This is a genomic window from Marisediminitalea lipolytica (genome assembly GCF_001758465.1).
GTDB lineage: Bacteria > Pseudomonadota > Gammaproteobacteria > Enterobacterales > Alteromonadaceae > Alteromonas > Alteromonas lipolytica.
Genome location: NZ_MJIC01000010.1, coordinates 865,072 through 922,742 on the forward strand (window position 1 = coordinate 865,072; position 57,671 = coordinate 922,742).

The following is a 57,671-nucleotide window of genomic DNA, read 5'->3' on the forward strand; positions in this document are numbered from 1 at the left end:
GAGGATAATAGTTTTGAGGTTGGCGGTCTCGATTGCCTGTCGCTGGGTAATGTTTTGAGCCTTCATCTTCTCTACATTTACCAACTCAATATCAGCCTGCATTTCGCGGCCTAAAGAATCCAGCCGGTTATTCAGCGCGTTTAATAATTTACCGTGTTCGTGCTGCACGAGCTTTAAACTGGTTATAGCTGCCAGTTCAGAGTCAAGGTTATATTCAGCTATGAATCGCTCTAATTCAGTGAGGTTCTTGGTATCGACTGAGTGAAATGGCTCCGCCGGGTCATTGGCGAGTAATTTAAGATCTGAGATTAACTGATAAGCTTTCGATACATTTCTTTGTAAACCGGCTTCCATTGCGTTAACAGCAAGTGCCCTTGCTTCGTCGATGGCATTCCAATCTTCTCGCTGAATATCAGGTTTACTCAGTGACAGCAATTTAAGCGCTTGTTCAATATCACCAGGGGCATTACGACGTGCCAGAACAACAACTTTAGCGAGTATGGCATAAAGCTGATCAGAGGGTTGTCCCTGCTCAGCTTTTGTCAGGAACTCATCAGAATAGGCAAAAGCCTCCTCAAACAGCCCCAACTGACTGGCTAGCATCACCATCAGGAAGTAGTCCGCAGACGATATCAGCTCAGGTGACGTCTCCTTCGATAACGCAAAATAAGCTTTACCATACTGATAAGATGACTCGTATGCCCCCAAATCATAAAGGATCCAGTAGATATGAAATAGCACTAATTCTTTATCATAAAAAAAGCCATAGACAGCTTTGTTCATGTTGGGTTGTATCTCAGGTAGTGCATATAGCAATTCAGCAAGCGCGTTTAACGAATCCTGCTCATAATCAAGATAAACAATAGATAAAACGCTCGATACCTGAGCGATGGCAGCTTTATTACCCGCCACAATCATCTCTTTTTTAAGCCGGATTAGTTTGTCTAAATCCCTTTTGATGAAACCCAGAATAAGTGCTTTGGCATTGGCATAATACAACTCGTCCAATTCTTTGAATGTATTCCAGTCAGCATCCGTCGGTTCAGAAATATGCGGGAATAATGAATATTCAGCTAAGTCAGATTGAGCGTGGGAGTAAATGAAGCGGAAAACTCTCGCCACTGCAGTGTTTGCAGTTAATAAATCCGTTTGTTTCGTTTTTTCAATGAATCTCGTCGATGCATCGTTGCGATATTTAAAAAGATTAGCATATTGATAAAGCGCTGATTCATCTTCAGCGGCATAAACGTTGGAAATTGGGTTTACCGAAAAAAACAAAAAGATAAGAAAAAACGTAGTTCTAAACACAAAATTCCCTTTAGTGCGTTAACTGCAAACTAGTAGGAATACTGTACCTAGCACTCAGCTATTATGCAACACATTGAATACAGGGAATTTAATGGAATAAGAAATGGTGCGCCGAATGGGACTATCATGGGCTTACCAGCTTGGTTTTTGTGCGAAAAAATCAACTCAATAGGCGATTCAGTCGTTACTCGTTTATTTGGATTGGTAGACAGCAGTAGTCATGAACAACTTGAGTTAGCTAAGTTTGGCTGTACAATTTTAACGGCAACAATTCTCAGAACCGAATTAATGTCGTAAAAGTAAGTAACCAGTTTCAGTTAAAAGAATGCAGGAAAACAGTGTAAAACCAAATCCAGACTGGTATGTGCAACCACCGCAAAAATAAGCCCAAAGCGCCAATAACACCATCCATATAAGGTTGATACGCACATATTACCAAGCATAGTGGCCCAGATTGCAAACTGACTCCCTGCCCCGTACGACGTTAATTGCGGAAGGTGAGCCAGACCAAAACCAATTCCGACAAGCAGGATAACCATAAAAGCTATCCGATCGTTTAACTCATTAGATCCAATCAGTTTTTGGACGAGGAAGAGTATTAACGTCATCAAACCAAATCGAAACCAAACTTCTTCGCCAATACCGGCACCAATCGAAACCAACAATCCACCCACTGGCCCCCTAAATCCATATTCCGGCAGGTCAGCGGGAAGTTGAGATGATAATACGCCTCGCAGGATCAGCAGTGCGGTACCTAATATCACTCCGGTTGCTACTGCGAATCTTAGTCCGCGATAAATTCGCTGTTTGTTTTCCAGCGTTTGATTAACAAGCCCGAGGCCAAAAGCATGGCCAAAATGCACTCCTACGAGAATAGCGGGAATAGTCAGGAGCGATAAAAACATAAAACTTGGAAACAGGACCGGCAGAAGTTCACCACCTCCTGTTGACAGTTGATAAGCAATATTACTGAATTGCGCCGCCAGAGTAATAACATAAAGCCATAAGGCCTGAAGCCAAATTGTGCGGCTATTTGATTGCATGGAATTTATGACTCTTCTAATCGTAACCATTTCGAAAATCAAAGCCTAAATATCTTTGCTGCAAGCAACAACTGATAAACTGTAAGTGAATATTTTTCTGTGGGTGAGTGCGAGAAATGAAATGGTGCCCGGGGCCGGACTTGAACCGGCACGCTGTTACCAGCGAGGGATTTTAAATCCCTTGTGTCTACCAATTTCACCACCCGGGCATGGGTTGCACTGATGTGCTGGTCAGGGCTGGTTGCCCTTTTAAAAATGGAGGCGGAACCCGGAGTCGAACCGAGATCCACGGATTTGCAATCCGCTGCATAGCCATTCTGCCATTCCGCCTTTGATTGCGTTGTGACGAGAGGCCGTCTACTGCAAACGCAACATTCGAGAAATTGGAGCGGGAAACGAGACTCGAACTCGCGACCCCAACCTTGGCAAGGTTGTGCTCTACCAACTGAGCTATTCCCGCTTTGTTTTCTTGCTGGTTAACTTTCCTGAAAGGCTCACTTATCGTGTGGTGCAAACTCTGGCGAGTTGCTGTGTTCCGTTCTAGTCAGTATGTCCTGCTTCGAATGTGGGAGGCATTTTACTTACCCCAACGAATGTGTCAACAACTAAAAAACGCATTCGCCGGTATTTTCACCAAATTTGAATCGTTTGGTCACAAATCCGTCATTTAGCTCAAAAAAGCGCTATTCTTGAATGCCTGACAGGTAAGGCCAGGCAGCTTTTGTGTAGCTAATCATTGACCAAACCGACAACCATGTGGCGATATAAAGCAAAATATATCCCAGGCTCACCCAATAAATCGGGAATCCCATAAATTCTTCCAGGCCTGACAACAGCCCAATTAAGGCTAACATTTGCGCAGTTGTTTTGGCTTTGCCGATAAAAGACACTTTTACCGTGTCTCTCAACCCTTGCGAACCCATCCATTCGCGCAGTGCCGATACATAAATTTCGCGAATCAATAATAAAATGGCCGGCGCGGTAATCCACACCGAATCATAAGAATGGGTGATCATTAACAGTGCAGCGGCAACAATGAGTTTATCGGCAACCGGATCGAGAAAAGCACCAAATGGTGTGGATTGCTGCAGTTTTCTAGCCAGATAACCATCAAACCAATCGGTAATGGCAGCAAACCAAAAAATAAAGGCAGCACATTCCTTGGCCCAGCGCCAATCTAAAAAATACACACAAACAAATATTGGAATAAGAACTACCCGGATTAAGGTAATTACGTTTGGGATCGTCCACATAAAACTACTCGGAGGGGTTTCCTTATTATTGGCTTTATTGTCACACGATATACCATTTTAAGAAACTGCCAATTCAATTTAATCTAAGCCGGTGCCAGCTAGGCATGTAAGTGATCGTAAATTGTATCGGCCAGTTCCTCGCTGATACCCGGCACACTGGCAATTTCAGACTTACTGGCCTTTTTAAGCCCTTGCAAGCCGCCCATGTATTTGAGTAATGCCTGACGACGCTTTGCTCCAACCCCAGGAATCGATTCCAAAGAGCTGGTGGTTTTTACCTTTTGTCGGCGATTACGGTGGCCACTAATTGCAAACCTGTGTGATTCATCCCGAATATGTTGAATAAGGTGTAACGCCGGGCGGTCAGCATTGAGCGGAATGGTTTCGTGACTGTCGGCCAGAATGAGGGTTTCAAGCCCCGGTTTTCGGGTGGTACCTTTAGCGACACCAATAAGTAATGGTTTTTTATCATGCGGCCAGTCAGCAAAAAAATCTTCGGCCTGCCCTAGCTGCCCTTTGCCCCCATCGATAAACAGAATGTCAGGGATCTTCTGGGCATCCTGCACGTTTTTATAGCGGCGTTTAAGCGCCTGGGCCATGGCAGCGTAATCGTCGCCTGGCGTAATGCCTTCAATATTGTAACGCCGGTAATCACTCTTAAGTGGCCCTTCCCGGTTAAATACAACACAGGATGCCACCGTTTGTTGTCCTGAAGTGTGGCTGATATCAAAACATTCCATACGCTGGATGGGATCATCCCATTCAAGCGCTGATTCTAGGTCGATATAGCGGGCAAACACGGATTTTTGCTGGCCGTACTGAGCGTCCAGCGCATTTTTAGCGTTGGCTTGCGCTAATTGTAAATACTGGCGTTTTTCTTCTCTGGCCCCACGATAAAAGCGAACTTTGTGCTTAGCTTCCTGGCTCAGCAATTCGGCTATCGCTGTTTCATCGAACAAGCTTTGCGGTATCACTATCTGCTTAGGGATCACCTTGTTGCCAGCAAGATAGAACTGCAGCAGAAAGGCTTCGAATATTTCACTTTCGGTTGTGGTAGAAGGGATTTTAGGGAAAAACGCCTTACTGCCCAGTAGCTGGCTATCGCGAATAAACATCACCTGAATACACGCCATGCCCGCCCGATAAGCAAAACCAAAGATGTCCATTTCATCCTGGGTGCCTGCCACCCACTGACGCTCCTGCACTTTGCGCAGCGCGCTGATTTGATCGCGATACCGTGCCGCCGCTTCAAAATTAAGCTGTTCACTGGCCGCCTCCATTTTATCAGCCAGTGAATTAATAACCTGTTGGTTTTTGCCTTTCAGAAATAAGCGGACCAGTTGTACCTGCTCGGCATATTCTTCGTCACTGATGTAGCCTTCTACACAAGGAGCTGAACAACGTTGCATCTGATACTGCAAACAAGGCCGGCTGCGGGCGCGATAATAACTGTCTTCACACTGACGAACGGGAAACAGCTTTTGCATGGTGCGCAGACTTTCCCTGACCGCCCAGGCACTGGGATAAGGCCCGAAGTATTCGCCTTTGCGCTTTTGCGGGCCACGATGAAAATCGAGCCGCGGATGCTCGTGAGCAGATAAGAAGATAAAAGGATATGATTTATCGTCGCGCAACAATACGTTATAACGCGGGCGATATTTTTTAATGAAGTTATTTTCCAGCAGAAAAGCTTCGGTTTCGCTGTTTACAACCGTCACATCCATGCGGGCAATCTGACTTACCAGCGCAATGGTCTTGGGATTATCCAGATGTTGTTTAAAGTAGCTGGACACCCTGTTTTTGAGGTTTTTGGCTTTGCCGACGTAAATTACCTCATCAGCGGCGTTATACATGCGGTATACGCCAGGCTGATGAGTTAGCGTTTTCAAAAACGCATTAGAATCAAATTCTGTCATTGAGTCCTGTCAGTAACTACGACAGTTCAATAAGCTTATGGCGCAAGGCCAGGTGGGTTAGCTCAACGTCGGTACTGATTTCGAGTTTATCAAACAAGCGATAACGATACGTGTTTACGGTCTTGGCGGCAATATGCAATTGCTCGGCAATGTCCGGGACTTTCTGACCACGGGTAATGCGAATAGCAATATCCAGCTCACGACCAGATAAATCTGAAAACGGGTTAACGTTATCCGGTGATAATTTACTCATGGCAATACGCTGAGCAATTTCCGGGCTCAGGTATTTCTGACCAGAAGCCACTTTGTAAATGGCGTTGATCATTTCTTCCGGCTCTGCATCTTTGGTTAAAAAACCAAAGGCACCAGCCTGAATGACTTGTGATGGAATCGGATCTTCTTTTTGCATCGACAGTCCGATGACTTTGATGCTTTCACCCATTCTTAAAATTTGACGCGTGGCTTCAAGACCACCAATGCCTGGCATATTTAAATCCATTAATACAACGTCAGGCGCAAGCTTCCTGCAATTCTTGACTGCGGATTCCCCATCTTTTGCTTCGCAAACAACAGAAAAATCGGCGACATCTTCAAGAATACGTCTGATACCCGTTCTTACCAGGTCATGATCATCTACTAACGCTATTTTGATCATGTAATACTCACTTCGGTTATTTTAATCGTTATATAGGGAAGGTGTCCTAAACCCCTCTCGTCTCTCACTTCTTTGACGAGCAATTTGCACCTGTTCCTGTGCGAGTGTCTGCATTTTAACAAAAAAGGCGATAAAGGTAAGTGTTAAAAAAACGCTATTTTGCCCAATACGTATAATTTAAACACGATAGGATGGCTCTTAATTGCAAATAGGCGATGTAACCTTTGCTTTTTACAAGATAAAACTATGTTTAAATTGAGCTTTTTATAATGTTGTAGAAGGGGTACCAGTTGCGCCCCCCCTGAGTCAATTAAGGGCATCCTGAGGGCGTTGTAAACAGGCTTTACTGCCGATTTGTCTCCCCTCTATATCAGCTAACAAAGGGGGTTCTCACCCTCACGGTTAGCTGTGGTACTTTCCTTCAGGCAATAAAAAACCCGCAACATGTGCGGGCTTCTTAAATATGGCGGAGAGTGAGGGATTCATTCGCGCCGTCCTTGGCGCTCACCCTTAATAAATTAAGGGCAGCCTGAGGGCTGTGCAAATCGGCTATCCTGCCGATTAGTCGGAACCCCAACGGGGGTTCTCACCCTCACGGTTAGCTGTGGTACTTTCCCTCAGGCAATAAAAAACCCGCAACATGTGCGGGCTTCTTAAATATGGCGGAGAGTGAGGGATTCACTCGTGCCGTCCATGGCACTCGCCCTTAATAAATTAAGGGCAGCCTGAGGGCTGTGCAAATCGGCTATCCTGCCGATTAGTCGGAACCCCAACGGGGGTTCTCACCCTCACGGTTAGCTGTGGTACTTTTCTTCAGTTAATAAAAAACCCGCAACATGTGCGGGCTTCTTAAATATGGCGGAGAGTGAGGGATTCGAACCCCCGGAAGGTTTGACCCTTCGCCTGATTTCAAGTCAGGTGCATTCAACCGGACTCTGCCAACTCTCCTGAAGTGATGCGTATCATAATGATATTTTTGTGTCTGTAAAGGGAAACTTTTGCCAACTAAACTGTTTGCCTATAAATCCGGCACTATTTACCTTTTAAGACCTGTAGCAGGTACCTGAAAATCGCCTTTGAGCCAAATAGCCCGGCAGATACTTGAAGCAAAATATTCAAACGCGTATAACAGATAAATCATCTACTAAAGTTTAATTACGCACTTGATAAGGACATCATTATTTTTAAAGCAGAACGCTCCCCCTTACTCATCGCCGTTATCATTTTTTGCTTGTACCTTCCCTTTTTTGAAAGTTTTTCTTTGGGCACGTTATGGAGTCTAAACTGGCATTCTCCTGCAGTAATGGATTCTTTGGGGGATCTGCTTCGAGTAGTTAAACTAATTTTGGTATTAACCGGCACTCTGCTTCTTGCTGTGTATAACCAAACGATTCAAAACACTATCAGGCATCGCGTGGCTTTTGGTACTTTTGTCATTTGTAGCTGGATACTCGTTCCCGTTCAAATTCCGATGTTGTTACTGGGAATAATGTTTTCCGGCGTATCAATGAGTCCGGCTGACTATGTGCATAAAGAAAAAATCTTCGATAACACAACCATATATGCTTACACAGCCGATCCCGGAGCAATGGGCAGAGCCTACCACCACTTTTACTTAAAATGCCCCCGTGCGTTAGGCCGCTATGAATTAATCAAGATTGCTAAATTAAACTGGATGGGCTCTTTTGAATTTGCCGTAGTAAACGATGAGCTAATAGTAGACGAAGAAAACGGCACGTCTCACCAATACACTCTTAGTGATTTTAGCTGTGACTAATCTGGCACATCCGCAATCATTCGCCATTCTATTTTTCTAAGCTATAAAAAGCGGGGTTCTCACCCTCACGGTTAGCTGTAGTACTTTTCTTCAGGCAATAAAAAACCCGCAACATGTGCGGGCTTCTTAAATATGGCGGAGAGTGAGGGATTCACTCGTGCCGTCCATGGTACTCGCCCTTAATAAATTAAGGGCAGCCTGAAGGCTGTGCAAATCGGCTATCCTGCCGATTTGTCAAACCCCTGCCGGGGGTTCTCACCCTCACGGTTGAGTTCTTCGGTTTTATTAAGGCAATAAAAAACCCGCAACATGTGCGGGCTTCTTAAATATGGCGGAGAGTGAGGGATTCGAACCCCCGGAAGGTTTGACCCTTCGCCTGATTTCAAGTCAGGTGCATTCAACCGGACTCTGCCAACTCTCCTTGAGTGATGCGAATCTTAATGAATTTTTTATGACTGTAAAGTGTTAATTTAGAAAAATGAACTGTTTGCCTGAGAATTAAGCGAAATGAATCATTTTTAAAGGTGCCAACAAAAAATTACACGATTTATTTACAGTGATAGCTTTTAACTATTGAAAAACGGAACTAAAACCCATACAAAAGCACTAAACTATAACGTAATATAGTTTTGTTTAATTTTGTCTGTCCTGTTGGAGGAAACAATGGATAATCGTACGGTGTATACTAGTGCATCAAGACCTTCGGTTTTAGAAACCAATAAAGTCTTGCGCAATACTTACATGTTGTTGGCCATGACGCTGTTATTCAGTGCTGTGTGTGCTGGTATCACAATGGCTGTTGGCATTTCACCTATGGCCTCGTTAGTGATGACAATAGGTGCATTCATTACGCTATTTATAGTTAACAAGAAAGCCGATTCATCATCTGGTATTTTCTGGATTTTTGCTTTTACCGGCCTGCTTGGTGGCTCTTTAGGGTATATGCTGAGCTTCTACGCGGCTATTCCTGGCGGCCCTGCCCTGATTGCTCAGGCGCTTGGTGGTACCGCATTAATTTTCTTTGCCCTGTCAGCTTACGTACTTACTACTAAGAAAGACTTCTCCTTTATGGGTGGTTTCCTGTTTGTGGGTATGATGGTTGTTCTGGTTGCTGCCATTGCGAACATTTTCTTCTCAGTACCTGCAGTACACCTGGCAATCAATGCTGCTATCGTGTTCCTGATGTCTGGTTTTATCCTGTTTGATACCAGCCGTATCATCCACGGTGGCGAAACCAACTACATCCGCGCAACCGTTGGCCTGTACCTGAACATCTACAACCTGTTTGTATCTTTACTTCAGTTACTCGGTGCCTTTGGTAGCGACGATTAATCGAATTTATCGGTTTTGAGAAAACACCCCGTTAAGGGGTGTTTTTGTTTTATGCAGCGAATTTCCATTTTAATTACCAGTTCCCCGGAGTCCCCCTCAGCCAGTCTGGAAGCACAGGCTTTTTGTCGTTCGACTCTGGCAAGCGGTAACGCCATAGACCAAATATTTTTCTACCAGGCGGGGGTTTATCACGCAAACGGCTTAATCGACCACGCCGACAGCGTTGTTGCCAGGGGCTGGCAAACCCTTAATACCGAATTTAACGTGCCATTGTTAGTTTGTGTCGGCGCTGCCAGTAGCCGCGGAATAATTGACGAAGAACAGGCTAAACAGCTGGGGCAAACACAACACAGTCTTTTTGCGCCGTTTAAACAAGTCGGCCTGGGCGAGTTTTTTACCCTGTTACATGATTCAGATAAATTGGTGCAGTTTTAATGGCTACTATCACAGTAATTCTCACTCAGCCCCCCTATTCCACCAAGGCAGCCGCAGAAGGCCTTGAGTTTGCGCTGGCTTCCACTAACTACGGTCTCGAATGTCAGGTTGTGTTCAGCGGTGCCGGGGTGTTTCAGTTGCTGGCTAATCAACAGCCTGAAGGGTTAAAAAATCAGCTTAAACAGGCAAAAGTGTTACCGTTTTACGATATAGAACCCGTGTATGTCTGTCAGGCATCGTTAACCGCGCATGCGCTGACTATTGATGATTTAGGCATAGAAAGTGAAGATATCCAATTGCTATCACCGATCGAACTTCATGAACTGCTGTCTCAGGCCGACCATACGGTGACTTTCTGATGTTATTGCGCATTACAACCAGTATTCCAAACACGTCATCTCACAGCCTGCTAAGCGCGCTTAATCAGCAAGATGTTGTACTTTGCAGCGGTGACGGTGTGTATGCAATGGAGGCGATTCAGGCTGCCCATCCGGAATTAACCGTTTATGCCTTTATGCCTGACTGCGCGGCCCGAGGGCTTAATGTTACTCCAACAATAACTTCTGATACACTCAGCCAATTACAGCAACAACATCAGCAGTGGATCACAATTTAACTATGAGTGAAGCAGACTCAAGCGGCTCAGCCACAGGCACTCAATATTCTTTTGAGTGGAATAACCAGCAATTCGACACAGATAAACTGGGCTACCTGCTCGACTACCAGCAATGGCAGCAGGACATGGTGCCGTTTCTGGCTGCACAGGAAGGAATTGAACTCACCGAAGCGCATTGGGAAGTCGTGTTATTTGTGCGGGAGTTTTATCTTGAATATGAAACCAGTCCCGCAATACGTGCGCTGGTAAAGGCCATGGCTGCCAAGTATGGGCCAGAAAAAGGCAACAGTCGCTACTTACAGCGTTTATTTCCAAAAGGTCCGGCCAAACAGGCCACTAAACTTGCTGGCCTGCCAAAACCCAAAAAATGCCTGTAAAAAAGGCCGCTGAAAAAGCGGCCTTCTTGCAATTTTGCGGACGAATCGCGATTACTTAATTTCGGTAACGCCGCCCATGTAGCTCACCAGCGCTTCCGGGATCTTCACCGAACCGTCTGCTTGCTGATAGTTTTCCAGAATAGCAACCAGGGTGCGTCCTACCGCCAGACCAGAACCGTTTAGCGTGTGTACCAGTTCAGGCTTGTTGGTTTCCGGGTTGCGGTAACGAGCCTGCATACGGCGCGCCTGGAAATCCAGCATGTTAGAGCAAGATGAGATCTCACGATAGGTGTTTTGCGCCGGCAACCACACTTCCAAATCGTAAGTCTTACAGGAGCCAAAGCCCATATCACCGGTACACAGCAAGACTTTACGGTATGGCAATCCCAGCTTCTGCAGGATCACTTCAGCATGACCTGTCAGCTCTTCCAGGGCATCAAAGCTGTCTTCTGGCTTAACTAACTGCACCATTTCTACTTTGTCGAACTGGTGCTGACGAATCAAACCACGGGTATCACGGCCATAGCTGCCCGCTTCACTGCGGAAACACGGTGTGTGGGCTGTCATTTTAATCGGCAGTTCTTTAGCCGCGAAAATTTCGTCGCGGGCCAGGTTAGTCAGTGGCACTTCAGCCGTTGGAATTAACGATAAGCCCTGACCTTCTTCGGTAGCCGGTTTAGTGTGGAACAAATCTTCACCAAACTTAGGCAGCTGGCCAGTGCCATACAGGCTGTCGGCATTTACCAGGTAAGGCACATACATTTCTGTGTAACCGTGTTCTGCGGTGTGTGTATCAAGCATGAATTGTGCAAGGGCACGATGCAGACGAGCAAACTTATCACGCATAACCACAAAGCGGCTGCCGGTTAATTTAACCGACGCTTCAAAATCGAGCCCCTTGTTCAGACCTTCGGCAATATCCACATGGTCTTTTACGGCAAAATCAAAAGAAGGAATGTCACCCCACTTGCTGATCTCAACGTTTTCTGCTTCGTCTTTACCTACTGGCACACTTTCGTGAGGCAGGTTAGGAATACCTTGCATTAAGGCGGTTACTTCTTCCAGCACTTCATCCAGCTCGGCCTTGGCCGCGTCCAGCTTTTCGCCCAGATCAGAAACTTCTGCCAGTAATGGTGCGATATCCTCGCCTTGTGCTTTAGCTTTACCAATGGATTTACTTCGCGTGTTGCGTTCATTTTGCAAATCTTGGGTTTTGATTTGTAATGCCTTACGTTTTTCCTCTAAGGCATTAAAAGCGTCAACATCCAGGGTAAATCCCCGGCTGGCCAGACGTTCGGCCGTTGCTTCGATGTCGCTGCGCAAACACTTTGCATCTAACATGTTATTTTCTTTATCCTTTGGTTAGTTCTACTGCCAGCCATGCTGCAAGCAGGCAGGCACACACATTTAATAAAATATTGGCCAGCGCCTTAATCCATAACCCGTTTTCAAGCAGTGTCAGGGTTTCAATGGTAAAGGTTGAAAAGGTGGTTAATGCACCCAGCATTCCCACGCCAATCAACGCCCGGTAGGGTTGCTCAGCCAGTTCGCCGCGTTCAATAAAGCCGTACAAAACAGCCAGTAAAAACGAGCCGATAATATTGACGGCAAGTGTACCAAAGGGCAGCGCTTTTCCAAACCAGGAATCGACTAAACTGGTACAGAAAAAGCGTAAGCACGCCCCTACAGCGCCACCGCTGGCGATAAAAAGGTAAATCGAAAGAGTATGTGACATTAGCCATTCCGTTTTTGTTGGCTGTTATTATTCAACTGATCCAGATATTCCCGCTTCGCTTTTAACTGCTTTTCCAGCCCGCGCTCGGTAGGTTGATAATATCTTGCATCGGCCAGTTCCGGAGGCAAATAACATTCGCCGGCGGCAAATGCATTAGGCTCATTGTGTGCGTAGCGATACTCCGCACCATGGCCCATTTCTTTTAATAATTTGGTTGGCGCGTTGCGCAAATGCACCGGCACCGGATAATCAGGTTTTTCTCTGGCGTCTTGTTTAGCCTGACTAAACGCCATATACACGGCATTACTTTTGGCCGCCAACGCACAATAAACTGCGGCCTGAGCGATAGCACGCTCCCCTTCAGCCGGGCCAACGCGATGATAAACATCCCAGGCGTTAATACACAGCTGCATGGCCCGGGGATCGGCATTGCCAATATCTTCCGATGATATTGCCAGAAGACGCCGGGCTACGTAAAGCGCATCACCGCCGCCGTTTAATATTCGGGCGTACCAGTATAACGCCGCGTCGGGATCAGACCCCCGCACAGATTTATGAAACGCCGAAATCAGGTCGTAAAAGGTATCGCCCTGTTTATCGTAACTGGCTACCTTTTCTCCCACGGCCTGTTCGATATCGTTCAGACTGATTTGATTGTTGCTGGTAAAATCACTGGCCAGTTCCAGATAGGTAAGCAAGCGGCGACCATCGCCACCAGAGAGGCCGATCAGTGCGCTTCTGGCGTCATCTGCCAGCGTCAGGTTCTGTGTGCCTAAGCCGCGTTCATTGTCTATTAATGCCCTGTCTAACAGGTGATTAAGCGCATCGTCGTCGATAGGTTTGAGCACATATACCCTAACCCGGGAAAGTAATGCGTTATTCAGTTCAAATGACGGGTTCTCGGTAGTGGCGCCCACAAAAGTCACCACGCCCGATTCAACAAAGGGTAAAAAGGCATCCTGCTGGGATTTGTTAAAGCGATGCACTTCGTCTACAAACAACAGGGTTCGTTCGCCCATGGATTTATTTTGCTTGGCTTCGTCCATGGCGGCGCGAATATCCTTTACACCGGAGGTCACCGCCGACAGTTTTATAACCTGAGCGTTGGTGTAAACCGCAATGAGTTCGGCCATGGTAGTCTTACCGGTACCCGGCGGCCCCCACAATACCATAGAATGGCAGTGGCCTGATTCGAGCATTTTGCGCAGGGGCTTACCCGGGCCAACCAAATGGCTCTGGCCCACATATTCATCCAGGTTTACCGGCCGCATACGCGCGGCCAGAGGCGCATAGGTTTGCTGACTGAACAAACTCATGGGCGTTGATCATCAACCATAAAGGATTCAGGGATCTCGGCAATAAAGGCCGATGAGGCAACCGGTTGGTTAAACTCACGCTGGCTAAAGGTGATAGTACTTTGCTGTCCCTGACTATCAACCATAATTAACTTTGCCAGGCCCTGCTCATCAAAGCTCAGGGTAAGGGTACGGATCTGTCCGCCTTCGTTTTTCGCTGACACGGTAAAGTTATCTGTCTGCGCAGAATTCACCGCATATTGTTGCCATACCGACTCGTCATTACTGGTTAACAGCACCATGGGATTGTTATCCACCGCCTGTTGTTGCGACATCACTGTTACCTGTTCAACCCACTCATCAATATGCCATACCGAGGTGCCATCGGCTATTAACACGGTTTCATCGGGTAGCAGCGTTTCCCAGCGCAGTTTATCGGGGCGTGTCATGGTTAAATTGCCACTGGCTTCGTGCACAATCTCACCCTGTTCGTCGGTAACAGCCTGAGAAAAGGCGGCCTGGAATGATTGCAGATCTGTCAGGCGTTGTTTTAGTTCACCTGCGTCATCAGCAAATACTGGCGCAGCAAAAAAACTCACAGCCAACACGGCCCGGCTTAAAAATAATTTCATAGTCATCTCTTGGTTAATCTCTTGGCGGCGGGGGCGCTAAGACTTCACGATTACCGTTGTGCCCCGCAGGAGTAACGACACCACTTTGTTCCATTTGTTCCACCAAACGCGCCGCACGGTTATATCCTATGCGGAATTTACGTTGTACGCTGGAAACCGATGCGCGACGGGTTTCGGTAACAAATGCCACGGCTTCATCGTAAAAAGCATCAACCTCCTGATCACCGCCCTCAGGCTGCTCACCCGGGAGCAGTATCTCTGCCGTGGATTCGGGATTAAGAATTTCGTCGATATATTCTGGCTCGCCGCGTTTTTTCCAGTCAGCCACAACCGCGTGTACTTCATGGTCGTCAACAAAGGCGCCATGGACACGGGTTGGCACCGGACTACCCGGCGGCAAATACAGCATATCACCCATCCCTAACAGGGTTTCAGCGCCTTGCTGATCAAGAATGGTCCGCGAGTCAATTTTACTTGATACCTGGAACGCGATACGGGTCGGGATATTGGCTTTAATCAAACCCGTAATAACATCTACCGAAGGCCGCTGGGTGGCAAGTACAAGGTGTATACCAGCAGCACGGGCTTTCTGTGCGATTCGCGCAATAAGCTCTTCTACCTTTTTACCCACAATCATAATCATGTCGGCAAATTCGTCCACCACAACGACAATGGATGGCAGTTTTTCAAGATCAGGCGCTTCTTCCAGCATACTGTCTTCAGTACGCCAAAGCGGGTCTTTAATGGGTTCGCCGTCTTCGATGGCCTGCTTGATTTTGGCGTTATACCCTTTAAGGTTACGGACCCCAAGCATCGACATTAACTTATAGCGGCGCTCCATTTCGCCCACACACCAACGCAACGCGTTAGAAGCTTCCTTCATATCGGTAACCACTTCCGCTAGCAAATGAGGAATACCTTCATACACAGATAATTCCAGCATTTTAGGGTCAATCATGATCATCCGTACGTCTTCTGGCGTCGACTTGTACAGCAAGCTCAGGATCATCACGTTAACCCCGACGGACTTACCGGAACCTGTGGTACCCGCTACCAATAAATGTGGCATTTTGGCCAGATCAACGACTACCGGGTCGCCACTGATGTCCGCCCCCAGCACCATGGTCAGCGCCGACGCATTAGACTGAAAGGCTTCGCATTCAATCACTTCACTCATGCGCACCATTTCGCGCTTTTTATTTGGCAGTTCAAGGCCAATAACCGATTTCCCGGGTATCACTTCCACTACGCGCACCGACGTAGCCGACATTTCACGGGCTAAATCTTTCGACAGGCTGGTAATTTTGCTTACTTTGACCCCTGGCGCGAGGTCTATTTCAAACCGTGTAATTACCGGTCCCGGATAAACACCAACCACGGCGGCATCAATATTAAAGTTAGCCAGTTTTTCTTCTACCAGGCGGGACACGACATCCAGTTCTTCCTGTGTGATCGGGTTCTCTTTTTTATCCGGACGGTCAAGTAAGTCAAAAGATGGCATCGGGCCAATATCGCCTTCATCTGCATCACTATCACCGCGCGGCGGTCTGATTTGCCTAGCCCCGCGTGCTGCTGGCTGCTGCGGCTGAATCGGTGTTACGCTGGCGGTTTTTCTCGGTTCTGGTTCAGCACTAATTACCGGTTCTTCCGCGCTTAAGTGCTCCCCTACCCCATCATCGGTATCAATAATAAACGGCGGTAAGTCGTCTTCGTCCTCGTCATCCTGAGCAAAAATTTCGTCCGGAATAGTAAAAGAAGGCTCACTGCGCTGCGGCTTCGCTGTCGCTGAAGACGACGTTTCAGTAACACGCTTGTCTGTGCTGGTCTCAGCCGGTGGTTCAGCCCGTAAACTGGTAATATTCAGCTCGTCACTGTCTTTGTCTTTGTCTTTGCTAGCCAGTTTATTTGGCAGAGAAAGCGTAGGCATATTTAACGACAGCAGTTTTTGCGGTGCCTGTATGGATTTTTGACCAAACCAGATAGTTCCCTCACCCAGCTTATCGATAATTAACAGCCAGGAGATACCAGTTAATAAGGTAAAACCAACGCAGCAAAAACACAGTAGTAACAGTACGGTGCCGGCAACATTAAAATACGGCACTAAAGCCGAACTGATGACATCGCCAATTAATCCGCCGGCACTAAAGCTAAATAAGTCATCAAAATTAATACTGGCAATGCCCGTTAACCCAAGCACGATTAAAATGGCGCCAATTAAACGTAAGCCAATGGTCAGATAATCCAGCTCTCGCCAGGTTTTAATATTATGAAAAATAAACCAGCCAACAAAAGCACAGCAAAAAGGCGTGGCGTAAGCCAGATAGCCAAAGGTGAAAAAGAATAAATCAGCTGTCCAGGCGCCCGTTGGGCCAACCCAGTTATGTACGTTGTTTTGCAGCCCAGCCTGACTCCACCCCGGATCGCCCGGATGAAATGAGGCTAGCGCCAGTAACAAAAAAAACGCCAGGGCACAGGCTATTATGATACCTGTTTCCCAGATACGTTGAATGCCAGAAAGTCGCACCATATCCCTAAATATCTCTCTTTGCCGGTGTTTACACGTCACCGGTCATTGATTTTTATCTTTGCGCACAGCCAGAGCCACAAACAATGCTAATGACCCCAAATATCATCATACCATTCAGGCAGCGAGTTGCTATGGCCTTATTTTGTATTAATTCGCAAACTATTGGTACTTTTAACTTCTTCCATAACCACATAGGTTCTTGATGCACTCACTCCGGGTAAGCGCAGCAGTGTATCCCCCAGTAGTTTTCGGTAACTGGACATGTCGGCAACCCTTGCTTTTAACAAGAAATCAAAGTTGCCCGAAACCAGATGACACTCTTGTATATCATCATGTTGCTGAACCGCAGCTGAAAATTCGGCAAAGATATCCACTGACGTTTTGGTCAGCGTAATCTCTACAAATACCAGCATGGCTGCCCCGAGTTTATGCGGGTCCAGTTTAGCGTGATAGCCCAGAATATAGCCCTGTGACTCCAGCCGTTTTACTCTTTCCAGACAAGGACTGGGGCTTAAACCAACTTGTTTGGCCAGTTCCACGTTAGAAATTCTGCCGTCTTTTTGCAGCATCGAAAGTATGTTGCGGTCTATTCTGTCGAGGTGTTTGGGGGTTTTTACCAACATATAATATTTTCCAAAACGGCATTTATAAAGAATATTACACTGTGATTTAAAAAACTACAGCAGATATATTTTAAAACCTTTCGCTATACTCAGCATCATTAGTAACTCAATTAATTTAACAGGCAGAGAGAACTATGTTAGTTGGTGTACCAAAAGAAATTAAAAATCACGAATACCGCGTTGGCTTAACCCCGGCAGCGGTAAAAGAATTTGTGACTCATGGTCATAAGGTACTGGTTGAAACCAATGCCGGCACCGCCATTGGTTTTACCGATGAAATGTATGTTGAAGCTGGTGCCACTATTGCCGCCACAGCCGAACAAATCTTTGCCGAAGCAGAGATGATAGTTAAGGTAAAAGAGCCGCAACCACAAGAGTGTAAACAGTTACGCCGTGGTCAAACCCTGTATACATACCTTCACCTGGCACCAGACCCAACTCAAACCGAACTGCTAATCGAGTCTGGCGCAACCTGTATTGCTTACGAAACCGTAACAGACGCCCGCGGTGGCCTGCCTTTGCTTGCTCCTATGAGTGAAGTAGCTGGTCGTATGTCTGTTCAGGCTGGTGCGCATTACCTTGAAAAAGCCCACGGCGGCAGCGGCACACTGCTTGGCGGTGTGCCTGGTGTTGCACCGGGTAAAGTGCTGGTTATCGGTGGCGGCGTTGTAGGCACGCAAGCCGCTAAAATGGCCCTTGGCCTGGGTGCAGATGTCACTATTCTGGACCGCTCATTACCCCGTTTACGCCAGTTAGACGATATCTTCAATGGTCAGGTTAAAACCGTATATTCTACTGTTGATGCTATCGATCACTACTCAGCCAATGCTGATTTGGTTGTTGGCGCGGTATTAATACCTGGCGCGGCTGCGCCTAAATTGCTCAACGAACAACACATTGCCAACATGAAGAAAGGCTCTGTTATTGTTGACGTTGCTATCGATCAGGGCGGCTGTTTTGCTACATCAAAAGCAACCACTCACCAGGATCCGGTATATATCGTAGATGGCGTTGTTCATTACTGTGTGGCTAACATGCCCGGTGGTGTTGCCCGTACTTCGACGATGGCACTGAATAACGCGACTCTGCCATTTGGTCTGGCATTAGCCAACAAAGGCCCTAAACAGGCGATGATGGAAGATATCCACCTGTTAAACGGCCTGAATGTTCACGAAGGCAAGGTAACTTACAAAGCCGTGGTTGAAGCCCTTGGCGATCAACTGGGCATTCAGTACACCCCTGCGCTCGACGCCTTAGCGTAAAATACGCAGAAGAAAAATTTCAGCGGGGCCTATGTGGCCCCGTTGTTGTTTAGCTTATCAGAAACAAAGGCTAACAATTAACCGCTTGCTCCCCTGCTCTCCACCGTTACCATAAGGATATTTCTGACTGTCGGTGACCGCTGCCATGTGGCTGAGTTACGCTTATTATCTCCTGCTGTTTACTGCACTTTCTGTCATGCTTGCCCAGGTGTATTTTAAACCAGTAAGAACAGAGCACATTCTTACCGCCATCTTTTGTGGTTCTTTAGCCATGGTAGCACTGCAGGTCCTTACGACTGCATCAGGCAGTACAGCGGCTTACGTATTTGCGCTGGGAACCTGTGCTACCTGTAATGTTATCTGGTTAATTGCCAGAGCCCTGTTTCGAGGGGCTAACGCCCTGTCTGCTAAACATTACCTGCTGGCGGCAAGTATCGCCGGTTTAGTGATAGTAAATCGCAGTGCAGAGCTGTTGATCTCAGTAGAGTGGCTTAATAGCCGGGAAATTGCCTGGTTAACCGGCTCAGTGTCAGAAATAACCCGGTTGTTGTCTTCTACCATCCTTGCACTGGCCTTTTGGGAGCCGTTAAGAGGTTTTAGCACTGCCGGTAACACTGCAAAGCGACAGCGATTTTTGTTTGCCAGCATCTTTTTTGTGGGCGTTTTCAGCTGTACGGTAATCACCGAAGGATTGTTAACAGAGGCTGCCCGTCAACAAATCCGACCCTGGCTTGTTGTAATTTCAGCGCTGGCTATCGTCATAACGACCTTTATTATTCTGCTAGCACAGCATAAGCAACGGCAAAATAACGCTCAGCCAGTTAAACGTCCTGCATCACTTTCAGAAGATGACTTGTTACTGGCCAGACAAATCGAGCATCTGATGGAATATGAAAAGCTCTATTTAAACCATGAACTAAAAACTATTGATATTGCTAATGCGCTTAACGTGTCGGAATATAAAGTGGGCCGCGTGATACGCAGCCTGAGCAACGCGGCCAACGTTAATCAGTTTATCAACCGCTACCGCATTGCCCACGCAAAACAACTGCTCACCGCTCAGGAATGCCAACACTGGACAATTCTCGTTATTAGCCTTGAATGCGGTTTCGCTTCGCTGGCACCGTTTAACCGGGCATTTAAGGCAAGCGAAGGCTGCACACCTAATCAGTACCGACAGCAAAAAATACCGCAGGCTCAGGTGTAACGTGAGGAGGTCAATGATCTTCCCTCGTGATCAACTGATAATCCGGGGCCCCCACATCATGATGGTGGCAGCAAAAGTCCCGGCAACCGTGAGCAGAAACATCGCAACAACGGTCAGTGATGCCGTTATTACAGTACGTGAGTGGCGTGATTTTTCAGCGCGCATCACCAGCTCAGCGACTGCCATGGGCAGCAAATAAGACGCAAAGGATAAGATAATATCAGCTGGCCCGTTTAGTGTTGCATTGTTGCCCATGGGCCCCTGATTAATCATAAACCAGCTCATCAGGTACAACCTGAACGTCCATACCCCGTTAATAAGAATAAAGGCGTGAACCGCAAACCGACGATGCTGCGCAAATTGACGAGCCCGTGCATACTTCCACGCGTAATATACCGCGACAATAATAAGAACACCGTTAAGGGTTACGCCCAGTGCACCAGTCACACTCAGGCGGCTACCGGTGATCCACGTCATATACAGGCCGCCAAAGGCCCCCATTAATCCAACAGTAAAATAAACACGGCCATTTAACCGGTGAAGCTTTGGCAATCGCTGTCTTACGCCCGGTAAAAACTGAATAAACGCGGCCAGATTGATGAGGATTACAGGTACTACATGGAGTAATAATAAGGCGTTATTAAAGGTGTCTCCATTGATATAACCTCTGATCATATAGGTATACATCGACTCATCGATGCTACCGTTTATCAGGGGCAAGGCAAATTGCTTAAAGATATACAGCGCAAAAATCCATTGCCCAATAAGCGCTGCTATCAACCAACCCTTAACGGCCAGTGATAATCCGGATTTAATTTTTTCTTTTGACGCTGTTTGCGGGAAAGCGGAAGCGCTAACGGTGTCTGTCATAAATGCATTCTCTTTATTAAAACTGGCTGTAAATTGCCAACTTGCGTAAGAAAATGCTTATCGAATTACAAATTCGATCGTAAAAACAAAGAAAAATGTCTGGCGGCGAGAGATTTAATGGCTGGGCTGACATTTTTGCCAGCCCACATTTGAAAAGGTATTACGCGTTAATACTGTCGTTAACGGTTTTTAAGGTAGCCAGCGGATCGGCTGACTGTGTAATAGGACGCCCCATTACCAGATAACTAACACCAGCTTCGATAGCATCAACCGGTGTCATTACCCGTTTTTGATCGCCAACATCACTGCCGGCAGGACGAATGCCCGGTGTTACCAACAGAAAATCCGTATTGTGCGTTTCACGCAGCATTACCGCCTCTTTAGCAGAACAGACCACACCGTCTAACCCGCTGTCTGCAGTAAGTTGCGCCAGCTTTTTAACCTGCTCGGCCGGCGTGATATCAGGTACCACATCGTTTAGCTGCGACTGATCCATGCTGGTGAGTACTGTTACGGCGATAAGTTTGGTTTGCGGATGCGACGATTCAGCAATGGCTTTTTTTGCTGCCATCATCATTTCCTTACCGCCACTTGCGTGCACATTCACCATCCATACCCCCATCTCGGCCGCCGCTTTGCACGCTTTAGCTACCGTGTTAGGGATATCGTGAAATTTCAAATCAAGAAAGATATCAAAACCCCGGGCAATGAGTGATTTTACAAATTCAGGACCGTAAAGTGTAAACATCTCTTTGCCTACTTTTAGCTTGCAGGCGGTAGGATCCAACTGATCAACCAGGGCAAGGGCCTTATCGGTATCATCAAAATCCAACGCTACAATCACACGGGCATCTTGGCTCATTCTCATTACTCTCCGTCTAAACCTCTAATGGGGTTAACAACCCCCCACTTTTTACAGGATGGGCACAGCCAGTATAACTTGCGACCCGAAAATCCACAGCTCTTACAACGATACCGTGGACGTTGTTCTATTTGTTTCGCAACCAGTTCACCCAACTGTTGGTAGGTTGCTTTCGCATTGGCATCATCACTTAACTCACAGTACAGCTGCATTAAGCGATGAAAACCACGCATGGTTGGTGTTTTTTGTAACTGGTCAAACAGGTAATCCGCCGCTTGCTGTAGTTCTCCCTTGTTGGAAAACACATCAACCATTGCCAGATACAAGGTGGCGCTTTGGATCCAGTTTTCTTTTAACAAGTGTTCAAATTTCTGCCATTCGCCGGTTTCACTGGCAATTTGCTCCAGTAGCGGAATGGCTTCGGTAAACCAGTTTTTATCGCGGTTTGCAATCTGTACCAGGTATTCGCCGGCTTCTTTAAGGCGACCCTGATCAAAAGTCACCTCACCCAGCATCAGCCAGGGTCTTACTGCTTTTTCATCTACGTTGACGGCTTTTTGCAATAACGCCAGCGCAGCCGGAATATCTTCGTTATCCAACTCCAGCTGGGCTTGCTCACAATAAAAGTGCGCTAACTTACTACGTATGCCGTCGTTATCGGCCAGCATCTTTTCAGCCAACTCGATGGCGTGGCTCCACTCTTTAGTCGTCTGATAAATAGCAAAGAGCTGTTGCTGAGCAAAATCGAAATGTTTGTCGCTGTTAAGCAGACTGACAAAGGCCCCTTCGGCCCGTTCCAGAAAGCCTGCTTGCATATAATCGCGGCCCAGCTCTTTCAGCGCTAGTTCTCGCTGGGTAGCCTGAATTTCATCGCGGCTAACCACATTTTGATGGACGCGGATTGCGCGATCGATTTCGCCACGCTGACGGTAAAAATTCCCCATGGCGATGTGGGTTTCAACAGTGTCACTGTTAACGTCGATCATTTTAATTAATGTATCAACGGCCCGGTCGGGCTGATCAGACAGCAGGAAATTTAAACCACGAAAATAGTGTTTTGAGAGAATACTGGATTGTTTACGCTGGGCCTGACGAACACTGTTACGCCCCATTATGTATCCATAACCGGCAGCAACAGGTAACAATAAGAATAACAGCTCCAGCATGGTGCTTATTCTTTCTGCAGCTTGTTGAGTTTTGCCTGAGCTCGCAAGAGTTTTACCCGCAGTGTCAGCCAGCTACTTAAAATAGCCAGAATGCCCACCACAACACCCAGTCCTAACGCAATGGCGATGAGTGTGGCTACCGTCATCTCTGCTTTCGCAATCAGATAATTGACTGAGATCACTGCATCGTTCTGTGAACCTACCGCAATCGCAATTACCAGTATCGCAATAATGCAAAGTAAAAATGCTAAGCCTTTCAAGCGTGTGACCCCATTACTAATAACAATAGTCAGGATAACAAAATGTTGATCCTGTTACAGCATCCAGATACAAAAAAAGCACTGATTACAGTGCTTTTTGTTTATATCTGTTCAGATAAATATCAGGCAATTGATTCGTTTACCCGGTCGCGTAACTCTTTACCAGGTTTAAAGTGAGGAACGTATTTACCGTCCAGCTCTACTGTTTCGCCTGTTTTAGGGTTACGACCCACGCGTGGTGCGCGGTAATGCAAAGAAAAACTACCAAATCCGCGGATTTCGATGCGATCACCTTTTTGTAAGGTTTGCGCCATCTGCTCCAACATTTCCTTGATAGCTGTTTCTAATTCTTTTGCCGGGATGTGGCGTGCCTGATCAGCGAGCCGCTCAATTAATTCAGACTTGGTCATGTGTGAACCTCTTTGTCATATTATCCATCAAACAGCTACATGAACAGGTCAGGTATACGGCTTTACCGTATACCTGATGTCACAAAAAGCTTATTCGCCTTTCGCTGCTTTGAAAGCTTCAGCCATCGCGTTTGCGAAGCCAGCGTCTTCTTGCTGGTTCACTTTATCGATTGCTTCTTTCTCGTCAGCCTGGTCTTTAGCTTTAACAGACAGGTTTACGATGCGGTTCTTACGGTCTACACCGGTGTACTTCGCTTCGATGCTGTCGCCAACGCTAGCAACTTCAGACGCATCTTCGATGCGGTCACGAGAAAGGTCAGCTACACGAATGTAACCGTCAACTTCTTCAGCCAGGTTTACAGTAACGCCTTTGGCATCAACTGCTGTAACTGTACCAACAACGATAGCACCTTTCTTAGTATCTGCAAGGTACTTGTTGAACGGATCTTCTTCAATTTGCTTAACGCCTAAAGAGATACGCTCACGCTCTGGGTCGACTTGTAGTACAACTGCAGAGATTTCGTCGCCTTTCTTATAGTCACGAACAGCGTCTTCACCAGACTTGTTCCATGAAATGTCAGACAGGTGAACCAGACCATCGATGCCGCCGTCAAGGCCGATGAAGATACCGAAGTCAGTGATTGACTTGATCTTACCAGACACTTTGTCACCTTTTTCGTGTGACTTAGCGAAAGTTTCCCATGGGTTATCGATGCACTGCTTAAGACCCAGAGAAATACGACGACGTTCTTCGTCGATTTCCAGAACCATAACTTCAACAGAATCGCCCAGGTTAACAACCTTAGATGGGTGGATGTTCTTGTTAGTCCAATCCATTTCAGAAACGTGAACCAGACCTTCAACACCGTCTTCGATCTCTACGAAACAACCGTAGTCAGTCAGGTTAGTTACCTGACCAGTGATCTTAGTGCCTTCTGGGTAACGTTGAGCAATTTCTTGCCATGGATCGTTACCCATTTGCTTCATGCCCAGAGATACACGTTGCTTGTCTTTGTCGAACTTAAGCACTTTAACGTTAATTTCGTCACCAACATTTACGATTTCACTTGGGTGCTTAACGCGCTTCCAAGCCATGTCAGTGATGTGCAGCAGGCCGTCAACACCGCCCAGATCTACGAATGCACCGTAGTCAGTCAGGTTCTTAACGATACCTTTAACTTCGTGACCTTCTTCCAGGTTAGCCAGAAGAGTTTCACGCTCTGCACTGCTTTCTGCTTCGATAACAGCACGACGAGAAACAACAACGTTGTTACGCTTAGCATCTAACTTGATTACTTTGAATTCAAGCTCTTTGCCTTCCAGGTGAGTAGTATCACGTACCGGACGTACGTCAACCAGTGAACCTGGCAGGAACGCGCGTACACTGTTAACTTCAACAGTGAAACCGCCTTTAACTTTACCGTTGATAACACCCTTGATAGTGGCTTTATCTTCGTAAGCTTTTTCCAGCTCAACCCACGCTTCGTGACGCTTAGCTTTTTCACGAGACAGGATAGTTTCACCAAAGCCGTCTTCTACTGCGTCTAACGCTACGTCGACTTCGTCACCGATAGCGATTTCTAATTCGCCTTCGGCATTTTTAAATTGTTCAGCTGGGATAGCACTTTCTGATTTGAGACCAGCGTCAACAAGAACGATGTCTTTATCAATTGAAACTACAGTACCCTTTACAATTGAACCAGGACGAGTTTCCAGTTCTTGTAAGCTCTCTTCAAAAAGTTGTGCAAAATTTTCAGTCATATGATTAGTAAATAATTTAAGTTGACATCCACATTTCAATCCGGATAACGTGGGGTTATTAAACAGAGTCACCACGTCCTGTGGCAACGATTGCGATGGTAAACCGACTCTTACGCTTAACGTCTTGAGTTGATGATTTCCATTGCACTTTCAAAGACTTGGTTAATGTCCAAATCTGTCGAATCGATGATTACAGCGTCTTCTGCCGGTACCAGAGGTGCAATAGAACGGTTCGCATCGCGGTCGTCCCGAGCCTTGATATCGGTTAAAAGGCGCGCAATATTAACATCCAGGCCTTTATCTTTCAACTGATTATATCGACGCTCCGCTCGGGCTTCAGCGCTGGCGGTCAGGAATAATTTAACGTTGGCATCGGGGAACACCACGGTACCCATGTCCCGACCATCGGCCACCAGGCCCGGCGTTTGCTGAAACGCGCGTTGGCGGCGTAACAGTGCTTCACGCACTCGGGCCAGCGAGGCAATTTGTGACGCAACCGCACCTACTTCTTCAGTACGAATGGCGTCAGTAACGTCTTCACCTTCCAGCACAACGCGGCGCTGTTCGTTGTCAATTTCAAAACTGACGTCAAGACCAGAGGCCAGCGGAACCACTGCCGCTTCATCATCTACCGGTAAGTCATGGTGCATGGCGGCAACGGCAAGCACGCGATAAATCGCGCCACTATCCAGTAAGTGCCAACCTAATTTTTCGGCAATTAGTGCACTTAACGTGCCTTTCCCTGCGCCACTAGGACCATCTACCGTTACTACGGGTATTGGATGCATACCTGCTCCAGTTATTTAATAAAATGTTAATAAGAACTCGAAAACGGGCGCAATTATACGCGTGTAAGCCAAATAGGCAATGACACACGTCAATAAATACCAGTGCATAATACTTAAGTCTGTTGCTTCCGCTCACTGGTTAACCAACCAGCGAACGGAATCATAGCCTTATATTCTGTCTTAGCGATGACAGATTGTGGCAAAACGGGTGAAGTAATCGGGGAAAGTTTTAGCTGTGCAGCCAGGATCGTTAATGGTAACCGGTGTTTCGCTCAGTGAAACCAGTGAGAAACACATGGCAATACGGTGATCGTTATAGGTATCGATAGCCGCGTGCTTAAGTTCCGCTGATGGCGTCACACGAATATAATCATGCCCTTCTTCTACCTCAACGCCGAGTTTACGCAGCTCGGTCGCCATAGCAAACAAGCGATCGGTTTCCTTTACCCGCCAGTTATAAATATTGCGGATACAGGTTTCCCCTTCAGCAAACAGCGCGGTGGTTGCAATAGTCATCGCCGCATCCGGGATATGGTTCATGTCCATATCCACGCCTTTTAATGGCGCACCGTGAATAACAACGCAATCATCAAACCATTCAACCTTAGCACCCATGGCTTCCAGCACATCCGCAAAACGGATATCGCCCTGAATACTTTGTTTACCAATACCGGTAACTTTAACCGTACCGCCTTTAATTGCACCCGCCGCCAGAAAATAGGACGCTGATGAAGCATCCCCTTCAACCATAAAGGTTTCAGGTGCCACATATAGCTGACCGGCTTTAATGACAAAACGCTGATAATCCTGGTTGTCTACCGATACGCCAAATTTGGCCATGGTATCCAGAGTAATATCAATATACGGCTTGGATACCAGCTCACCTTTAATTGAGATGGTAGTATCTTCTGCAAACAACGGCGCTGCCATTAATAATGCGGTTAAAAACTGGCTGGAAACACTGCCATCTACTGACAGTTCGCCGCCTTTTAACTGGCCGCCATTAATTTTAAGCGGTGGATAGCCCGGATTTTTCAGGTACTGAATATCGGCACCGGCTTCCAGCAATGAATCAACCAGGTCACCGATGGGACGCTCTTCCATCCGCGGCTCGCCGGTAAGTTCTACACTCACGTTTGACGCCGCCAGTGCAGCACATAATGGGCGCATCGCGGTGCCGGCGTTACCTAAAAATAAGGTTAACGCTTCGGCAACGTTAAATGCACCGCCCAGCCCGGTAACGGTACATTCTGTTTTATCGTCACTTAACACATACTCAACGCCCAGTAATTTGAGCGCATCCAGCATATGGCGAATGTCGTCACTGTCCAGCAGGTTAGTCAGACGAGTCTGGCCTTTGGCTAAAGCCGCCAGTAATAACGCGCGGTTAGACAGGCTCTTGGAGCCAGGCACGTTGACGGTACCGTCGATTTTTTTGACCGGCTGTAACGTTAACTGCGCCAAACTCATGCGTGCTTCTCCTCGAAGTCTTTCATAAAGCTGACCAGCGCTTCAACACCGTCAATAGACATGGCGTTGTAGATACTGGCACGCATACCGCCTACCGAGCGATGCCCTTTCAATGCGAGTAATCCGGCTTCCTTAGACTTTTCCAGGAACACTTTATCCAGCGCAGGATCAGCCAGGTGGAATGGCACATTCATGATAGAACGGTTCTCGGGGTGCACATTATTGCGATAAAACGACGACTCATCGATGGCTTTATATAATGTATCGGCTTTATGCTGGTTCAGACTTGCCATGGCTTCTACGCCACCCTGGGCCTTAAGCCATTTAAACACCAGACCAGCCAGGTACCAGGAGAACGTTGGCGGCGTGTTGTACATTGAGTCGTTTTTGGCCATCAGTTCGTAATCGAAGATAGACGGTGTGCTTTGACGGGCTTTGCCTACCAAATCTTCGCGGACGATCACTACGGATAAACCAGAAGGACCAATGTTCTTCTGCGCGCCTGCGTAGATGATGCCATATTTGCTGACATCTACGGGACGAGACAAAATGTTAGATGACATATCGGCTACCAGTGGTACATCGCCTGCTTCAGGCAGCCAATCAAACGCGATACCGTCTACCGTTTCATTAGGGCAAAAATGCAAGTAGGCCGCGCTTTGATCGATATCGGCAGCCGCTGGCTTAGCCATGTACTGAAAGCCATTGTGCTCAGTCACTTCGCCAATAACCTTTGCATTATTGTATTTAGCAGCCTCAGCAACCGCTCCCTTTGACCACGAGCCACTCACCAGATGCAGCGAGGTATCATCCTGCGTAGAGATATTCAGTGGTACCGCTGCAAACTGGCCACGACCGCCGCCTTGCAAAAACAAAACTTTGAAGTTTTCCGGTACGTTCATCAGATCGCGCAGATCCTGTTCGGCTTGCGCTGCAATCTCGATAAAGTCTGCGCCACGGTGGCTGACTTCCATCACAGAACAACCGCTGTCACGCCAGTTGATAAATTCCTGTTGAGCCTGCGCCATAACAGCTGCAGGTAACATTGCCGGACCAGCACTAAAATTGAATACGTTTTTCATGAGCTTCTTAAAGTTATTAGGAAATATCAATCTGCCCGTCTTTGCGAGCGACCAGGCCCTGTAAGGTTAGCGGATTGATATTTTCATACACTAAAAAACAAGCGGCAATCAGAGCCGCTTGTATGCTTTTTGTATCCTTTTACGCAGGATTATTCGTCTGTCGTTGGCTCATCAGCGCCGTCTTGTGCGGCGTTTGTTTCGACGGTTTCAGCTTCACCGTCTTCTGTTTCTATCAGCTCAGCGTCATCAATTTCTTCGATTCGCTGTAGCGCGACCAGGTGCTCACTGTCGCCGGTACGAATTAGTCTCACACCCTGGGTATTACGCCCAACGGTAGACACTTCACTTACCCGGGTTCTTACCAGTGTGCCGGCATCGCTGATTAGCATGATTTCGTCATTTTCGTCGACCTGAACCGCGCCGACAACCTTACCGTTACGCTCAGAGACTTTGATAGACACAACGCCCTGGGTCGCACGGCTCTTGGCCGGGTAATCGTCCAGTGGTGTACGCTTACCGTAGCCGTTTTCGGTGGCTGTAAGGATTGCGCCATCACCACGAGGCACGATGAGTGACACGACTTTCTGGTCGTCCGGCATCTTAATACCGCGAACACCCGTTGCCGTACGTCCCATTGGACGCAGTGCCAGCAGTTCTTCGCCTGTTTCCGGATCCAGTTTCACAGCACCGGTTTCAGAATCGCGCAGTTTTTCGTTAAAGCGTACTACTTTACCGGCATCAGAGAACAACATGATGTCATCATCGCCGTGAGTAATGGCTACGCCAATTAACTCATCACCTTCGTTTAGGTTAACCGCAATGATACCGCTAGAACGAGGACGAGAGTACATAGTCAGGCTGGTTTTCTTCACCACACCGGCGGCCGTTGCCATGAGTACGAATTTATCTTCTTCAAACTCTTTAATTGGCAGTATCGCAGTGATACGTTCATCGGCTTCCAATGGCAGAATGTTCACGATTGGGCGACCGCGGGCATTACGGCTGGCCAGCGGCAGCTGGTAAACTTTCAGCCAGTACAGGCGACCACGGGTCGAGAAGCACAGAATGTGATCGTGGGTATTGGCAACCAGCAGTTTTTCGATGAAATCTTCGTCTTTCATCTTCGTTGCTGATTTACCTTTACCACCACGGCGCTGGGCTTCGTACTCGGAGAGTTTCTGATACTTCACATAACCTTCGTGAGACAGGGTTACCACTACGTCTTCACGTTCGATCAGATCTTCTAAATCGATATCATGGCTGGCTGCGGTAATTTCGGTACGACGTTCGTCACCAAATTCATCGCGGATTTTTTCCAGCTCTTCACGAATAACTTCCATCAGACGTTCAGGGCTGCCCAGAATGTGTAATAACTCAGCAATAAGCTCAAGCAGCTGTCTGTACTCGTCGAGGATTTTCTCGTGTTCGAGACCGGTTAACTTATGTAAACGCAGGTCCAGGATAGCCTGTGCCTGTTGCTCGGTCAGGTAATATTTGTTATCGCGAATACCAAATTCTGGCTCTAACCAGTCAGGACGCGCCGCATCGTTACCTGCACGTTGCAGCATGTCGGCTACATTACCCAGCTCCCAGCCAGTTGCCACTAACGCTTGCTTAGCTTCAGACGGACTTGGCGAGGCTTTAATTAATTCGATTACCGGATCGATGTTAACCAGCGCAATCGCCAGACCTTCAAGGATATGGGCACGGTCGCGGGCTTTACGCAGTTCGTAAACGGTACGACGGGTAACCACTTCACGACGGTGCAGAATAAACGCCTGCAGTATTTCTTTGAGGTTAAACACCTTCGGCTGGTTGTTATCCAGCGCAACCATGTTAATACCAAACACGGTTTGCAGTTGGGTATTCGCATATAAATGGTTAAGCAGGACTTCGGCCGACTCGTTACGTTTAACTTCAACCACTATGCGCATGCCGTCTTTATCTGACTCATCACGCAGCGCTGAAACGCCTTCGATACGTTTTTCTTTTACCAGCTCAGCGATTTTCTCGATTAAGCGGGCTTTGTTTACCTGATACGGGATTTCGGTAACGATAATGGTTTCTTTACCGTTATCCTCGGTTTCAATCTCGGCGCGGGCGCGCATGTAGATTTTACCGCGACCGGTGCGGTACGCGTCCACAATCCCCTTACGACCACTGATTAATGCCGCAGTCGGGAAATCCGGACCCGGGATGTATTCCATTAACTGATCAACATCCAGTGACGGCTCGTCAATTAGGGCAATACAGCCATTAACGATTTCGGTCAGGTTGTGCGGCGGAATGTTGGTTGCCATACCCACGGCAATACCAGAAGAACCATTAACCAGTAAGTTGGGTACTTTGGTTGGCAATACATCAGGGATTTGCTCGGTACCATCGTAGTTGGGTACGAAATCTACGGTTTCTTTATCTAAGTCGGCCAGCAGTTCGTGCGCTATTTTTGCCATACGGACTTCGGTGTAACGCATCGCAGCGGCGGAGTCACCATCAACCGAACCAAAGTTACCTTGCCCGTCTACCAGCATATATCGCAACGAGAATGGTTGCGCCATACGTACGATGGTGTCGTAAACCGCAGAATCACCATGGGGGTGATATTTACCGATAACGTCACCTACCACACGGGCAGATTTTTTATAAGGCTTGTTAAAGTCGTTCTTTAACTCATTCATGGCAAACAGTACACGACGGTGTACCGGTTTTAAGCCATCACGTACGTCAGGCAGTGCGCGCCCAACGATAACGCTCATCGCATAATCCAGATACGACGTTTTTAGCTCTTCCTCTATATTAACGGGGAGAATTTCTTTGGCGTTATCAGTCATAAACTGCTTGGTCCCTTATTATAAGTTTGTCGTAATCGTCCGACATCCTGATACCCGTGCATCAGGCGCCCCTTGATCACGCATTGGGGGTCTTCTAATTAACCAATGAGTTTATCACCCAAATCTGTATTTATGTAGTATTAATGCAACGTTCCTGTGAACGATTCTGCCAAGCGTTTAATTTTTGTGCACTTGCTGCAAACTGGCGTAAATAAGCCATGTGCAGAGATTCGATTTACGGTAATGTACGGTTGTTTTTTTAATCCTACGAAATTAGCTACTAACTCTCATGACCGAAAAACAACTCAATGTAGATCAATCGGAAATCGATAAGTTTTCAGAGATTGCCGCCCACTGGTGGGATCCGGAAGGCCAGTTTAAACCGCTGCATGCTATTAATCCGTTACGCCTTTCTTATATCGAAACTCAGGCCGAGGGTGTATTTGGCAAGCGCATACTGGATGTTGGTTGCGGTGGCGGGATCCTGGCCGAATCACTGGCCGTTCGCGGCGCAGAGGTTACTGGCATCGATATGGCCAGCGCATCACTGGAGATAGCTCAGCTGCACAGTCTGGAAACCGGGGTGAAAGTAGATTATCAGTGTATTAGCGTAGAATCACTGGCTGATGAACAGCCGGGTTCCTTCGATATTGTGACCTGTATGGAAATGCTGGAACACGTACCGGATCCGGAATCTGTTATTCACGCTTGTGCACGGTTGGTAAAACCTGGTGGCAAAGTGTTTTTCTCTACGCTTAACCGCAATCTGAAGTCTTACTTAATGGGCATTGTGGCAGCCGAATATATGTTGCAATGGGTGCCCAAAGGCACCCATCAGTATCAGCGCTTTATTAAACCTTCGGAACTGATCAGAATGGCCGATCAGGCAGGATTGTTTACGCGATCTGCTACCGGATTACATTTTGATCCTTTCAATCAGGCTTTCGTCTTATCGGATCGAAACGTCGACGTCAACTACATTTTGCAATGTGAAAAATCTTGACGAGACACTAGATGTAGTGTCCACAAATAAAAGTGGGCACTATATATCGCAATTTCATAAAAATTAAATAATCCAAATAATTTGTTTTAAGCGATCGTAAAAAAAGTCAAAAGTGCTTGCATTCAGACAAATATCGCTTTGTTCAAACATAAACAGTTAGTCACTACTAACCTTTTGATGCCATTGATTTGATCGGTGAATTAAGCACCAGATATTGGGTTGCATTAAAGGCAAAACCTCACTATCTTGTGGTTATCCGATGGCAGTCTTGTTTAAAAAAACCAGCTGGGTTGGTATTTCTCAGGCGGATTAAACATTCACGGATCGAAGCGATCGCCAATGGATCCCTTCGAAATTAATAATTTAAAACAAATTGGGCAGTGCACACTTGCCCCGCGACAAGCGCTAACTGACAAACGGCCACTAAAATGAATAACAATTTATCAGTCACCAAACGCAATGGTGAACAAGAGCCCATTGATCTAGATAAAATTCACAAAGTTATTACCTGGGCAGCGAAAGGACTAAAAAACGTCTCTGTTTCACAGGTAGAAATTAAAGCCCACATTCAGTTTTATGACGGCATCAAAACCGCCGAAATTCACGAAACCCTGATCAAATCTGCGGCTGACCTTATTTCCATTGAAGCACCGGATTATCAGTATCTTGCTGCTCGCCTGGCGATTTTCCACCTGCGTAAAAAAGCCTTTGGCGAATTTGAACCGCCTAAGCTGTTTAATCATGTGGCACGCATGGTTGATATGGGTAAATACGATACTCACCTGCTGGAAGACTATTCGCCGGAAGAGTTCGCCGAAATGGACAGCTACATTGACCATTGGCGCGACATGAATTTTAGTTACGCAGCCGTAAAACAGCTGGAAGGTAAATACCTGGTACAAAACCGGGTTACCGGCGAAATCTATGAGAGCGCGCAGTTCCTTTACATTCTGGTAGCGGCCTGTTTATTTGCCAACTACCCGAAAGAGACCCGTTTGCAGTATGTGCGTCGTTTTTATGATGCGTCATCGACTTTCAAACTGTCGTTACCAACACCGATTATGTCTGGTGTACGTACCCCTACCCGTCAGTTCAGCTCATGCGTATTAATTGAAACCGGCGATAGTCTGGATTCCATTAATGCCACGGCCAGCGCTATTGTTAAGTATGTCAGCCAGCGTGCTGGGATTGGTGTAAATGCCGGTCGCATTCGTGCACTGGGCAGCCCAATCCGTGGCGGCGAAGCATTCCACACCGGTTGCATTCCTTTTTACAAATACTTCCAGACAGCGGTTAAAAGCTGCTCTCAGGGTGGTGTTCGTGGTGGCGCAGCGACTTTATTCTACCCGCTGTGGCATCTGGAAGTTGAATCACTGCTGGTACTGAAAAACAACCGTGGTGTAGAAGAAAACCGCGTTCGTCACCTGGATTACGGTGTACAATTCAACAAGCTGATGTATCAGCGCATGATGAAAGACGATTACATCACGCTGTTCAGCCCATCAGATGTACCTGGCCTGTACGACGCCTTCTTTGCCGACCAGCCTAAATTTGAAGAGCTGTACGTTAAGTACGAGCAGGACGAATCTATTCGCAAGAAGCGCATTAAAGCGATGGAATTGTTTGGTTTGTTTATGCAGGAACGTGCGAGCACTGGTCGTATCTATCTGCAAAACGTGGATCACTGTAATACCCATAGCCCGTTTGATCCTAAGGTAGCACCGGTTCGTCAGAGCAACCTGTGTCTGGAAATTGCGTTACCGACCAAGCCGCTTGAGCACGTTAACGACGAGAACGGCGAAATTGCCCTGTGTACGCTTTCGGCCTTTAACTTAGGTGCAATTCAGTCGCTGGACGAGTTTGAAGAACTGTCGGATCTGGCCGTTCGCGCACTGGACAGCCTGCTGGATTATCAGGACTACCCGGTACCAGCTGCTTACAATGCCACCATGAACCGCCGTACCCTGGGTATAGGCGTGATTAACTTTGCCTACTATCTGGCTAAGAATGGCGTTAAGTACTCTGACTTTAGTGCCAACAGCCTGGTCCATAAAACCTTTGAAGCCATGCAGTATCATCTGCTTAAGGCATCAAACAATCTGGCTAAAGAAAAAGGCGCCTGTCCTAAATTTAACGAGACTACGTATTCACAAGGCGTGCTGCCCATTGATACGTACAAAAAAGACCTCGACGCTATCTGCAACGAACCGCTGCATTTAGACTGGGAAGGACTGCGTAAAGACATCGTTGAATATGGCCTGCGTAACTCAACTCTGTCGGCGTTAATGCCATCAGAGACCTCGTCACAAATTTCTAATGCGACGAACGGTATTGAACCACCTCGTGGTCACATCAGTATCAAGTCAAGTAAAGACGGTGTGCTTAAGCAGGTTGTGCCAGAGTATGAGCGTCTGAAGGAACAGTACGAGCTGTTGTGGGATATCCCGTCAAATGACGGTTACCTGCAACTGTGCGGCATTATGCAGAAGTTTGTTGATCAGACAATCTCGGCTAACACCAGCTACAACCCGTCTAAGTACGAAAACGGCAAAGTGCCTATGCGCTTGCTGTTAAAAGACCTATTAACCGCGTACAAGCTGGGGGTAAAAACCCTGTATTACCATAACACCCGTGATGGTGCGGCCGATGCGCCGGTTGAAACTACCTCAGCCGCTGCGGTTAAACCTGCTGCTCAGGAAGTCGTTATTGAAGAAGACGACGACTGCGCCGGCGGTGCTTGTAAAATATAATAATTGCTTATTTGCCCGGCGTCAGCCGGGCAACTTATTGCGCTAGCGAAGTGATAATAAAATATGAAATACACCACGTTTAATCAGCAAAATGTGAATCAGCTCGATGAGCCGATGTTTTTTGGAAATCCGGTTAACGTAGCTCGTTACGACCAACAAAAACACTCAATTTTTGAAAAACTTATCGAAAAGCAAATCAGCTTTTTCTGGCGTCCGGAAGAAGTGGATGTGACCCGTGACCGGGTGGATTTTCAAAAACTGACTGATTCAGAAAAGCACATTTTCATCTCTAACCTGAAATACCAGACACTGCTGGATTCAGTACAGGGTCGCAGCCCTAATATCGCGTTCTTACCGATTATTTCGCTGCCTGAGCTGGAAACCTGGGTTGAGACCTGGTCGTTTTTCGAAACCATTCACTCGCGTTCTTACACACACATTCTGCGTAACCTGTTTACCGATCCCAGTTCGATTTTTGAAGATATCGTGGTCAACGACGAAATTAAGCGTCGTGCTACCGATATTTCAAAATATTATGACGATCTGATTTACGCCACTCAGCTATGGCAAACCCAGGGCGAAGGCATGTATACCAATGAGGGCCAGCCCTATCCGGTTAACATGCGTGAGCTTAAGAAAAAGCTGTTTTTGTGCATGAACTCGGTTAACGCACTGGAAGCCATTCGTTTTTACGTTTCGTTTGCCTGTACTTTTGCATTTGCCGAGCGCGAACTGATGGAAGGTAACTCAAAAATCATTCGTCTGATTGCCCGTGATGAAAACCTGCACTTAACCTCTACCCAACATATTCTGAATTTGTGGGCCAAGGGTAAAGATGATCCGGAGATGGCTGAGATTGCTGAAGAGTGCGCCGAAGAAGCTAAGCAAATCTTTATGAAAGCCGTAGAGCAGGAAAAACAATGGGCAGAATACCTGTTCCAGCACGGTTCCATGATTGGTTTGAATAAAGAAATTCTGTGTCAGTATGTAGAATATATCGCTAACCAGCGTATGGCCGTTATTGGTATGGGCCAGCCTTACGAAGTAACCAGCAACCCGCTACCATGGATGAACAATTACCTGATCTCCGATAATGTTCAGGTTGCGCCACAGGAATCCGAAATCAGCTCTTATCTGGTGGGTCAGATTGACTCAGCCGTAAGTGAAGACGACTTCGCCGATTTCGAACTCTAACAACAGGCAATGACCGACCGCGATAACACCTACCGTATCGACATTGTCGATACGGTAACGGTGACCGCATCACCCGATAAAACGCTGCTGGAAAGCCTTGAATCTCACAGGATTGACGTGCAATACCATTGCCGCGAAGGGTTTTGTGGCGCCTGTCGCACCACCCTGCTGGAAGGTGACGTTGAGTACACCACAGATCCACTTGCGTTTATGGATGATAATGAAATCCTGCCATGTTGCTGTAAGCCAAGTTCTCATCTTAAAATAAAAATTAATTTTTGAAATTCCAGACACTTATTACTTACTAATTAAGCTTTTTAACAGCGATTTCAATTCCTTCAATTAACGACTTCATAGCATCAGTTCCCCCGTCCATGTTATCGAACAACACTGGAACTGAATTGCCTGTCTTCGCTGATTTTAAATACCAGCCAGCCGCACTATCCGTCTCGTTATACTGAAACCATAACAAATAGTCCTCATTATCTGTTGAAGATAAATGCGGGGTATCGCTGCGCGCTTCATTAACCGATTTAAACAAATTATGTTTACGCAGAGCTTCAACAACCACATGTTGCCCGGAATAAACAATCTGTTCCAGATAGCTCAGTTGAGTCTCTCCGGGCGTTGGCCCGGAGGTAATAAACCCTTTGGCTTTTGTGAGTGACGGTGATGGCAACACCACTTTAAGACTTGAGCTCAATGGCGTTTTCGATTCAGTCATCGCAGCAACAATTTGGTCGTTAAAACTGTCACTGGCCGCTATCGCTGCAGCTGGCGTTGAATAAGAGACGCCATTGAAAGTATAACTGGTTGTCTGACAGGCAATTAGAGTAAGAACTACCCCTAAAAGACAGTACTTTTTCATGTTTCAATCCTTTTAATTAATCTGTTACTGCTTATTCAGGAAAATGTTTTATGAGCCAACGTTTAAACATAAGGCTGAGTCTAGCCAGTTATTATTTGAGCTGCAATTACCCATTGCGTGGCGACAATAACAGTCACTGCTACTCTAAGCCACTCAATCATTTAAAAAGTAAACTGGGTTTCTAGCCGTTCAACAAAGATAAAGCAATTTCCGGCCGCTGGTTAGCCTGACTCAGTAACGAGTGACTGGCCTGTTGAATGATTTGGTTTTTTGCCAAGGTGGCTGTTTCGCTGGCGTAATCAGTATCCATAATTTGTGACTGTGCCGCCCGCGTGTTTTCGACACGAATCGACAGATTTCTTAAGTTGGATTGCATGGCATTTTGCACGGCACCATAACCAGCGCGCTTTTCACCAATATCATCAATAGCCTCAGACAGCGCATTCAAAGCAACTTCTGCCTGCTGCTGTGTACTTAACGATAACCCGGTGAGCCCCAAATCCGCAGCGGTGGCCGGCGTTTTGGCAATTTCGTGATAATCCTGGGGGGCATTAATGGCTGCAGACGTGGTAATTTTCACATCCTTTTCCGGATTTTCTGCAGCAAACTCAGCTTCCTGAATAGCTGCACTGGCTACACCGCCTAACCGATCCCAGGATATTTGTCCCTGATAAGCACTTCCCGAACTCTGCCCTGAAACCGCCAGTATGATATCCTGATTAGTGGTACCTGTTAACGTAATGACCTCTATAACCGTCTCGCCACTATTAATTAGACCGTCATTGTTCAGGTCTCCGTCGCCACTGTAAGTGAGTGAAGTACCAACAGCACTAGCAGCATTGATGTTACTTGCGTCGTAACTGGCTCCGGAACTAAATCCATTACTGGTAGTCAGAAAAGCCGAATCAATATTACTTAAATCAAGACCAAGATCCTGCCAGTTAAAGTCGGCCAGCGGGTCACCGGCCGCCGGTACCTCTACCCCCGCTAAATGCTCGCCGCTAGTAGAGAAAAGGTGGATATCATCATCCAAACCATAAGAATCAAAGGTAAAGCGTATATTCTCAGAGTTTGCCGGTATAAAGTAAAAATCGTTACCACTGCCGCTAAATGGCAAATTATTCACTATCTGCTGACCTGAACCCAAAGTCACATTGTCAGGTGAGTTGTTGCCAAACAGAAGGGCTGTTGGTGATAATAACGGATGGCGACCGAAGGCTTCAGTCTCGTTGGCGATTCGATCAATTTCTTTTTTTAATTGCTGAAACTCTTTGTCCAGCGCCTGACGATCGCTGTCGGAATGAATACCATTTTGCGCCTGTACAGCAAGCTGGCGCATTCGTTGAGACGCAGTGCTAACCTCATCTAACGCCCCTTCGGCAATTTGCGCGTAGCCAATACCATCATTGAGATTACGCACCACCTGACGGGTTGATATCACATCACTTTGCAGCCTATCGGCTATTTGTAATCCGGCTGCGTCATCGGCAGCGCTGTTGATGCGAAAACCAGAGGAAAGGCGCTCAAAAGACTGGTCCAGTCGAGTTGTTGACGAAAACAACTGACGTTGTATGTTAAGCGCCGACTGATTATGACCAATAAGTAATGACATCTTCCATGACTACTTCACGACTTCCTTGTATCCGTATCGGCCTGTCGTCCTTTACCTTTAGTATAGTTTTCACTTAACTTGTTGATTGAAAATAGCAATTGAACGGAATTCAAAGCTCATAAACAACCGTTTGAAGCGCTTATCTGTATTCATGATTTGCGCCACGCACTGCATGCAGCGTTATTAAGAAAGCTGTCTCATTTTACCGATACAAACACATCAACCCCTATTGGTGGCAACGACAAAGGTGAGCTTATGCATTCGGCAGTCGCTACCATTAGCACAACCGGCTCACCATAAGTATGACGTTTTTTATGATAACGGCAGGAGTGACGACAGTGTCTATGATGTTGAGAGCAAGCAGTTGTAACGATAAATTTTTCAAATATGTTAGGCTCAGATAATTTCAGTGACTTAAACCAAAGCAAATGATTTAAATAGGTAATTTTTAATTCTCTTATGAAACCTCTGACTTTCTGACTGTTTAATTTTTAAGCAGACTTGCGATTTATTGTCTATTGATATTAACTTAATGTTACAAGAAGTGGCATAGCCGCTCCTATCTCATACACAGTTTCCAGACAGTCGCGGAAGCAGAATCAGGGAAATCGCTGTCGATGGAAATCAATGGACTTGTAATCAACTTTGATGAAAATATCATCTCCTACACTTCCTCGAACAGGGTCAGTCCTAAGGTCATGGCCGTTTTAAAGCTGTTGCTGGAAAATAAAAATGAAGTAGTAACCAGGGAAACCCTTCTTGATGAGGCCTGGAGCCGGGAGTTCGTATCAGACGAACTCATTACCCGCGCCATTTCAGATTTACGACGTGCTCTGCGAGAATCACTGGGAGGTTTAGAAAAGTCAGTCGAGACTATTCCCAAAAAAGGCTACAAACTCAATTTTGACCTTCTTGAATCCATTACCCGGGAAGCATCGACTGCGACAAAAACAACTAGTCAAAACAGCAAACCAATAGCCTTTAAAATCTCCTTTAAAGCAGGCGCAATTAGCATTGTCGCATGCATAGCTCTGGGTTTAATGGCTTATTTGTTTATTACTTCTAACTGAGTTTCCTTCAGGCAAAGTCCATCTCAGTAAACTGTTTCAAAGGCAGACTGACGCGATGCCTTTACTCCAATCATGAATATTAAATCATTAACTCTTTTCCGGTTAACGAGGAACTTATCTTTCGGGTAATGTTATTTAACCGAATAAGTCATACTGTTTACTTAATATTTAAGTTGAGTTTTGAAATGTAAATATTTCAATTAATCAATTAATTAGCGTACTTAATATACAAAGTTTATGGCTTTAATATGGCTAGAGTCGAGCATATCCTAATACCCTTATCAAACAAAAATTGCCCCGTTTTTTACCTGTAGTGTTTCTGAAACTTCATATTTTTTTCACTTTTTTCTCAGGAATTAGGATGCGCCAGTAAATATATTAGAGCTGTAGCTTGTGTTTCTGTTAACAATGGATGAGCACTATGGATTGCGCTTAGAAATACATGAGGCAAATAAAACGTAAAGACTTAACAGTATCAGTTTAAACAACGAAAATCACTATTCGTATCAAACAGGGAGTGCTAATTAATGAAATTTCACCTTCGCCCAATTGTTACCATTTTTATGTGCGTGATATTTGCAGGCAAATTAAACGCTGAAGAAATCGTATCCACCTCCACATCCCCAACAATCACAAGTATCGGCAATGCAACAACCGATCAGCTCGCCTCGCGTTCAGCTTCGAAAGCTGAACGCGTGGTATTTGAACTCCATCAGGAAAAGCGGGTTGGTTTTCAGTGTAAAGACTCTTACGGAATGATTTTGTATGAACTGATGGCATATCTTTCAGGAACACCAACACCTGATGTCAGCTGTGCCAATCTAACGGCTCAGCGATAAACCCATTACGGATTGATAAACCATTAGTGGTTAGTCAGGCCTTGTGTTGTTTTATCCATATCACCAGTGCCACACCGCCGAGCACAAGACCTGAGCTCAGTGCAATTCTTAGTGTGATGGCTTCATTTAATAACAGCCAGCCAGCAATAACCGCCAGAACAGGCACCGATAGCTGCAAAGTGGCCGCTTTAATTGCGGCTATATGCGGCAATATGGAATACCAGAGCGCATAGCCCATACCAGACGCTATGGCACCTGAAGCCACCGCGTAAGCAATACCATCCCATTGCAATGTATTATCCGGCCAGAAAAAAGCAAGCAGTACCACAGCCATAGGCGTGGCGCGAATAAAATTGCCTGCGGTGGCTTCGATAGGTAATTTCGCGCCTTTTCCACGCAAAGAATACACACCCCAGGCGATGCCTGCGGTAATCATCAGCAAAGCACTGGAGAGTTGCGGCACAGCAGCATTTGGCAGCAGTAATAAAATAAGGCCAACTAACGCCAGCAGAAATCCCCCCCACTGCAAGGCGCTCATGCGTTCGCCCTTTAACAATCCCCAGCTGATCATGGTGATTTGCACCGCGCCAAACAACAGTAATGCACCGGCACCTGCGGTCATACTAATGTAAGCAAACGAAAAGCCAGCGGCATAAATAAATAAGGCCAATGCCGATATAGCGTTACCTTCCTGCAACGGTTTATGGTTACGCATAACCACCAAAAGCATTAATATCACCGCACCACTGGCTAATCGCCAGAACGTAAAGGCCGCTGGCGTAATGTCAGTTTCTACCAGCGCCATACGGCACAATAACGAGTTAGCCGCAAAGGCTGTCATTGCCAGTGCAGCCAGAAATACCAGTTTAATTAACGCCATACCGCTTCCCTAAACACCTGTTAACAGATTGTTGCGTGGTTCACCATAACCGGAATAGCGCCTTATGGCTATGCTACTGAGGTCGGTGATACCACTGTGTAAACACAGACCGGGTAAACGATAAAAATTACCCAATGTAGCAAGCGACTTAACCAATAACGACATATTCTATTAAATATCAATAGGGTAGCTTCATGTTTCGGCTGACTTGTGTAGGATGAACTAAGCTTGATGTGCAAAAAGGGACAGTTCACATAGCACGGCATTTCTCTTGAGACACAAAAAAGCAGGTTGATGATGTTAGGTATTACTTCAATTAAAAAACAAGTCACAGCGGCCTCGGGCCTCAGCCTTATTGCCGCGATTGTTCTTATGATTCTCTATGGCGTCTGGTCTGCTGATGCACTCTACGAGGAAACGTCCACCAGTATTGACGCCTATGTAAAAATCAGTGTCACCAATTCTGTTCAGCGGGTATCTTCTCAGGTGCAGGAAATCAGTACCACCATTACCAAAACGCTCGAACTCACCAAAGCCATGGCGCAGACTCAGCAATTTGTGATTGCGCAAAACATGACAAATCAGTTAGGCCGCGAGCAGATAAACGACTATCTGAAATATATGCTGGCTCAGTACAGTGACGTTATAGGTACCTATATCGTATGGGATCCTAACGCAGTGGATCAGGCTGATAACCAGTATGTTGGTGAAGGTAATCATTCCGATAACCTTGGCCAGTTTGCGCCCTACTGGACACGCGCTGCCTCGGGCAAACTTGCCGTGCGGCCCGCGTCGATGAGCAGTTTACAGGACATGTCCAAAAACGAGCGTGGCCTGCTTAAAGCAGAATGGTACTACTGCCCCAAAAATACGCAGGCTGGCTGCGTTGCCGACCCGGCAGTGTGGGAAGTACAGGGTGTCCCTACCCTGATGACGTCAGTAACCTATCCCATTATGGTTAATAATCAGTTTATCGGTCTCTCCGGTGCCGATATCTCGGTCAGTTTTATTCAGCAACTGGTAGAAGACGTTAATCGCGGCGTCTATGCAGGCCAGGGCCACATGCAAATCATCAGTTATAACGGCAGCATCGTTGCAGACAGTAATGCCCCTGAAAAAGCGGGAGAATGGGTCAATGAAGTCCTGTGGCAGCAAATCGCCACACCACTGAGGGCTGGACAGCCGGTTATAGAGATCGGCGATACGTCCACTTTTGTACTGCTACCCCTTATGGCTGGCGACAATGGTGCGCCCTGGGCGGTTAAACTCGAATTGCCCACGGCTGTGGCCATGGCCGAAGCAAATGCCCTTAAAAGTGAACTGGAGTCCCATTTTACAGATAATATTCTGTTCCAGTTGATTACCGGACTGGTGGTGGGATGTATTGGTTTTGCCGTGGTGTATTTAGTGGCATCACACATTACCCGGCCAATTCGCCAGACAACGGCCTTAGTTAAAGCGCTGTCAGACTCTGATGGCGACCTCACTCAACGTATCAAGATTAGTCAGAACAACGAATTAAAGACCCTGTCAGAAAGCCTGAATGAGTTTCTGGATAAAACCCATGGCATTATTGTTGATACCTGCCAACTGGTGATTAGCCTAAAAAGTGCAGCCAGCAACAGTGCTGAACTGTCGGGACGCACCGATGCCATCATTCACCAGCAAAAAGCACAGCTGCAGGAAGTGACGGCTTCCATGCAAGCCATGACCAGTACCACCGGCGAGGTCGCTCAACACTGCGCCGATACCTCCGCTTCGGCAGAACGGGCGCTGGATATGGTGCAGAGCTCTGCCAGTGAGTTGGGACAGACTGTATCAAGCATGGCTAACCTTAATCAAAACATGCAGCAGGCAGCCAGTAACATGGATGCCCTGGAGTCAGAAACCAAAAACATTGGTGGTATTCTGGAAGTCATTAAGAGCATTTCCGAACAAACCAACCTGCTGGCACTCAACGCAGCTATTGAGGCTGCTCGAGCAGGCGAACAAGGCCGGGGGTTTGCGGTAGTCGCTGATGAAGTCAGAAACCTCGCTGGTCGTACCCAGGAATCAGCAGAAGAAATCAGTCAGTTGATAGCTTCGCTCATCAGGCAAAGTGAGCAGGCCGTAACCACCATGCGCCAGGGCTCTGAAACCTGTGCCGCTACCATGGCAGCCGCTCAGCATTCCCAGCAACAGCTTAGTGAAGTGGTTGGCGCAGTGCGGGTTATCAACGAAGCCTCTACCTCCATTGCCCGGGCGGTAGAACAACAAAACGCGGTAGCCGGCTCCATTTCGCTAAATATCGCCAGTATTTCCGCACAGCTAAACGAAGTGTCAGACAGTTCGTCACAAAGTAATTCCCAGTCACGACTTATTGATAACTATGCCGATGATATCTCACAAAAATTAAATCGCTTTCGCTACTAAAGCTGCAGGCACAAAAAAGCCCCGTTGCAACACAACGGGGCTTTTAAACGTTTACCGGCAGTGGCGAATATTACAGTTTCAGACCCAGACGATCAGCAACTTCGATATAAGTCTCAACTACCGAGCCTAAGCCCTGACGGAAACGATCTTTATCCATTTTCTTACGGGTTTCTTTATCCCATAAGCGACAACCATCCGGCGTAAATTCATCACCCAGAACGATATTGCCTGCGCTGTCTACGCCAAACTCCAGTTTGTAGTCAACCAGCATCATGCCGCCTTCGTCAAACAGAGCTTTAAGCACATCATTCACGGCGAAAGTCAGTTCTTTCATACGCGCAACCTGAGCCGCCGTAGCCCAGCCGAAGGACTCAATGTGGTAGTCGTTTACCATTGGGTCGTGCAGTGCATCGTTTTTCAGGAAAAACTCAAATACCGGCGGGTTAAGCAGCTTACCTTCTTCAACGCCCAGACGACGTACCAGCGAACCTGCGGCAACGTTACGAACAACACACTCAACCGGGATCATATCCAGCTTTTTAACCAGTGATTCGGTGTCTGATAACAGTGATTCCAACTGCGTTGAAATACCTGCTTCTTCCAGCTTGGTCATAATAAAGTGGTTAAACTTGTTATTAACCTCGCCTTTGCGGTCTAACTGCTCGATTTTTTCACCGTCAAAAGCAGAAGTATCGTTGCGAAACAGTAAGATTAACTTGTCAGCATCATCAGTAAGATAAACAGTTTTCGCTTTACCGCGATAAAGCTCGTCGCGTTTTTCCATTATTGGTCTCGTATTAAATGTCTAAGCCATCTTCGGTCATTACCTGTTCAAAGGGTTTGAACAGATCAGCAACCTGCTTGGCGTTAAATGGTGTACTTTCTTTATCCATAAAGGTGATGGACGTTTTCGGTCCTAAGCTGGTCACCTTCAGGCGGTAGTCTTCGTAATCCAGTAACTGCGCATCGGAGGATGAAAAGATATCACTCCACCAACTTACCTGTTCATCAGTATACTGTACAAAAATCAATCCGTTTGACTTATCCAGATCTTTTACGTTGAAGCCCAGTTTACGTAATACCAGCTGAATACGTGGCCAGGCAATATCGTAGTTGGCATCCAGCACAAATGCCGGGTTACCATCGTCGTCAAAGCCCATGTCCATGTTCAGACCCTGACGAATCTGCGCAATCCGTCGGTTTGTCTCTAACTGGTTAAGGTACTCATAGTGACCAATCACCTGGTTAAGCACCATGACCTCATCACGACGTTTCTCCATGGCATTTAAATCGTTTATCGACTTGTCACCAAGGCGGTAATCCTGCAATGACGCCGTCAGCTGCGCGGTGCGGCCATGGGGTTTAAGCTCAACATTAAACCGATAACGACCCTGGCCAACAACGTTTTCCTCGTCGTCCGAAGACCAGCTAAACCAACTTGAATCTTCATCCTGGTTTACCGGGATAAGGCTCATCCAGCCGGTTACTAATTCACCCTGCGCCGGATCGAAGCTTTCCACGTTGATATTGTGCTGCTCCAGATACCCGATAAGCGAGTTCCAGATAGTTTTATTTAACGGTTCGGAGTCTTTCACCTGATCAAGCAGCACCGTCGCCCCTTTAGAGCCCTCTTCAACATGAGAGCCTTGCACCAGAGGAATAACCAGTGCCGGTGGCACTACGTGCAAATTACGGCCAATCAGGTCGGTATCAGCACCAGGCTGTAACGCAGGAATTTCGTAATCTTTAGTAAATTCTGGTGAATCCAGTTCGGTTGGCACCTGTAACTGCGTGCGCTCAGTGGACTTTAAATACGCATAACTGCCCGAGGCAGTTATGCGGTCTTGTTGGGAAGCACAAGCAGTAAGAACAAGGCTGGCAATACCGCTAACCAAAGCCAGTTTTTTATTCATAGTTATCTCTTATTCCGAAAGTAAAGCGTATTCAGTTAATAACGCTTCGATACTTTTTTGGCTCGCAAGTTCCGGCAAAACCATCGGTAAACGTAAAAATGGGCTTTTCATCTTACCCATTTTGTACAACGCCCATTTCGGCATCACCGGATTAGGCTCGATAAACAGTCGGGTATGCAGCTTTTCGATACTGGCATTTAACTCACGACAGCGGGCAAAATCACCAGCCAGTGCTGCATCACACATTTGCGCGATAGCCGCCGGGACAATATTGGCTGTTACGGAAATCACGCCATGGCCGCCTTCGCACAGAAACTCACAGGAAGAGGCATCGTCACCGCTCAACAGCACAAAATCATCATCGACCAGCGCCTGAGTCGCTTTTAACCGGGCGATATCGCCCGTTGCATCTTTAAGCCCGACGATTTTAGGATGTTTAGCCAACTCAGCAACAGTTTCAGGCAGCATATCGGCAACGGTACGTCCGGGTACATTGTATAAAATGACCGGCAGGTCGGTAGCATCAGCAATCGCTTCAAAATGCGCGATCATGCCTTTTTGCTGCGGCTTATTGTAATAAGGCACCACAGATAAAAAGCCATCAATGCCCAGACCGGCCATTTGTTCACTCAGAAAAATCGCTTCAGATGTGGAGTTTGCCCCACTGCCTGCAATCACTTTTGTGCGACCTGCGGCAGCGGCAACGGTTTGTTTAACCACTTCGATATGTTCATCAAATGGTAATGTGGCAGACTCACCAGTCGTCCCTACCGACACGATACCATGGGTACCCTGCTGGACATGAAATTCCACCAACTCCTGCAAAGCAGGATAATCGATTTGGCCGTCATCGAACATCGGGGTGACAAGCGCGACATAACTACCGGTAAACATATTCTCTCCACTTTTTGCGAGCGCACATGGTAATTGGCGCACTGCTTAAAAACAAGCATTTGAGCGAGTCTATTGCATTTTATTAACGCAAAAAGCCGGATTTTGTTTTTGTGGGCATCTATTTATTCAGCATTCGTTAAAAATGGGCGTTTTTACCCAGCCAATATTAGACTATGGAGCCATTCGACTTTAGCCGCGGCTATGTTAGAATCGCGGCCCCTTAATACGAGTCAGGTCCATGAAACAACAGTTAATTGCGGTTATTTTAGGTACTGATCAGGTGGGTATTCTCAGTGATATTGCCACCCTGGTTAGTGAATCAGATTGCAATATCCTTGACAGTCGACATGCTATCTACGGTCAGGAATTTTCGTTAACGATGATTATAGAAGGCACCCATAACGCAATTACCCGCGTGGAACTGAGTATTCCTGAGATGTGCCAGCGACGTGATCTGTTGTCCATCCTTAAACGTACTCGCGAGCACACCAAACAAAATCTAACGCATCTGTACGACGTGGAATTTAATGGTGTGGATAATCCGGGGCAAATTCAGGCCATCACCCGCTTTTTTGCCGACCAGAACGTCTCTATCAGTGCATTCCGACAAACCACAAACGTGGAGTCTGCTGGCGGGCATAAAATGATGCGTTTTAAACTGGTTGTGAACATTCCTGATGATGTCGCCATGCCGGAGTTTCGCTATAACCTGAATTTGTTGTGTCAGGTGTTGCACCTGACATCCAATATCATCGATAAACATAAGGGATAAATTAAAATATGAATACGCTTACTGCCGGTGACGCTGCACCATTATTTACTTTGCCTGATCAGGACGGTAATCCTGTAGCACTGGAATCCTTACAAGGAAAAAAAGTGCTGGTGTACTTTTATCCCAAGGCGATGACACCGGGTTGCACCGTACAGGCCCAGGGCCTGCGTGATATTCAGCACGAATTACAACAGCAAAATGTTGTGGTACTGGGTATCAGCCCGGATCCGGTTAAACGTTTGCCTAAATTTATCGAAAAAGAACAGCTCAATTTTACGCTGTTATCAGACGAAGACCACGCCGTAGCCGAAGCTTTCGGTGTGTGGGGCCTGAAGAAATTTATGGGTAAAGAGTACGACGGTATTCACCGCATCACCTTTCTCATCGACGAACAGGGTAACATCGAACAGGTGTTCAATAAGTTTAAGACTAAAGAACATCACCTGGTTATCCTCAACTACCTGAACGGCGGCGAATAATCCCCATGTGGCAGGCTTGTTAGCCTGCCATACACCGCTGACACAATTCCTTTTATTGCAATCCTGATCTACGCTGTTTACGTACCAACCCTCTCCCCCATTTGAGGAAACAGCGATGTGTGACAACTCTACCGAACAGGATATTCAAACCTTTGCCAGTAATGGCGGGCAACTAAATCGCCGGCAGTTTAATCAGTTACTTACCTTAGGTACGCTTGGCGCGGTCATGCCACAGTTTGCGCTGGCTGATACCACCCTGATTAATCGGGAAGTCGCGGTTTCCACGCCCGATGGCAAAGCGGACTGTTTGTTTACCTGTCCCAAAACCGGCACTCATCCGGCGGTCATTATCTGGCCAGACATCAAAGGGCGAAGAGCCGCTTTTGATATTATGGGGCAGCGTCTGGCTGCACAGGGTTATGCCGTGCTGGTGGTCAACCCTTTTTATCGTGATATCAGCGGCGCCGCATTACCAGAACAAGTCCAGTTTCCTTCGCCCAAAGCCTGGGAAATCCTTTCGCCGATGCGAGCAAAGTTAACGCAGGAAGCGGTTGTTAGCGATGCTTCGGCCTTTTTCGCTTTTATGGATGCTCAGGGCGAGGTTGACTCATCACGTCAGGGTGCGCTGATGGGCTATTGTATGAGCGGTTCTTTTACCATGTTTGCTGCAGCAGCGCTGCCCAAACGGGTGGGTGCTATCGCCAGCTTTCATGGTGGTGGCCTGGCTACCGACAAACCGGACAGCCCACATCTGACTATTGCACAGTCCGATGCCCTGGCACTCCATGCGATTGCCGGGAATGACAATGAGCGCTCACCGCAAATGCACCCCATGCTGGTTAAAGCCTATCAGCAAGCCGGGCTGACTGCCCGTATTGAAGTTTATCCGGGTACCTTACATGGCTGGACACCACCAGACTCCAAAGTCTACAACGAGCAGCAGGCGGAGCTCGCCTGGCAGCGCACGCTGGCACTGTTTAAACAGGCGCTTTAGCTGGCTTTAAATAAGATAAACCGGTCAGTATCTGGCTGACCGGTGACAGGTATGGCTAAGCTTGTTCAGATTTGCCGTTAAGATGCTCGGGTGAAGAAGACCACGCGGTGACAACCGCTTTCACCAACGTTGCCAGAGGGATGGCAAAAAACACCCCCCAAAAGCCCCATAAGCCACCAAAAAACAGCACCGCAATAATGATATACAAGGGATGCAGACTGACCGCCTCAGAAAATAAAATAGGCACCAGTAAATTACCGTCGAGCGCCTGAATGATCCCATAGGCGATCATCAGGTACCAAAACTCCGGCGAAATCCCCCACTGAAACATGGCAACCACCGCTACCGGAATGGTCACTACCGCCGCACCGATATAAGGAATTAGCACCGAGAGTCCAACCAGTACGCCCAGCAATAGTGAGTAACGTAAATCCATGATGGCAAAGGTGATGCAGGACACTGCGCCGACAATCAGAATTTCTATCACCTTACCGCGAATATAGTTGGCAATCTGAACGTTCATTTCATTGCCTACCTGGGCAATTAAACGGCGCTCTTTAGGCAGGATACGGGAGATGCTAGCAGTGAAATACAGCTTATCCTTAAGCATAAAAAACACCATCAGCGGCACCAGAATAAAATAGATTAACAGCGCCGCAACACTGGTGATTGAGCCAATTGAGGCAGACAGCGCTTGCTCACCAAAATCGACCAGGCGTTGATTAGCGCCTTCCATCATTTCGTAAATATGAGAAAACTGAACATACTCAGGGTATTTATCGGGCAAGGTTAATAACCAGCCCTGGGCATTTTGCCAGATGGTGGGTAACTCCTGTGCCAGACTGACGCTCTGCTTGGTTACCACCGGCACCAGGCCTACGGTCATAAATACCATGATCAGAATAAAACAAATCAACACCAGCGCCACTGCCGGCGAGCGGCCTAAGCCCAAACGGTTAAGCTGTGTCACCGGCCAGTCGAGCAAATAAGCTATCACCGCCGCCACGATAACCGGCATCAGCATATCGCCCCACAGCAGTAACAAAGCACTGGTGATTAAAATTAAAATCAACAGCATAGCGGCGTCTGGGTCAGAAAACTTTCGTTGGTACCAGCGTCCAAAAACACTAAACATTCATCATTCCTTACGGATTTTTTGCACGACAATCACAAAAAACGTGTTACCGGCACGCACTGATATGGCGCGTTACTATACCGACAAAGTATTGAATTGTAACGCATAGAACTTGCACCCGGTCTGGCCTTATGGTGTGATCAGACGAGTGTGATTTTAAGAAACGTGATTATTTTAGCAAATTCATGGAACTGAATGCTGTCAGATTGTCGTATTAATAGCAGTATCAGTCTTTAACAGAGGAAAAATGAGACAAGTTTTTCGATCCGGTATCCTCGGCTTAACCCTCAGCATCACCACCATGCTGGGGTCGGCATCTGTGTTTGCCCAGGCCGTTGGAAACGATAAAAATGCCCTGCCGGACATTGGCGTTGTCGCCTCTGAAGTGCTCACGCTGGACAAGGAAATGCTGATTGGCGATGCAATCATGCGGCAAATGCGCGGTCAGGCACCGGTAATAGATGATCCGGTGTTAACTGAATACCTGCAGGATTTGGGTAATCGTCTGGTTCTGCAGGCCGACAATACAAAATTTCCCTTTGAGTTTTTTCTGATTAACAATTCAGTGATGAACGCCTTTGCTTTTTATGGCGGACACGTAGGCGTGCATTCGGGTATCCTGACGCGCGCCGACACCGAAAGTGAGGTTGCCTCGGTACTGGCTCACGAAATCACCCACGTTACCCAGCGTCATCTGGCTCGCCGCGCTTTGTCGCAGCAACGCAGTTCGCCTATTCAAATCGCGTCAATGATTGGCGGCATCTTGCTGGCTATGGCTAACCCGCAGGCGGGTATTGCAGCAATGCAAACCTCAGCCGCAATGGCCAGTCAGCTTAACATTGACTATACCCGTTCAAACGAACAGGAAGCTGACCGCATTGGCATTGATATTCTGTACCGGGCGGGATTTGACCCCACCGCTTCGTCCACCTTTTTTGGCAAAATGGCCCAGGAATACCGTAACAGCTCGCGCCCGCCAGAAAGGCTGTTAACTCACCCCTTAACAGAAAAACGGATAGCCGATGCCCGTAATCGTATGGGGCGTTATCCGGAAGTGCGTTTACCCCCTAGCCTGCCGTTTAATCTGGCTAAAGCCAGGTTACTGGCACGCTACCAGTTTGAGCCTGAATACGCGCTGGAACATTTTAAAGCGGTAGTAGAAACCAACAGTTTTGCGATAAAAGAAGCCGGGCTGTACGGGTTGGCTATCGCCTATTTTGCTAACGAAGACTATGCTAATGCTCAGCAAATTAACGATAAATTGCTGGCCAGCGATCCCAATAATCTATTTTATGTGGATCTGGCCACCGATATCGATATTGCCACTGGCCACGCCGCCGAAGCAGAGCAAATGCTGCGGGCACAATTAAACCACAAGCCGCGTAACAGTGTGGTGGTTCTGAACCTGGCCAGTGCCCAGATGGCGCAAAAGAAAAACGAAGAGGCCATCGAGCTGATTCGGGATTATTTGTTGGTCCATCCGGATGATCAGCTGGCTTATCAATTGCTTTCAGATGCCTACAAAGCGAATAAATCCTTTAAAGGCATGTATCAGAGTAAGGCCGAACTACTGGCCCTTTACGGCGCTTATCCGAATGCCATAGACGAGCTGCAGCACGCCTACAACTATACCGGTGATGATTATCTCGAAAAGCAGCGTATCCGGGCGCGGATCCAACAATTTCGTGACGAACAGGAAAAACTAAAGCACTTTTGAGCGGCTTTCAGCCAACGCGGTGTTTAGCCTTTCCCGGGTGACTTCGCCGCGAATGGTTGTCACCACTTCCCCGTCTGGCGCGACAATGTAAGTCGTTGGCAGTACTATCGGCATGTCTACCGGCAGGCTGCTTTTAGCAACAGACTGCACAACCGGGAAAGCTATCTGCTGGCGGGAAATCACGCCCAGAAGCTGCTCGTTATCCAGTTCATCAAAGCTAACACCAAGCACCCTCACCTCGCCACTGGCGTAAAACGCATTGAGTTCGGGAATTTCCCGCAAACAAGGCAAACACCATTCGGCAAAAAAATTGACTACTGTCCACTTATCATCCTGCCAGTGAAATGGCGCACCTTCTACCGTTTCAACTGACAATGGCTGCATCGTTCTGAATCCAATGCCAGCAGCCAGCGCTAATGCCCCGGCCAACACCATAACAACGACACGTAAAGATCCACGTTGCGACGTAATTCGTTTATACTCTGCGACAATTTTCAAATCGTTTAACCTGATAATCTGATGCTCTGGGTAACAATCCCGCTCATTACAACACAGGAAATAAGTAGAAGACCATGGCTGATATAAAAATACTCCATAATCCGCGTTGCTCAAAAAGTCGCGAAACCCTTAAGTTACTTGAAGACAAAGGTATTGCGCCTGAGGTGATTGAATATCTCAAGACACCGCTGACAGCAGCAGAACTGCGCGAGCTGTACCAACAGTTGGGTTTTAGCGACGTAAAACAAATGATGCGTGTTAAAGAAGCCGAATATCAGCAAGCCGGTTTAAACGCGGCTGACACCACCGACGATCAACGCTTTGCGGCTATGGTGGAATACCCTAAATTACTGGAGCGTCCAGTAGTGATTAACGGTGATAAAGCCAGAATCGGCCGCCCGCCAGAATCTGTCCTGGAAATTCTGTAAGCATGGGGCCGGTACTCATTTTGTATTACAGTCGGCACGGGGCCACTGAGCAACTGGCCCGCGCCATTGCTGTAGGCGTTGAAGCGGCCGGCGCAACGGCGCGTATCCGCACCGTGCCACCTGTTTCTTCTGATCCTGATGCAGAACAACCTGATGATCCGACTACCGGCCCTCCCTATGCAATCCTGGACGATTTAACCGAATGCAGTGCATTGGCGCTGGGCAGTCCCACCCGCTTTGGCAATATGGCGGCACCGTTAAAACATTTTCTCGATCGCACCAGTGGCTTATGGTTAAACGGCGCTTTAATTAATAAACCCGCTTGTGTGTTTACCTCCACATCCAGTATGCACGGCGGTCAGGAATCCACCTTACAAAGCATGATGATTCCTCTGCTTCATCACGGTATGATCATCGCGGGTTTACCCTATTCAGAACCCGCGTTACATACCACAACCACTGGCGGTACTCCTTACGGGGTTAGCCACGTTACGCTTAATCAAAACCGGGCATTAAGTGAGGAAGAAAAGCAGTTGTGTCACGCCCAGGGCAAAAGACTGGCACAACTGGCCGGTGCAATAAACACCATGACGACTGAAAAAGGCAAAGCAGTATGACCCCGATGGCAGCAAAAACAAAACAATTCAGACTACTGGCGCTGGTGAGTCATCTTGGCCTGTTAGCGTGGATATCCGTGTGGCAACTATTTTTAACAAGTGACCAGCAGTATTCCCTTGTCTTCATCTTTCTGCTGTACATTTTACCTCTATTATTACCGTTACCGGGCATTATTAAAGGCAAACCCTATACCCATGCCTGGGCAAACTTTGTGGTGTTGTATTACCTGCTGCATGGCCTTACTGTTTTTTACGCCGTTGAAGAAGAGCGTTGGCTTGCCGGTATAGAGATATTGCTGGTGGTTGGCATGTTTACCGGCTGTAGCGTGTTTGCCAGACTACGCGGGCGCGAGTTGGGTCTTGGCCTTAAAAAGCTGAAAGAAGAGATGAACGAAGAATGCGAGAGGTTTACCAAACGCTCCTGAACACCCGGTTGCCAGTTTTACTGGCACTGGCTTTAGCAATAGCAGGCTGTGGTGGCGGCGCTGACAGCTCGTCACCCAATTCTGAGTTACCGGTTAACGCAAACCAGCACGCCGAACCGGTAATAGCAGCTGACGGCCTGCAACTTTTTGGTGAACTCAACGCCGAGGTTTTTTCGGCCTCCGGCTTTGTGGTGTTAAGCGCCGACAACGATCCGCTGGCTACGGTTGAATGGCAGCAGCTCAGTGGCCCGCCGTTACATTTACTGGCCGCCCATACCCAGGCTATTGGTTTTGATTTGCCAGCCTCTGGCCAGTATGAACTGGCCATTTTAGCCACCACAGCCAGTGGTGCTCAACGCCAGCTTCGTTTTACCCTTGAAGCCCTCGCCAGCAGTGATGAAAACCGTGCCGCTATTCGCCTTGATCATATGGCTACGGAACGCGGCAGAGTGTCACTGCGGGTCGACTCAGATACCAGTAAAATCATTACCGATATTGTCTGGGAACAGCTTGCTGGACCCACCGTAAACGATATTGAATATCAGGCAGATGTTACCGCCGGCCCTTTGCACAGCGCTTTTTTTGCTGCCCCCGAAGTCGATTCGGATGAGGTTATGGTTTTCGCCGCCACACTGACCTTTGATGATGGTGCCACCGCCAGCGATAAAGTGTATGTGGGAATAAACGATGCGCCCACGGACCGTCGCGGCATTTTTACTCAGAATGAGCAGTTTGTTACTACCGATATGCAGCCCTACCGGGCGGATTCGCCCTGGGCTCAGGCGCTGAAACGCTGTGTTTATACTAATCTGTTAACCGACAGTTGTTCCTTTGCGGAGCTACCGCTCATTGGCATGCAAACCCAGCACCCGGATATCGACACCATATTAGATAAAACCCTGGTTTCCCATCCCTGGATGGGCGATCGGTTTGCCGAGTTTTTGCGCCAGTCGGCCACTGCAGAAGACATGCTGAATTTACTTCGCGGCGTTACCGCTATTGTGATTTCTTACGATATCAGGCCGTCATTTTACTGGGTACGTACCGGGGCAATTTACCTGGACGCCCGCAATTTCTGGCGCACACCGGCAGAGCGGGATACCCTGAATACCGCACCGGATTACCGCAGTAATTTTGGTGACGAACTACAATTTGGCATTTACTGGCGCTACGTTAAAAACAATCAGTACTATTATCCGCAACCTGCCCTGGCAGAAAGTCAGCGAAACAGCCGGGATCTGGCGCAGTCAGAAGCTGCGCTCGCCTGGTTGCTGTATCACGAACTGGCCCACGCCAATGATTTTTTCCCGCCTGCAGCATGGGCCGGTATTGATAGCAACCAGACACCACTAAGCTATTTTCAGCGCAACCCGGCAAATTCAACCCGACTTGACTCTTTCTATCCTTTACAGTCGGCAGCGCTGGCGGGGTTGGCTCAGGTATCTTTTGGCGGTGCTTCAGCCGCTGTGGAACAACGTCAGTTTACCCCCGCCCAGGCGGCCGATGAATTTAGTGCTGACATTGCGCCGGCTTATTATGCTTACTATACCGAGCGGGAAGATTTCGCCACCCTGTTCGAAAGGTTTATGATGTTATACCGGCTCAACGTTAGTGCTGATGCCGGTGTGATTGGCCAGGATGATAATCCCGATGCCCTGCTCACCTGGGGTCAACGAGACCGGATTAATCAGGATAGCCTGCAAGCACGAACAGCTTTTGTAGTGGAGAGGATACTACCGCAGCTCAACGTAGCTCAGTTGCAAAGCCAGCTGCCCGGCCCACAACCACTGAGGGCCGGTGTATCCTGGTACGATTTTGCTGCTTTAACCGAACAATCCGGGGTTTTACTCAGGCTTAACCGTGCAACGTCAGAACAATTCAGGCCGCCTTTACAGCAACCACTGGCAGACCATCATTTACGCTATTAATGACTGGCGTCGGGATCTTCCGCCAGTTCACGTTTAACCAGCGCCACGGAGATTTTCTTTTGCTCTTGTAAGGAACGCTGATCGAGCCTGTCGAGTAAGGCCATCAGGCTCGGTAAATCGCGCTGACTATGATTAAGCAAATAATGAAGTGCCTGGGCCGATAACACCAAACCACGCTGTTGGGCTCTGGCTGTTAAGATTTCACCGCGTTGTTCATCGGTAAGTGAGGCCATGGCGTAGGTCAGGCCGGCGCTAAGTCGGGAGCGAAGATCCGGTAATTCAACCTCAATGGCGTTTGGATTTGCCTGAGCAGCAATAATAAGTAAGCCAATACGCGTCTCGCTTACCCGGTTGATTAAATCAAACACCGCCTCTTCCCAGTGGGCATCACCGGTAATGGCATCCAGATTATCCAGACATATCACTGGAAGCTGCTCCAGCGCATCAAGCAGTTTAGGCGATAGTCCCAGAACATCGGCAAAGTTTACATAGGCATGGGGAATTTCGCGGGCTGCCAACTGGTGACAGGTTGCATACAATAAGTGACTCTTACCCCGCCCCGACGGACCAGTTACATTGATCAAAGGAATAGACGCCGCATCTAGCAGCGCTAACGCTGGCTCGCCGCGCCAATCAGGACTGTGACCGGCAATACAACTCAGTAAGGTATAGACCTCATCATTAGCGCCCGGAACAAAACTGGCAAAGGTTTCGTCGTCTGGTAGGGTTACAGCCAAAGGAAGTTGCATTGTCACTGACTCCAGAAATAATGCATGCCTTCCAACGGCTGACCAAATGCATCGGTCAGCGGCTGTAGCTGTTTATCCAGCGCCAGTACTGAACGTAAGTCCTGCTCATTGCCAAGCAGATTAAGCTGAAAAGTGCTGACCATTCCCTGTTGCTGAATCAGCATTACATTGTCTGTGACACTTAAATTTTGCAGATACGCCTGAACAGCTACTACCGCAGCAAGACTCGACAAATTTCCCACCGAAATCGACACCGACTGCGCAGCATCTCCCTCGCCCGGTAAAATCGCAAAATTCTGGCCGAGGTAATTAGCATAATCATTAATAAAGCCGGCAATTAACTGCGCCGGCTCATCACCAATCACCGTTTGATGAGTAACCGTATAGGCACCCTGCGAAGCCGCTAAATAGAGATAGTCCAGCGAGTAGCGCCCTTTTCTGGCACGTGCCGCAATAGTAGAAAATTCTTCCTGGGTAAACACGGGGCCTGCGTCGGCTTCTTTTTCCACCCAGCACATTTCGATCGCGTCCATTTCGGCAGGAAGCGGCAGTTCCACTGTGCCAAATTCATTTAAACGCAGTGCTGGCAGATGAAAAGGCTCCGGGATAAAACGGGAGGAAACGGGACGCTCTGGTCGACGATAAACCACTTCACGGGTGCGGTTTGGGTACAATCTGGCGCCTAATACGTAATCGACGTTATAGCGCTTAGCCGCATTGACTAATTGTTCCGGAAACATTCCCCATACATCATAACCATTAATGGTCAGGGTATCGTCAATATCCATTAATGGCAGCGCCAGTGGCACACCGCGACTAACAGTTTGCTGACGCACTGCCTGAGCTAACGCTGAGGTGTTACCATCATCGACAATCCGACGTTCGCCTTCGTCGTCTTCAACAACCAGCCATAACAACGCATCAGGGCGGCGACTACCCCAGATTGGCATACGTAATCTGACCAGCTCACTTTCAATGAGATCACGGTCAAATTCTGCCAC

General features: G+C 47.4%; 54 protein-coding genes and 5 tRNA genes (2 of these 59 only partly in view). 23 read left to right on the forward strand and 36 right to left on the reverse strand.

All coding sequences use genetic code 11. The features are described from left to right. The 9 genes from BFC17_RS09310 to BFC17_RS09350 form a co-directional block, all read right to left on the reverse strand. Positions 1–1,308: the 5' portion of a GGDEF domain-containing protein gene (locus BFC17_RS09310; RefSeq protein ID WP_070176157.1), read on the reverse strand. 594 nt of this gene lie to the left of the window's left edge; the window shows 1,308 of its 1,902 coding nt (coding positions 1–1,308); it begins with the start codon at positions 1,306–1,308; the stop codon falls past the left edge of the window. Between the two features lie 317 nt (positions 1,309–1,625). Then, a complete protein-coding gene (locus tag BFC17_RS09315; RefSeq protein WP_070176158.1) occupies positions 1,626–2,351 on the reverse strand; it encodes a CPBP family glutamic-type intramembrane protease in 726 nt (241 codons plus the stop codon). 122 nt (positions 2,352–2,473) lie between these two features. Beyond that, positions 2,474–2,560: transfer RNA gene (locus BFC17_RS09320), tRNA-Leu, on the reverse strand. 47 nt (positions 2,561–2,607) lie between these two features. Continuing rightward, positions 2,608–2,681, reverse strand: a tRNA-Cys gene (locus BFC17_RS09325). Between the two features lie 54 nt (positions 2,682–2,735). Next, positions 2,736–2,811: transfer RNA gene (locus BFC17_RS09330), tRNA-Gly, on the reverse strand. 223 nt (positions 2,812–3,034) lie between these two features. Beyond that, the gene (gene pgsA, locus BFC17_RS09335; RefSeq protein WP_070176159.1) at positions 3,035–3,604 is read right to left on the reverse strand and encodes a CDP-diacylglycerol--glycerol-3-phosphate 3-phosphatidyltransferase; all 570 of its coding nucleotides are present in this window, start codon (positions 3,602–3,604) and stop codon (positions 3,035–3,037) included. Positions 3,605–3,702: 98 nt separating this feature from the next. Next, entirely contained in the window at positions 3,703–5,520 is a 1,818-nt protein-coding gene (uvrC, locus tag BFC17_RS09340; protein WP_070176160.1) for an excinuclease ABC subunit UvrC, read from the reverse strand. Positions 5,521–5,536: 16 nt separating this feature from the next. Beyond that, positions 5,537–6,175, reverse strand: coding sequence for a UvrY/SirA/GacA family response regulator transcription factor (gene uvrY, locus BFC17_RS09345; RefSeq protein WP_070176161.1), 639 nt, complete (start codon positions 6,173–6,175; stop codon positions 5,537–5,539). Positions 6,176–7,031: 856 nt separating this feature from the next. Then, positions 7,032–7,123 (reverse strand) — tRNA-Ser (locus BFC17_RS09350). Positions 7,124–7,589: 466 nt separating this feature from the next. On the opposite strand from BFC17_RS09350, the gene BFC17_RS22405 reads away from it, so the two are divergent. Then, a complete protein-coding gene (locus tag BFC17_RS22405; RefSeq protein ID WP_175439555.1) occupies positions 7,590–7,952 on the forward strand; it encodes a hypothetical protein in 363 nt (120 codons plus the stop codon). A 329-nt stretch (positions 7,953–8,281) separates the two neighbouring features. Here BFC17_RS22405 and BFC17_RS09360 read toward each other — a convergent pair. Then, positions 8,282–8,373, reverse strand: a tRNA-Ser gene (locus BFC17_RS09360). A gap of 242 nt (positions 8,374–8,615) precedes the next feature. Here BFC17_RS09360 and BFC17_RS09365 point away from each other — a divergent pair. From BFC17_RS09365 to BFC17_RS09385, 5 genes are read left to right on the forward strand one after another with little or no spacing between them, the layout of a single operon-like run. Continuing rightward, positions 8,616–9,284, forward strand: a complete 669-nt coding sequence (locus BFC17_RS09365; protein WP_070176163.1) for a Bax inhibitor-1/YccA family protein — start codon at positions 8,616–8,618, stop codon at positions 9,282–9,284. Positions 9,285–9,335: 51 nt separating this feature from the next. Next, on the forward strand, positions 9,336–9,719 hold the full coding sequence (gene tusD / locus BFC17_RS09370) for a sulfurtransferase complex subunit TusD (RefSeq protein WP_070176164.1): 384 nt from the start codon (positions 9,336–9,338) through the stop codon (positions 9,717–9,719). Further along, positions 9,719–10,078, forward strand: coding sequence for a DsrE family protein (locus BFC17_RS09375; RefSeq protein WP_070176165.1), 360 nt, complete (start codon positions 9,719–9,721; stop codon positions 10,076–10,078). The genes tusD and BFC17_RS09375 overlap by 1 nt, the downstream gene beginning before the upstream one ends. Beyond that, on the forward strand, positions 10,078–10,335 hold the full coding sequence (locus tag BFC17_RS09380; RefSeq protein ID WP_070176166.1) for a DsrH/TusB family sulfur metabolism protein: 258 nt from the start codon (positions 10,078–10,080) through the stop codon (positions 10,333–10,335). The genes BFC17_RS09375 and BFC17_RS09380 overlap by 1 nt, the downstream gene beginning before the upstream one ends. Before the next feature lie 2 nt (positions 10,336–10,337). Beyond that, positions 10,338–10,712 (forward strand): TusE/DsrC/DsvC family sulfur relay protein, encoded by a 375-nt coding sequence (locus BFC17_RS09385; protein WP_070176167.1) that lies wholly within the window; start codon positions 10,338–10,340, stop codon positions 10,710–10,712. Positions 10,713–10,763: 51 nt separating this feature from the next. Here BFC17_RS09385 and serS read toward each other — a convergent pair whose 3' ends face one another. From serS to lrp, 6 genes are all read right to left on the reverse strand, one after another. Next, positions 10,764–12,053: a serine--tRNA ligase gene (gene serS / locus BFC17_RS09390; RefSeq protein ID WP_070176168.1), complete on the reverse strand. Its 1,290-nt coding sequence runs from the start codon at positions 12,051–12,053 to the stop codon at positions 10,764–10,766. 10 nt (positions 12,054–12,063) lie between these two features. After that, positions 12,064–12,447, reverse strand: coding sequence for a fluoride efflux transporter CrcB (gene crcB, locus BFC17_RS09395; RefSeq protein WP_070176169.1), 384 nt, complete (start codon positions 12,445–12,447; stop codon positions 12,064–12,066). After that, complete coding sequence (locus BFC17_RS09400) at positions 12,447–13,763, reverse strand: replication-associated recombination protein A (RefSeq protein WP_070176170.1); 1,317 nt, start codon at positions 13,761–13,763, stop codon at positions 12,447–12,449. Before BFC17_RS09400 ends, crcB begins: the two co-directional genes overlap by 1 nt. Further along, complete coding sequence (gene lolA, locus BFC17_RS09405; protein WP_070176171.1) at positions 13,760–14,374, reverse strand: outer membrane lipoprotein periplasmic chaperone LolA; 615 nt, start codon at positions 14,372–14,374, stop codon at positions 13,760–13,762. The genes BFC17_RS09400 and lolA overlap by 4 nt, the downstream gene beginning before the upstream one ends. Before the next feature lie 13 nt (positions 14,375–14,387). Further along, entirely contained in the window at positions 14,388–16,901 is a 2,514-nt protein-coding gene (locus BFC17_RS09410; protein WP_070176172.1) for a DNA translocase FtsK, read from the reverse strand. A gap of 137 nt (positions 16,902–17,038) precedes the next feature. Further along, a complete protein-coding gene (gene lrp, locus BFC17_RS09415) occupies positions 17,039–17,524 on the reverse strand; it encodes a leucine-responsive transcriptional regulator Lrp (RefSeq protein WP_070176173.1) in 486 nt (161 codons plus the stop codon). Positions 17,525–17,658: 134 nt separating this feature from the next. Here lrp and ald point away from each other — a divergent pair, with 134 nt between their 5' ends. Further along, complete coding sequence (gene ald, locus BFC17_RS09420) at positions 17,659–18,786, forward strand: alanine dehydrogenase (RefSeq protein WP_070176174.1); 1,128 nt, start codon at positions 17,659–17,661, stop codon at positions 18,784–18,786. Between the two features lie 133 nt (positions 18,787–18,919). After that, entirely contained in the window at positions 18,920–19,993 is a 1,074-nt protein-coding gene (locus BFC17_RS09425; RefSeq protein WP_139142038.1) for a helix-turn-helix domain-containing protein, read from the forward strand. A gap of 30 nt (positions 19,994–20,023) precedes the next feature. Here BFC17_RS09425 and BFC17_RS09430 read toward each other — a convergent pair whose 3' ends face one another. From BFC17_RS09430 to gyrA, 10 genes are all read right to left on the reverse strand, one after another. Continuing rightward, on the reverse strand, positions 20,024–20,863 hold the full coding sequence (locus tag BFC17_RS09430) for a DUF2306 domain-containing protein (protein WP_070176175.1): 840 nt from the start codon (positions 20,861–20,863) through the stop codon (positions 20,024–20,026). A gap of 160 nt (positions 20,864–21,023) precedes the next feature. Continuing rightward, positions 21,024–21,731: an orotidine-5'-phosphate decarboxylase gene (gene pyrF / locus BFC17_RS09435; protein ID WP_229680902.1), complete on the reverse strand. Its 708-nt coding sequence runs from the start codon at positions 21,729–21,731 to the stop codon at positions 21,024–21,026. Continuing rightward, positions 21,731–22,891, reverse strand: coding sequence for a lipopolysaccharide assembly protein LapB (gene lapB, locus BFC17_RS09440; protein ID WP_070176177.1), 1,161 nt, complete (start codon positions 22,889–22,891; stop codon positions 21,731–21,733). Before lapB ends, pyrF begins: the two co-directional genes overlap by 1 nt. Before the next feature lie 5 nt (positions 22,892–22,896). Next, positions 22,897–23,151 (reverse strand): lipopolysaccharide assembly protein LapA domain-containing protein, encoded by a 255-nt coding sequence (locus BFC17_RS09445; protein ID WP_070176178.1) that lies wholly within the window; start codon positions 23,149–23,151, stop codon positions 22,897–22,899. A 122-nt stretch (positions 23,152–23,273) separates the two neighbouring features. Further along, the gene (gene ihfB / locus BFC17_RS09450; protein WP_070176179.1) at positions 23,274–23,561 is read right to left on the reverse strand and encodes an integration host factor subunit beta; all 288 of its coding nucleotides are present in this window, start codon (positions 23,559–23,561) and stop codon (positions 23,274–23,276) included. 90 nt (positions 23,562–23,651) lie between these two features. Then, positions 23,652–25,322, reverse strand: a complete 1,671-nt coding sequence (gene rpsA, locus BFC17_RS09455; protein ID WP_070176180.1) for a 30S ribosomal protein S1 — start codon at positions 25,320–25,322, stop codon at positions 23,652–23,654. Between the two features lie 116 nt (positions 25,323–25,438). Then, on the reverse strand, positions 25,439–26,110 hold the full coding sequence (gene cmk, locus BFC17_RS09460; protein ID WP_070176181.1) for a (d)CMP kinase: 672 nt from the start codon (positions 26,108–26,110) through the stop codon (positions 25,439–25,441). A 180-nt stretch (positions 26,111–26,290) separates the two neighbouring features. Further along, positions 26,291–27,574 (reverse strand): 3-phosphoshikimate 1-carboxyvinyltransferase, encoded by a 1,284-nt coding sequence (gene aroA, locus BFC17_RS09465; protein WP_070176301.1) that lies wholly within the window; start codon positions 27,572–27,574, stop codon positions 26,291–26,293. A gap of 2 nt (positions 27,575–27,576) precedes the next feature. Continuing rightward, positions 27,577–28,662, reverse strand: a complete 1,086-nt coding sequence (gene serC, locus BFC17_RS09470; protein ID WP_070176182.1) for a 3-phosphoserine/phosphohydroxythreonine transaminase — start codon at positions 28,660–28,662, stop codon at positions 27,577–27,579. Positions 28,663–28,811: 149 nt separating this feature from the next. After that, the gene (gyrA, locus tag BFC17_RS09475) at positions 28,812–31,493 is read right to left on the reverse strand and encodes a DNA topoisomerase (ATP-hydrolyzing) subunit A (protein ID WP_070176183.1); all 2,682 of its coding nucleotides are present in this window, start codon (positions 31,491–31,493) and stop codon (positions 28,812–28,814) included. A gap of 289 nt (positions 31,494–31,782) precedes the next feature. Here gyrA and ubiG point away from each other — a divergent pair, with 289 nt between their 5' ends. From ubiG to yfaE, 4 genes are all read left to right on the forward strand, one after another. Further along, positions 31,783–32,496 carry a bifunctional 2-polyprenyl-6-hydroxyphenol methylase/3-demethylubiquinol 3-O-methyltransferase UbiG gene (gene ubiG / locus BFC17_RS09480; RefSeq protein ID WP_070176184.1) on the forward strand — a complete coding sequence of 238 codons (714 nt, stop codon included), beginning with the start codon at positions 31,783–31,785 and terminating at the stop codon, positions 32,494–32,496. A gap of 428 nt (positions 32,497–32,924) precedes the next feature. Then, complete coding sequence (nrdA, locus tag BFC17_RS09485; RefSeq protein ID WP_070176185.1) at positions 32,925–35,246, forward strand: class 1a ribonucleoside-diphosphate reductase subunit alpha; 2,322 nt, start codon at positions 32,925–32,927, stop codon at positions 35,244–35,246. A gap of 63 nt (positions 35,247–35,309) precedes the next feature. After that, a complete protein-coding gene (gene nrdB / locus BFC17_RS09490) occupies positions 35,310–36,440 on the forward strand; it encodes a class Ia ribonucleoside-diphosphate reductase subunit beta (RefSeq protein ID WP_070176186.1) in 1,131 nt (376 codons plus the stop codon). Between the two features lie 9 nt (positions 36,441–36,449). Beyond that, positions 36,450–36,722, forward strand: coding sequence for a class I ribonucleotide reductase maintenance protein YfaE (gene yfaE / locus BFC17_RS09495; RefSeq protein WP_070176187.1), 273 nt, complete (start codon positions 36,450–36,452; stop codon positions 36,720–36,722). Positions 36,723–36,744: 22 nt separating this feature from the next. Here yfaE and BFC17_RS09500 read toward each other — a convergent pair whose 3' ends face one another. Together BFC17_RS09500 and BFC17_RS09505 are read right to left on the reverse strand one after the other, a co-directional pair. After that, positions 36,745–37,308, reverse strand: a complete 564-nt coding sequence (locus BFC17_RS09500) for a hypothetical protein (protein WP_070176188.1) — start codon at positions 37,306–37,308, stop codon at positions 36,745–36,747. 181 nt (positions 37,309–37,489) lie between these two features. Then, complete coding sequence (locus BFC17_RS09505) at positions 37,490–38,920, reverse strand: flagellin N-terminal helical domain-containing protein (RefSeq protein ID WP_070176189.1); 1,431 nt, start codon at positions 38,918–38,920, stop codon at positions 37,490–37,492. A gap of 617 nt (positions 38,921–39,537) precedes the next feature. On the opposite strand from BFC17_RS09505, the gene BFC17_RS09510 reads away from it, so the two are divergent. Next, positions 39,538–39,990, forward strand: coding sequence for a winged helix-turn-helix domain-containing protein (locus BFC17_RS09510; RefSeq protein ID WP_070176190.1), 453 nt, complete (start codon positions 39,538–39,540; stop codon positions 39,988–39,990). Between the two features lie 527 nt (positions 39,991–40,517). After that, positions 40,518–40,829 (forward strand): hypothetical protein, encoded by a 312-nt coding sequence (locus BFC17_RS09515; protein WP_070176191.1) that lies wholly within the window; start codon positions 40,518–40,520, stop codon positions 40,827–40,829. A 34-nt stretch (positions 40,830–40,863) separates the two neighbouring features. Here BFC17_RS09515 and BFC17_RS09520 read toward each other — a convergent pair whose 3' ends face one another. Beyond that, entirely contained in the window at positions 40,864–41,709 is an 846-nt protein-coding gene (locus BFC17_RS09520; RefSeq protein WP_070176192.1) for a DMT family transporter, read from the reverse strand. A 294-nt stretch (positions 41,710–42,003) separates the two neighbouring features. Here BFC17_RS09520 and BFC17_RS09525 point away from each other — a divergent pair, with 294 nt between their 5' ends. After that, positions 42,004–44,121, forward strand: a complete 2,118-nt coding sequence (locus BFC17_RS09525) for a methyl-accepting chemotaxis protein (protein ID WP_083271661.1) — start codon at positions 42,004–42,006, stop codon at positions 44,119–44,121. 70 nt (positions 44,122–44,191) lie between these two features. Here BFC17_RS09525 and purC read toward each other — a convergent pair whose 3' ends face one another. The 3 genes from purC to dapA are packed head-to-tail and all read right to left on the reverse strand — an operon-like array spanning position 44,192 to position 46,928. Beyond that, complete coding sequence (gene purC, locus BFC17_RS09530; RefSeq protein ID WP_070176194.1) at positions 44,192–44,905, reverse strand: phosphoribosylaminoimidazolesuccinocarboxamide synthase; 714 nt, start codon at positions 44,903–44,905, stop codon at positions 44,192–44,194. Positions 44,906–44,918: 13 nt separating this feature from the next. After that, positions 44,919–46,034 carry an outer membrane protein assembly factor BamC gene (gene bamC / locus BFC17_RS09535; protein ID WP_070176195.1) on the reverse strand — a complete coding sequence of 372 codons (1,116 nt, stop codon included), beginning with the start codon at positions 46,032–46,034 and terminating at the stop codon, positions 44,919–44,921. 9 nt (positions 46,035–46,043) lie between these two features. Further along, on the reverse strand, positions 46,044–46,928 hold the full coding sequence (gene dapA, locus BFC17_RS09540) for a 4-hydroxy-tetrahydrodipicolinate synthase (protein ID WP_070176196.1): 885 nt from the start codon (positions 46,926–46,928) through the stop codon (positions 46,044–46,046). A 238-nt stretch (positions 46,929–47,166) separates the two neighbouring features. Here dapA and BFC17_RS09545 point away from each other — a divergent pair, with 238 nt between their 5' ends. The 3 genes from BFC17_RS09545 to BFC17_RS09555 all read left to right on the forward strand — a co-directional run bounded on the left by BFC17_RS09545 (position 47,167) and on the right by BFC17_RS09555 (position 49,173). Beyond that, positions 47,167–47,700 carry a glycine cleavage system transcriptional repressor gene (locus BFC17_RS09545; RefSeq protein WP_070176197.1) on the forward strand — a complete coding sequence of 178 codons (534 nt, stop codon included), beginning with the start codon at positions 47,167–47,169 and terminating at the stop codon, positions 47,698–47,700. Between the two features lie 8 nt (positions 47,701–47,708). Further along, the gene (bcp, locus tag BFC17_RS09550) at positions 47,709–48,179 is read left to right on the forward strand and encodes a thioredoxin-dependent thiol peroxidase (protein ID WP_070176198.1); all 471 of its coding nucleotides are present in this window, start codon (positions 47,709–47,711) and stop codon (positions 48,177–48,179) included. A 115-nt stretch (positions 48,180–48,294) separates the two neighbouring features. Then, entirely contained in the window at positions 48,295–49,173 is an 879-nt protein-coding gene (locus BFC17_RS09555; protein WP_070176199.1) for a dienelactone hydrolase family protein, read from the forward strand. A gap of 55 nt (positions 49,174–49,228) precedes the next feature. Here BFC17_RS09555 and BFC17_RS09560 read toward each other — a convergent pair whose 3' ends face one another. Further along, positions 49,229–50,308, reverse strand: a complete 1,080-nt coding sequence (locus tag BFC17_RS09560; protein ID WP_070176200.1) for an AI-2E family transporter — start codon at positions 50,306–50,308, stop codon at positions 49,229–49,231. 247 nt (positions 50,309–50,555) lie between these two features. Between BFC17_RS09560 and bepA the strand changes: the two genes are divergently transcribed. After that, positions 50,556–52,025, forward strand: a complete 1,470-nt coding sequence (gene bepA / locus BFC17_RS09565; RefSeq protein WP_070176201.1) for a beta-barrel assembly-enhancing protease — start codon at positions 50,556–50,558, stop codon at positions 52,023–52,025. Here bepA and BFC17_RS09570 read toward each other — a convergent pair. Beyond that, complete coding sequence (locus BFC17_RS09570; RefSeq protein ID WP_083271662.1) at positions 52,011–52,523, reverse strand: TlpA family protein disulfide reductase; 513 nt, start codon at positions 52,521–52,523, stop codon at positions 52,011–52,013. The genes bepA and BFC17_RS09570 overlap by 15 nt on opposite strands. 74 nt (positions 52,524–52,597) lie before the next feature. On the opposite strand from BFC17_RS09570, the gene arsC reads away from it, so the two are divergent. The 4 genes from arsC to BFC17_RS09590 are packed head-to-tail and all read left to right on the forward strand — an operon-like array spanning position 52,598 to position 55,921. Then, complete coding sequence (gene arsC / locus BFC17_RS09575; protein WP_070176202.1) at positions 52,598–52,951, forward strand: arsenate reductase (glutaredoxin); 354 nt, start codon at positions 52,598–52,600, stop codon at positions 52,949–52,951. 2 nt (positions 52,952–52,953) lie between these two features. Beyond that, entirely contained in the window at positions 52,954–53,568 is a 615-nt protein-coding gene (gene wrbA / locus BFC17_RS09580; RefSeq protein WP_070176203.1) for an NAD(P)H:quinone oxidoreductase, read from the forward strand. A 5-nt stretch (positions 53,569–53,573) separates the two neighbouring features. Next, positions 53,574–53,993 (forward strand): DUF2069 domain-containing protein, encoded by a 420-nt coding sequence (locus BFC17_RS09585; protein WP_070176303.1) that lies wholly within the window; start codon positions 53,574–53,576, stop codon positions 53,991–53,993. Then, complete coding sequence (locus BFC17_RS09590) at positions 53,966–55,921, forward strand: hypothetical protein (protein ID WP_083271663.1); 1,956 nt, start codon at positions 53,966–53,968, stop codon at positions 55,919–55,921. Before BFC17_RS09585 ends, BFC17_RS09590 begins: the two co-directional genes overlap by 28 nt. On the opposite strand, the gene hda is transcribed toward BFC17_RS09590, so the two are convergent. Continuing rightward, on the reverse strand, positions 55,918–56,670 hold the full coding sequence (gene hda / locus BFC17_RS09595; protein WP_070176204.1) for a DnaA regulatory inactivator Hda: 753 nt from the start codon (positions 56,668–56,670) through the stop codon (positions 55,918–55,920). The two genes, BFC17_RS09590 and hda, sit on opposite strands and share 4 nt — an antisense overlap. A gap of 2 nt (positions 56,671–56,672) precedes the next feature. After that, positions 56,673–57,671: the 3' portion of a DUF2066 domain-containing protein gene (locus tag BFC17_RS09600; protein WP_175439556.1), read on the reverse strand. The gene runs 339 nt beyond the window's last position; only the last 999 of its 1,338 coding nucleotides appear in the window; the start codon falls outside the window, past its right edge — the gene reads right to left on this strand; its stop codon occupies positions 56,673–56,675.

Coding starts and splice junctions, on each gene's coding strand:
- BFC17_RS09315 (WP_070176158.1), bottom strand. CDS start 2,351: ATGCAATCAAATAGCCGCACAATTTGGCTTCAGGCCTTATGGCTTTAT.
- pgsA (WP_070176159.1), bottom strand. CDS start 3,604: ATGTGGACGATCCCAAACGTAATTACCTTAATCCGGGTAGTTCTTATT.
- uvrC (WP_070176160.1), bottom strand. CDS start 5,520: ATGACAGAATTTGATTCTAATGCGTTTTTGAAAACGCTAACTCATCAG.
- uvrY (WP_070176161.1), bottom strand. CDS start 6,175: ATGATCAAAATAGCGTTAGTAGATGATCATGACCTGGTAAGAACGGGT.
- BFC17_RS09365 (WP_070176163.1), top strand. CDS start 8,616: ATGGATAATCGTACGGTGTATACTAGTGCATCAAGACCTTCGGTTTTA.
- tusD (WP_070176164.1), top strand. CDS start 9,336: ATGCAGCGAATTTCCATTTTAATTACCAGTTCCCCGGAGTCCCCCTCA.
- BFC17_RS09375 (WP_070176165.1), top strand. CDS start 9,719: ATGGCTACTATCACAGTAATTCTCACTCAGCCCCCCTATTCCACCAAG.
- BFC17_RS09380 (WP_070176166.1), top strand. CDS start 10,078: ATGTTATTGCGCATTACAACCAGTATTCCAAACACGTCATCTCACAGC.
- BFC17_RS09385 (WP_070176167.1), top strand. CDS start 10,338: ATGAGTGAAGCAGACTCAAGCGGCTCAGCCACAGGCACTCAATATTCT.
- serS (WP_070176168.1), bottom strand. CDS start 12,053: ATGTTAGATGCAAAGTGTTTGCGCAGCGACATCGAAGCAACGGCCGAA.
- crcB (WP_070176169.1), bottom strand. CDS start 12,447: ATGTCACATACTCTTTCGATTTACCTTTTTATCGCCAGCGGTGGCGCT.
- BFC17_RS09400 (WP_070176170.1), bottom strand. CDS start 13,763: ATGAGTTTGTTCAGTCAGCAAACCTATGCGCCTCTGGCCGCGCGTATG.
- lolA (WP_070176171.1), bottom strand. CDS start 14,374: ATGAAATTATTTTTAAGCCGGGCCGTGTTGGCTGTGAGTTTTTTTGCT.
- BFC17_RS09410 (WP_070176172.1), bottom strand. CDS start 16,901: ATGGTGCGACTTTCTGGCATTCAACGTATCTGGGAAACAGGTATCATA.
- lrp (WP_070176173.1), bottom strand. CDS start 17,524: ATGTTGGTAAAAACCCCCAAACACCTCGACAGAATAGACCGCAACATA.
- ald (WP_070176174.1), top strand. CDS start 17,659: ATGTTAGTTGGTGTACCAAAAGAAATTAAAAATCACGAATACCGCGTT.
- BFC17_RS09430 (WP_070176175.1), bottom strand. CDS start 20,863: ATGACAGACACCGTTAGCGCTTCCGCTTTCCCGCAAACAGCGTCAAAA.
- pyrF (WP_229680902.1), bottom strand. CDS start 21,731: ATGAGAATGAGCCAAGATGCCCGTGTGATTGTAGCGTTGGATTTTGAT.
- lapB (WP_070176177.1), bottom strand. CDS start 22,891: ATGCTGGAGCTGTTATTCTTATTGTTACCTGTTGCTGCCGGTTATGGA.
- ihfB (WP_070176179.1), bottom strand. CDS start 23,561: ATGACCAAGTCTGAATTAATTGAGCGGCTCGCTGATCAGGCACGCCAC.
- rpsA (WP_070176180.1), bottom strand. CDS start 25,322: ATGACTGAAAATTTTGCACAACTTTTTGAAGAGAGCTTACAAGAACTG.
- cmk (WP_070176181.1), bottom strand. CDS start 26,110: ATGCATCCAATACCCGTAGTAACGGTAGATGGTCCTAGTGGCGCAGGG.
- serC (WP_070176182.1), bottom strand. CDS start 28,662: ATGAAAAACGTATTCAATTTTAGTGCTGGTCCGGCAATGTTACCTGCA.
- gyrA (WP_070176183.1), bottom strand. CDS start 31,493: ATGACTGATAACGCCAAAGAAATTCTCCCCGTTAATATAGAGGAAGAG.
- ubiG (WP_070176184.1), top strand. CDS start 31,783: ATGACCGAAAAACAACTCAATGTAGATCAATCGGAAATCGATAAGTTT.
- nrdA (WP_070176185.1), top strand. CDS start 32,925: ATGAATAACAATTTATCAGTCACCAAACGCAATGGTGAACAAGAGCCC.
- nrdB (WP_070176186.1), top strand. CDS start 35,310: ATGAAATACACCACGTTTAATCAGCAAAATGTGAATCAGCTCGATGAG.
- yfaE (WP_070176187.1), top strand. CDS start 36,450: ATGACCGACCGCGATAACACCTACCGTATCGACATTGTCGATACGGTA.
- BFC17_RS09500 (WP_070176188.1), bottom strand. CDS start 37,308: ATGAAAAAGTACTGTCTTTTAGGGGTAGTTCTTACTCTAATTGCCTGT.
- BFC17_RS09505 (WP_070176189.1), bottom strand. CDS start 38,920: ATGTCATTACTTATTGGTCATAATCAGTCGGCGCTTAACATACAACGT.
- BFC17_RS09510 (WP_070176190.1), top strand. CDS start 39,538: ATGGAAATCAATGGACTTGTAATCAACTTTGATGAAAATATCATCTCC.
- BFC17_RS09515 (WP_070176191.1), top strand. CDS start 40,518: ATGAAATTTCACCTTCGCCCAATTGTTACCATTTTTATGTGCGTGATA.
- BFC17_RS09520 (WP_070176192.1), bottom strand. CDS start 41,709: ATGGCGTTAATTAAACTGGTATTTCTGGCTGCACTGGCAATGACAGCC.
- BFC17_RS09525 (WP_083271661.1), top strand. CDS start 42,004: ATGATGTTAGGTATTACTTCAATTAAAAAACAAGTCACAGCGGCCTCG.
- purC (WP_070176194.1), bottom strand. CDS start 44,905: ATGGAAAAACGCGACGAGCTTTATCGCGGTAAAGCGAAAACTGTTTAT.
- bamC (WP_070176195.1), bottom strand. CDS start 46,034: ATGAATAAAAAACTGGCTTTGGTTAGCGGTATTGCCAGCCTTGTTCTT.
- dapA (WP_070176196.1), bottom strand. CDS start 46,928: ATGTTTACCGGTAGTTATGTCGCGCTTGTCACCCCGATGTTCGATGAC.
- BFC17_RS09545 (WP_070176197.1), top strand. CDS start 47,167: ATGAAACAACAGTTAATTGCGGTTATTTTAGGTACTGATCAGGTGGGT.
- bcp (WP_070176198.1), top strand. CDS start 47,709: ATGAATACGCTTACTGCCGGTGACGCTGCACCATTATTTACTTTGCCT.
- BFC17_RS09555 (WP_070176199.1), top strand. CDS start 48,295: ATGTGTGACAACTCTACCGAACAGGATATTCAAACCTTTGCCAGTAAT.
- BFC17_RS09560 (WP_070176200.1), bottom strand. CDS start 50,308: ATGTTTAGTGTTTTTGGACGCTGGTACCAACGAAAGTTTTCTGACCCA.
- bepA (WP_070176201.1), top strand. CDS start 50,556: ATGAGACAAGTTTTTCGATCCGGTATCCTCGGCTTAACCCTCAGCATC.
- arsC (WP_070176202.1), top strand. CDS start 52,598: ATGGCTGATATAAAAATACTCCATAATCCGCGTTGCTCAAAAAGTCGC.
- wrbA (WP_070176203.1), top strand. CDS start 52,954: ATGGGGCCGGTACTCATTTTGTATTACAGTCGGCACGGGGCCACTGAG.
- BFC17_RS09585 (WP_070176303.1), top strand. CDS start 53,574: ATGGCAGCAAAAACAAAACAATTCAGACTACTGGCGCTGGTGAGTCAT.
- BFC17_RS09590 (WP_083271663.1), top strand. CDS start 53,966: ATGCGAGAGGTTTACCAAACGCTCCTGAACACCCGGTTGCCAGTTTTA.
- hda (WP_070176204.1), bottom strand. CDS start 56,670: ATGCAACTTCCTTTGGCTGTAACCCTACCAGACGACGAAACCTTTGCC.